The following is a 54616-nucleotide window of genomic DNA, read 5'->3' on the forward strand; positions in this document are numbered from 1 at the left end:
GCATCTGTGTCCAGATTAATACATTTTTATTACCCTTACCAATGGTCAATTTATATATAGGCCTATTTAACTCTGATCTTCCAATTTCTTTAAGTAAACTTTTATAACTACTTATTAAAAACTCAGAAAGATGAATAGGATTTACATATCTATTTTTAAAATTTTCTTCAATATTTAAATTTTCATCTAATTCAAAGATTTTAAACTCTGTGTGCATATCTATATTTTTTCACAAAGATATTCAAATATTGATAGTCTTTCTTTATTTACATTTGTAATTTACATTTGTGAAATAATATTATTTTATATCTCATTTGTTCCAATATTTTTCACATGCAAATAAAATTATTTGTCTTTATTTTTTATTTTTTAATTATTATATATTTATTTTTCAGTGTTTTATATATATTTATTTAATCATTTAATTAAAGTTCACTTTAAGTTATTTTAATGTTGTATTCGTAATTATATTTAGTAACTTTGTACTTATTATCTTGTTTCACATTTGTAAACAATTAACATTTGTAAATTATGGGAATTGATAAAAGAATCTCTACCCTTATAGAAATTTTAGGATTAACATCCGGGGAATTTGCTGATAAGATAAATGTCCAAAGATCCAGCATATCACATATAACTTCAGCTCGAAATAAACCTTCCTTAGATTTTCTAGAACGTACACTATCTGTTTTTCCTGAAATAAATTCTGAATGGCTTATTTTAGGAAAAGGAAAGCCTTTGAAGTCTCAATCAGAAGATATAAAAAAGGCTCATTTAGATTTAGGCGATAAGACAATACAAAAACAACTATCTCCTTCATTATTTGATTTAGATGAAGTGGATAATGAAGAAGTAAATAGATTAAATACTAATAATTTTGGAACTGCTCAAATGTCTGAAAATAGTATAAAAGAAAATTCCCAAACAGAAGATCAACTAATCAAAAATTCACTCCTTAATAAAAAGGAAAATAAGAAGAAAAAAATAGCGAAAATTTTAATAATATATGAAGATAATACGTTTGAAGCATTTGAAAATTAATTTCTATAGGGAAAAAGTAGTAAACAAAAAAAGAGGAAAAATTTAATTTTCCTCTTTTATTTTAAAATGAATACAAAAAGTAATATTATTTAACCCTTGCATCCTTTATTCTTGCTTTTTTACCACGCAGATCTCTAAAATAGTAAATTCTTGCTCTACGTACTTTTCCTCTTCTGTTAACTTCAATATTTTGAAGTGCCGGCATGTTAATAGGAAAAACTCTTTCAACACCTACATCACCGCTCATTTTTCTGATAGTAAATGTTTTGGTTGCACCGGTTCCTTTTACTTGAATAACTACTCCTTTAAAATGCTGAGTTCTTGTTTTATTACCTTCTTTAATTTCGTAATAAACGGTAAGAGTATCCCCGGATCCAAACTTAGGAAACTCTTTTTTTGCAATGTACTTATCCTGTACGTACTTAATTAATGGTTCCATTTAAAAAATATAACAATTAAAAATTAAATAACATTCACGTCTTTCGTCAGAGGTTAATCAATTGAATGCAAAATTAAAAATTCTTATTTAATTCTACAAATACTATAATAAATTTTAAAAAGCTATTGAAATAGTAAGAAATTTTATTTCAATTAGTTTAACAATTTAATAAAAAAATTCAGCTTTTCTTCTTCTATTTGTGTTTACCACATATAAAAGAAAAAGTTTATTAAATATACAGTGTAAAAATCTAAAAAATTATTTGATAAGAAAATAGTTTATACATTAAAGCGAAAATGTATAATATCTCCGTCATTAACTATATATTCTTTACCTTCAACATATAATTTTCCGGCTTCTTTTGCCTTAGCTTCAGATCCATAGGTTACAAAATCTTCATAAGAGATAACTTCCGCTCTAATAAATCCTTTTTCAAAATCTGTATGTATAACACCGGCTGCTTGAGGAGCTGTCCATCCTTTTTCAATAGTCCAAGCTCTTACTTCCTTAACACCTGCGGTAAAATAGGTTTGTAAATTTAGGAGTTTATATGCTTGACGTATCAAACGATTTACACCCGGTTCCTTTAAATTTAATTCTTCTAAAAATATCTGACGTTCTTCATAGGTTTCCAATTCTGAAATATCTGCCTCAATTTGAGCTGCTAATACTATAACTTCTGCTTTTTCATCTTTAACCTTTTCTTTTACTTTTTCTACATATTCGTTACCCTCTTTTGCAGATTTTTCATCTACATTACACACATACATGATAGGTTTAAAAGTCAAAAGTTGTAATTCTGCAATAATTGGCTCTGTAATAGTATCTGTTTCAAATTCCCGTGCATTTTTACCTTCTTCAATAAAAGCTCTTAACTTTTCTAAAACAGATACAATTTGCTGTTCTTCCTTATTTCCGGCTTTAGCTGCTCTTTTCGATTTGTCCAATTTCTTTTCAATCGTTTCTAAATCTTTAAGTTGCAGCTCGATATCAATAATATCTTTATCTCTAACCGGATCTATAGTTCCTTCAACATGAGTTATATTATCATTTTTAAAACAACGCAGCACATGTATAATAGCATGGGTTTCTCTAATATTAGCTAAAAATTGATTTCCCAATCCTTCTCCTTTACTGGCTCCTTTTACTAAACCGGCAATATCTACTATTTCCACTACGGCTGGAACTACCCTTTCAGGGACTACTAATGCCTCAAGTTTATTTAACCTCAGGTCGGGCACTGAAACTGTACCCACATTCGGTTCAATAGTACAGAATGGATAATTAGCAGATTGTGCTTTTGCGTTAGATAAACAATTAAACAAGGTAGATTTCCCAACATTGGGTAAACCAACGATTCCACATTTCATACTTGAAAAATTTGTGACAAATATATAAAATTATAATTTAGCTTTATGACAGGTTTAGTAAATCAAGATAAATATATATGAAAAGATATTTTTAATTTAAACGAAGCCATAATTAAAATTTTCGTATTTCATATAACGATCCATTTACTATATTAGTATATTTTTTTAATTCAATTCATTAAGGTTTAATTATATAATTTTATAGACTTTTAAAAAATATAAATATTTATATTTTTTTACCTTAAAATCATCTCTACCAATTCTTGAGAAATGGTTCGGCCTTTATCTTTATTATAAAATCCTTGAATATCTTTTGCAAAATCGTCATGGGTATAATTTTCAGGATCTGTTTTGTATTTTTTTAGAAATGGTGCACAAGGTTTAGGCCGAGGTCCCCAATGAGTAATTTCCTTGGAGGTTTCTGCATCTATAAAAATTACAATAGGTATAGCCTTACCTCCATTAGTTAAGTAATGATTAATCAATAATTCATCTTGATCTCTAAAAAAAATTCTCATTTCCAACTTTTCAGAAACTTCAGAAATTTTATTTATCACAGGCACTATCTGTGCTGCATCTCCGCACCAGCCTTCAGATATAACTAAAATATGTATTCTATGAGAAATTTTCTTCAAGCTTGAAATAATTGATTCCTCCAACACTATCGATTTATCATTCCGATTAATTCGACTTAAGTTTAAACGTGTATATTCGGCTAATTTCTTAATATCTGCGTTTTCAGAAAGTATTCCTTCTTTAGCTTGTATTTCTATAATATCTTTATATTCATCGTAAGACACCCCTTTGTCCCAATAGTTTTCTAATTTTATTGAATTAACCATTTCTTACTTATTACATTTTATTATATTCGACTTTAGTTATAATTTTTGTAGACTTAAATCGCTTTATAAATTTTTAATAGTATGCGTTTTTAAATTCATAATCTTATATTATCTGTTCATTTATATCTTTTGAAAATAAAATTATGTGACTTCATCGATAACTAAATGAAAGATATTTTCAAATAATATTTACTGACCGGTAATGAATAATTATTTTAAATATTATTTACACTATATTCTAAAGATAGAAATTAAATTTTTCTAGCCTTATTCATTAACCAAAAATCCGCCAGAACGAAAGCAGCAATTGCTTCTACAATAGGTACTGCTCTGGGAAGTACACAAGGATCATGCCTTCCCTTACCTTTAATAGTACTCACATTTCCTTTTTCGTCAATAGTTTGTTGTTCTTTCATTATGGTGGCAACCGGCTTAAAAGCCACTTTAAATACAATATCCATTCCATTAGATATTCCCCCTTGTACACCACCCGAATTATTAGTAAGTGTTTTTCCTCCCTGTATAAAAATATCATTATGTTCAGAACCTTTTAATTGCGTACCTGCAAAGCCGCTGCCTATTTCAAATCCTTTAGCAGCATTAATACTCATCATGCCTTGAGCCAACCTTGCAGATAATTTATCAAAAATTGGTTCTCCTAAACCTACCGGTACGTTTTTGATGATGCAGGTAATGATTCCTCCAATAGTATCTCCATCTTTTTTGATTTCAGCTATTTTCTGAATCATTTGTTCAGCAGTTTTTGGATCAGGGCATCTAACTATATTAGATTCCGTTAAGTTTAAATCCAGCTCATTTATATTTTTTTGCAGGGTAATTTCACCTATGGAAGAAACAAAAGCATGAAAGCGTATGGAAGAAATTAATTGCTTTGCTAGAGCTCCGGCAACAACCCAGTTAACCGTTTCTCTTGCCGATGTTCTTCCCCCGCCTCGATAATCTCTGATTCCATATTTTTGAAAATAAGTAAAATCTGCATGAGACGGTCTGAAAACTCCTGTGTTATGATCGTAATCCTTGGATTTTTGATTGGTATTTTTTATAATAAATCCAATAGATTGTCCTGTTGTTTTCCCATCAAATATACCGGAAATAAATTCTACCTTATCTTCTTCTTTACGTTGAGTTACAATTCTGGACTGCCCGGGTTTCCTACGATCCAAATCTTTTTGTATTTCATCAAAATTAACGGACAATCCTGCAGGAAAACCATCAATTATACCTCCAAGTGCAAGCCCGTGACTTTCACCAAAGGTAGTTAGCTTAATAAATTTACCAAATTCGTTGAACATATTCTTACAAATGTAAAAAATAAAGTAAATTTTTACCTAGCATTATTTACAAAAACAGAAAACCTAAATTAGATTTTCTGTTTATTTTTATTAATAATATCAATTTCCAATTTGCTAAATTAAGGATTTTATATGTTTGATATTGCTTTGAATTGTATTAACAACTTCTTTAATGTTTCCGCCCAACATCATCTTAGTCATAGAAGTAGTCATTCCTTTAATTTGACTCCACTCAATTTTAGGTGGTAAGGCGAGTGAATTAGGGTCTGTCATTATGTTAACTAACACAGGGCCTTCTGTTGAAAATGCTTCTTGTACCGCTCCTTCAACCTCTTCCGGCTTACTTACATGTATACCTTTAAAGCCCATAGCCATAGCAATCATTGCAAAATCAGGATTTATCATATCTGTTTCATTATCCGGTATACCATCTACTTCCATTTCAAGTTTTACCATCCCTAATGATCGATTATTAAATACAAATAATTTGATCGGTAACTTATATTGATATATAGTTGCCAAATCTCCTAATAACATGGAAATACCACCATCTCCGCAAAAAGCTATAATCTGACTGTCAGGTTGCGATAAAGACGCACCTATAGCCATAGGCATTGCATTGGCCATTGTTCCATGACTAAAAGACCCTAACATTTTCCTAGCTCCTGTTGCGTGGATATAGCGAGCACCCCATACACAGCACATACCCGTATCTACCGTAAATATTGCATCTTTGGTTGCTAATTTATTGATAACTGATGCAACATATTCTGGATGTATCAGATTTTCTTTTCCCGGATCATTAACATATATATTTAAATCTTCTTTTACTTTTTCATATTTTTTCAGCTGTTTTTTAAGAAAGGAATCCTCTTGCTTTTCTTCAATCAAAGGTAATAATACCGGCAGAGTATCTTCAATTTTTCCGCACAGTCCCATATCTACTTTAGCCCTTCTTCCTAAACGGTCTGCTCTTTCATCAATCTGAATTATTTTTTTGTTGGAAGGCATAAAATTAGAATAAGGAAAATCAGTACCTAAAAGTAGTACAACATCTGCTTCATGCATACTTTGAAATGCTGAAGGTAAGCCTAGTAATCCTGTCATTCCTACTTCATAAGGATTTTCATACTGTATACCCATTTTTCCTCTAAAAGAATATCCTACGGGAGCTTTTAATCTTCCGGCAAGTTCTATCAGATCGTCATGTGCCTTAGAAGCACCAATACCGCAATAGATGGAAATCTTATCACTGGCGTTAAGAATATCAGCAAGAGATTGTATCTCTTGGTCGGAGGGTCTTAGAATGGGATTGTTTTGATAAATTTTTAAAGAACTTAATATGTCCTCGGCAGGCTTTGATTCCAAATCACCGGGTAAACCCAATATGGAAACACCTTTTTTGGATATAGCATTTTGAATCGCTCTTTGCAGCATTCTGGGGGCTTGTTCAGGCAAAGTTGCAATTTGGTTGTATACACTGCAATCATCAAAAAGTTTGATAATATTGGTCTCCTGAAAATAATCAGTACCAAATTCTCTTGTTCCACAAGTAGAAGCAATGGCTATAACAGGTACATTTGCTCTATTTGCTTCATACAGACCATTAATTAAATGTATATGTCCGGGACCGGAACTACCGGCACAACAAGCAATGCCTTCCAATTCAGCTTCGGCAGCGGCAGCAAAGGCTCCGACTTCTTCATTCCTAACATGGATCCATTGGATTGTACCCTTTTTTTTAATGGCCCTGTTAAGCTCATTTAAGCTATCGCCTGTTACAGCATAAATTCTTTTTATACCGGCATCAGCTAATATTTCAACTAATTGATCTGCTACTTTTTTTTCCATTATAATTTTTATATTTATAAAATATATTTAACTGCTCAAAATTTGTTCCAGGTAAATATTTTTCATTAATATTTTTAAAAATTATTATTTATCTAAAGCATCCACAAATAGTTATAAATTTATCCTAATTTAAAATTCATATTTAAACTGCTGCAGCATTCGAATATCATTTTCTGTAAACATACGAATATCTCCAATTTGGTACATAAGCATAACTATTCTTTCAATACCCATTCCAAATGCAAAGCCACTGTATTTTTCAGGATTAATGTTAACATTTTTTAAAACATTGGGATCTACCATTCCACATCCTAAAATTTCTAACCAACCGGTTCCTTTAGTAATGCGATAATCGGTTTCGGTTTCCAATCCCCAATAAACATCTACTTCTGCACTGGGTTCTGTAAATGGAAAATAAGAAGGTCTCATACGTATTTCAGATTTACCGAATAATTCTGAAGTAAAATATTGTAGAGTTTGTTTTAAATCTGCAAAAGAAACATCCGTATCAATATACAGTCCCTCTATTTGATGGAACATACAATGAGACCGAGACGAAATATCTTCGTTTCTATAAACTCGTCCCGGAGACAATATTCGGATTGGAGGCTCATTTTGCTTCATATATCTTATCTGTACAGAAGAAGTATGTGTTCTTAATACCATATCCGGATTTTTCTCAATAAAAAATGTATCTTGCATATCCCTGGCCGGGTGATATTCAGACATGTTTAAAGCTGTAAAATTATGCCAATCATCTTCTATTTCAAGACCGTCAGCAACAGAAAATCCTATTTTTTTAAATATGTTGATTATCTTATGCTTTACAATATTGATGGGATGCCTGCTTCCTAAATTCAATGCAAGTCCGGGACGAGTTAAATCCTCTTCTATATCAGATTGAATAGAATCGCTAACATTTTCTTTTAAAAAATTAATCTTTTGGGTAACCGATTGTTTTAAATTATTAATTAATTGACCAAATTCTTTTTTGTTCTCATTAGGAACTTCTTTGAATTTCTGAAACAAATCATTCAAAATCCCTTTTTTTCCTAAGTATTTGATTCTAAACTGTTCAACATCTTCAGCCTTCTGAGAAGTAAATAATTCAACTTCTTCTAAATATTTTTTGATAGTATTAATCATTAGTTATCTTTAATATTTTCTATTTTATAAAGATTTTTATCTTTTTGCAAAAATAATAAAACAAAAATACTATTATTAATTTAAATAAAAGATTTCATAAATAATTTCATATCAATTTTCCAGAGGATGTACCAAATAAAAAGCCTCCTTTTATAGAGGCCAAGTTTTTTGAAGAAATAAAAACTAAATAAACATTAAAATAATGCCATTTTTTAATATAAACTATTTTAGTGTGTTTGTAATCATTTATTTATATACAAACACCATACCATTTATCTTATTATATTAGATTTTATTATTTTTAATTTTTAAAAATAATTTAATTAAAACATCAATTACACTTCGTTTATTAAAATTATATAACAATAGAATAATTTTGTAGAATTACAATAATATATCCCATCATAATCATATCTATTTTACCAAATTTTAAATTTTTAGAGTTAATAATACATAAAAATTTATTTTTCCATATAATTTTATAATTAAGATATATATTTAATTGAAAAAAATTATCATATAAAATAAAATTTATCACTATAGCTATATACAATATAAATTTGTAATATGTGAACTACGAATTACCGCTTATATCAACTTCAGAATTTAAGATAATATTTAATTTAGTAAATTTGAGTTTTCTAAATGACAGTATAATTATGATTTGCAAAATCTTAATTTATTGTTTATTAATACTAACCTTTATAAATTGTAAAACATTGGAAATAGACAAACAAATGTATAACGGACTTAGAAATGGTTTATATGCAAACATTAAAACCAGTAAGGGAAATATGTTGGTTAAATTCTTTGATCAAGAATCTCCGGTTACTGTCGCTAACTTTATTGGATTGGCTGAAGGTACAATTCCAAACGATGCTAAAAAACCGGGTGAGCCATTTTACGACGGGATCATCTTTCATAGAGTTATTAAAGATTTTATGATTCAAACAGGCGACCCACAAGGAACAGGGATGGGTGGTCCGGGATATAGGTTTGAAGATGAAAAAAACGATTTAAAGCATATCGGAACAGGAATACTTTCTATGGCTAATTCAGGTCCCAACACCAATGGAAGCCAATTTTTTATAACAGAAGTCCCTACTCCGTGGCTGGATGGAAAACATACTATTTTTGGAGAGGTAATTAAAGGTTTGGAAACGGTTAACATTATCGCACGTGTTAAAACCGGTGCTCAAGATAAGCCGATAGACCCTGTAATAATTGAAAAAGTTTCAATTATAACTAAAGGAGACGAATATAAAAATTATGATGCGGCGCAATTTTTTAAGGACAATAAAGATTTAATTTCTAATAGGAATAAAAAGTATTTGGAAGAAAAGCAAAAAGTTATTAATGCAAAGTTGGATGAATTAAAATTAAATATGATTCAAACGTCTAGTGGACTTTTTTATAAAATTGATGAAAAAGGTTCGGGGGCTAAGGCTAAATCGGGAGATACCGTTTCTGTGCATTATGAGGGATCTTTAGTTAATGGAAACGTGTTTGATTCTTCCTTTGCAAGAAATGAGCCTATTGAATTTCCATTAGGCAGAGGAATGGTTATTAAAGGGTGGGAAGAAGGTATTTCACTTTTGAATGAAGGTGATAAAGCCACTTTTTTAATTCCACCCTCATTAGGTTATGGTGCTCAAGGTGCCGGTGGCGGAGTTATTCCTCCGAATGCATGGCTTATTTTTAAAGTCGAGCTTGTAAAAGCTAAATAAAAAAATAAAAATCCGGTTATACGTATAACCGGATTTTTATTTTTTTATTTTATAACCAGTAATCTCAACTATTTTTTACTCATTAGGTGTTTTATTATATATTATGATTGGTTATTTTTTCTAATAAACCTAAAAAAGGGTAGGAAATAAACTACATTCTAAGGCATTTTATAAGTTGAGAACTTTCTATACCTTTATAATTATATTGTTCTTACTTATTTAATAATCATAATATATAGTTTCAGACTCATTTACATAACCTCTAGTAATACTATGAAAATGTTACTGAATTAAATTTTAAAATCTGGAAAATATTGTCTTTTTTTGTTAAATAGTACAACAGTATGAAAATTAATTTACATTTAAATACTCCTGCACTTATCTTTTAAAAACTATTTCCCAAGTAAAATAGTAAATAATTTTTCGAATTCTTAATCATAACTCTTTTTTTAATTAAACTTTAAAAAATTATATAAAAGAATAAACATATAGGTATTTTTCATCATTTAATTAACTAAACTACATACTTATATATTAATTAATACAATTACAATAATGTAATTTAAATCTATTATTTATTAATTTAAAATACACAAAGTATTTATTTTCATATACTTATATCAATAATAAAAAATAATATAAAATTTTATTTATAAATACATAATAATATAAAATAAATTTTTTTAAATTTGACATCATTCCTACCTGTTAAGTAGGAAATATTTTTTAGTGTAATAATTATTTAAATTTTCATGAAAAAAATTTTAACAGGTAAAACTTTTGTAGCGTTTTTTAGTATTTTTTATTCCTTTGTATCTGCACAAACCCTTGTTAAAGGAATAGTGCAAAATGATAAAAAAGAAGAAATAAAAGGAGCTCAAATTCTTGTTGAGGAAAATGGCCTAAAAACAATAACCGACATTCATGGTAAGTATGAAATTACCATTCCGAATGGAATTTATAAATTTATAGTTACCACTCCCGAACAGGACAAAATATCCGAAATTATACCCATTAATAACGAAATACAAAAAATTGTAAATTTTACCATAAAAACTTATACTATAGAAGATGTAGTAGTAACAGGCACGCGGTTAAAACCAAGAATTTTATTGGAATCCCCTACTCCAGTAGATATTATTGATATCAAAAGAATAGCGGAAAATGGTGCACAAGTTAGTGTCAATCAAATTTTAAACTATGTTGCACCATCTTTTACCTCAACTACTCAATCTTTAGGAGGCGGAACAGATATGATTGACCCTATATCATTACGAGGATTGACTCCGGATCAGGTTTTAGTATTAGTTAATGGTAAAAGAAGATATAATTCAGCTTTATTAAATGTTAACGGGACTTTTGGTAAAGGTACTGTAGGTACAGACCTAAATTCTATACCGGTTTCATCTATTGATCGAATAGAAATACTAAGAGATGCAGCTGCTGCTCAGTATGGTAATGATGCGGTTGCGGGGGTGATTAATATTATCCTGAAAAATTCCATTAAAAAATTGAGTGCAACTATTACCGCCGGAGAATATATAAGTAAAAACGAGGCTCAAGGTAAAACTTCAAAGGATGGAGAAACTGTACAGGTGAGTTTAAATTATGGTATACCATTGCATGTAAAAGGACGAGGATATATAAACTTTTCCGCAACTTTTGACAGAAGAAATCCAACCAACAGAGGAGGAATCTATCAAGGATCTATATATCCAGATTATTCAAGTGGTATTACTATAGATAAAACCGATCAATTTCTTGAAAGTACCCATACCAATCGTCGGAATTATAGTCTTATTATAGGCCAATCAGAGGCCATTAACGGTCAATTTGCTTACAATGCTTCTTTACCCTTAAATCATAATACAGAATTATATTCATTTGGAATATTCGGATATAGAAATAGCATTGCATCTCAATTTTACAGATACCCAAATTCTGAAAACAATGTAAAATCCATATATCCTCAAGGCTTTAGACCACAAGCGGAAGTTAGCATTTATGACAGATCAGCCACCGTTGGCGTAAAAGGAACATTCTTGAGTTGGAAAATGGAAATTAGTAATACTTTCGGACAAAATATTTTTAATAATAAAGCTAAAAACACGTTGAATGCTTCTTTAGGTGAAAAGTCTCCGACTACCTTCCAGGGAGGAAAATTACAATTTACACAAAATGTTGTTAATGTAGATATGTCAAAAAAATTTAATTGGCTTTCAGAGTTGGGACTAGCTTGGGGAGGAGAATACAGGTACGAGAAATATCAAATTATTGCGGGAGAAGAAGCATCCTATGCAAATTATGCTATGGGTAGAGAAATAGTCAATGACGATGGCAGTATTTCCATTATACCGGATAGTAAAGGTAATATACCTATAAAATTCGGACCGGATGGTAAACTACCGGTACCGGGAGGGGCTCAAGGAAATACCGGTTTTTCTCCACAAAATGCAACAGATTCCCATAGAAATTCCCTGGCAGCCTATACAGATGCAGAAATCAATTTTAACCAATCTTTCCTGATTGATCTTGCCGGAAGATATGAATATTATAATGAAGTTGGTTCGACCGTTAACGGAAAAATAGCTTTTCGTTATAAATTTTTCAAATATTTTAATGTCAGGGGATCGGGAAGTACAGGATTTCGTGCTCCTTCCTTGCAACAACAATATTATTCCAGTACGGGAACTTCTTATGTAAATGGGAATATGTATGAGGTAGGGACTTTTACTAATGATAGTAAAATAGCCCAACTTCTTGGTATTCCAAAATTAAAGCCTGAAAAATCCAGAAGTCTTAGTGCTGGGCTTTCTGCAAAGGTTGGTAGATTTAATTTTAGTCTTGATGGCTATTTTACTCGAATCAACAATAAGATTGTTTATACCGACCTGTTTAGCGGAGATCCGAACGGATCACCTTCAGAAAAAGAAATCTATCAAATCTTACAACAGGCAGGAGCTCAAAAAGCTCGATTTTTTGCAAATGCCGTCGATACGGAAACTAAAGGTTTAGATGCAGTCCTCTCTTATAGCACTAATATAGGGCGGGGAAAATTGTTTATGGATCTGGCCGGAACTATTTCTTATACACAACAAGTAGGTAACATACATACCTCAAACTTATTAAAGGATAAAAAAGATATCTACTTCAGTAACTCCAGCAAAGTTTATTTAGAAAATGTAATACCAAATCATAAATTCAATATTTCACTTACCTATACTATACAAAAATGGAATTTATTTTTAAGAAATAATTATTTTGGTGGAGTTACGGAACCGTCTAATACAATTTCAAATCAACAATATTATAACCCTAGGTGGATTACCGATGCTTCATTAACCTATAAATTAACAAATTTCTTAAAATTAACTGTGGGCGCAACTAATCTGTTTAATTGCTATCCTGAAAAAATAACCAAAAAAGCTAATAGTAACCAAGGACAATTTGTTTATTCTCGATATGTAAGCCAATTTGGTTTTAATGGTCGTTACGTTTTTACCCGATTAAATTTTAATCTCTAATAGAATCATGAAAAAAATTATTGTAACTTTTAAAATACTTTTCGGATTATATTTATCCGGACAAGTGAATTCGGTTTTAGAACCCAAAGAATTTTTGCAAAAGCTAAAGAGCTCGGATATAGTACTATTAGATGTTCGCACACCTGAAGAATACCAAACCGGACATATTAAAAATGCTATAGATTTAGATTACAGAACCCCAACCTTTAGTGATAAAATACGTAAACTGGATCCTTCCAAAACTTACCTAATTTATTGTAGATCCGGAAGACGTTCTGCTTCGACGGTTGATTCACTTAAAAACCTGGGATTTACCCAATTATATGACCTAAAAGGAGGAATTAATGCATGGAAAAGAGAAAATCTGCCGATTGTTGGAGAGACTAAAGACAAAATATCAAAAGAAGAATTTAAAAAAATGATTTCTTCCGATCACATCGTTCTGATTGATTTTTATGCTCCTTGGTGTGGACCCTGTTTAAAAATGGAACCCATGTTTAAAAGTTTAGCTGAAAAATACCGAAATAAAGTTAAAATTATTAAAATAAACAGCGATGAGAATAGAAATTTAGCTAAACCCTATATCCAAGATGGATTTCCTAAATTAATAGCTTATAAAGACCAAAAAGTGCAATGGGAAAAAGTAGGATTGATTGACGAGGAAGAACTTATACAAAAAATTGAAAAATTATTAAATTAAAGTTTTACTTATGAAAAAATGTTTTCTTATAAATATTTTAATTTTTTCAATTAATATAGGATTTAGCTGTACTACTGCCGTTATATCGGGTAAAGCCACCCCTGATGGAAGACCTTTATTATATAAAAATAGGGATACTACTACGCTTCATAGTCGGATGGTTTATTCCAATCATGGAAAATATTCTTTCATAGGAATGACAAATCCTGATGATAAAGACAATAAAAATATATTGAACGGACATAACAGTGCAGGATTTGCCATCATGAATTCAGACAGTTATAATCTCAATTATCCGGAAATTAAGGAGAACCAAAGACAAGATGGAGAAATAATGAGGCTCGCACTGGAAAGCTGTTCCACCCTCAAAGACTTTGAAAACTTACTTATTCATCTTCCTAAGCCCTTACGCTTAAGTTCTAACTTTGGAGTTATAGATGCTCAAGGAGGTGCTGCTTATTATGAAACAAGCAATCTAGGTTTTGTTAAATACGATGCCAATAACCCTAACATTGCACCTTTAGGATATATTATACGCACCAACTATTCTTTTTCAGGTAAATCTGAAGGTGGTAAAGGATATAGCAGATTCCTTCGTGCACAGGAATTATTATATTCAGCCTCTCTAACTAATTCTCTTACACCGAAATATTTTTTACAAAATGTTTCCAGATCTTTAATTCATGGTTTAACAAAAGTTGATCTGACTAAATATAGTGAGGAATTTTCAGCTTTTAGAGATTTTATTCCTCGTTACTATACCGCATCCGTTGTAGTAATTCAAGGAGTTAAACAAACTGAATCACCTTTGCTAACTACTGCCTGGACTATTTTAGGAACTTCGCTGGGTTCTGTTGCCATACCCTTATGGCTAAATTTCAATAAAATTTTCCCTAAAGTTCTAACTGCTGATTTATACAACACTACTCTAATGGATGAATGGGCCAGTACGATAAAAAAGAAATTATTTCCCATAGAAAAGGGTGAAGGATCAGATTATATCCATGTGCCCACCTTAGTATCAATTATACCGAAACTCATATCAATTGAAAATGCAATAATGGAACAATCGGAACTATTACTCAATGAATGGAGAATTGAAGACAAAATAAATAATAAAGAATTGATTAATTTTTATTCTTGGGTCGATAAATACATCCATGATAAATATTTTCCATTAACCCAATAAAAACTAATAGTTCTACCGATTTAAATATTTTTTTAATACACCTGTTATAAATTTAAATAAGTTTAGTTACTAAATTTTGTACAGGTGTACTTTTTTAATCCTATGAATCTAACCATTTTATAAGTATATAACTAGTATATTTTTTCGATTATGGCAAAAAACATTAAATTTGCTTTCATATCGATATGAAAAATAAACCTACTCAATACGGATTATTATTGGCAGCAATTACGCTTATTTTATTTTTTGCTGTATATTTTTGCTTCATAGGATTTAATTATTATATTATTAGTATTCAAGTTAATTTTTTTGTTCTTCCTGCCCTATATACCTTAGTTTCAATAGTATTATTATATAAACTGACAAATTATAAAAAACTTTCATTTTTAAAGTGTTTGCAATATTCATTTACGACTATGTTTATAGGAGGAACTCTATCTTACCTGCTTATTGCTTTATTTTTCAACTATATTGACCTGAATGCACAACAACTTTTACAGGATCAAGGATTAAATAAAATGTTGGAAAATCTTAATTCCGAATATGAATCGATTCAAAATCCTTCGGAAGAAATTACGTTGAAATATAATGAGTACGTAAATTATCTTAAAGTAAGGATTTCCCGTAATGAATCCTTTTTCACGATTAAAAATTCAAGTATTATTTTAAGTGTATTATACTTTTTTTACTTTATAATATCCGTACTTTTGTCAATATTTTTTAGAACCAGAATATCTAATGCAACTATCTATAGTCATTCCCCTACTCAATGAAGCAGAATCATTGCAAGAATTACTAAATCGAATTCAAGCTGTTTGTGAAAAAGAAGGCTATATTTATGAAATAGTTTTTGTAGATGATGGAAGTACCGATTTATCCTGGAAAATCATTTCCAATTTCAGTCAGCTCTATCCGGAAGTAAAAGGAATTAAATTCGCCAAAAATTACGGAAAATCACAAGCATTAAATGCGGCCTTTAAAGTCGTAAAAGGAGAAGTAATAATTACTATGGATGCTGATTTACAAGATTTTCCTGAAGAAATTCCTGCACTCAGGAAAATGATTATTGAAGATGGATTCGATTTAGTTTCCGGTTGGAAGAAAAAAAGATATGATAATATTTTGACAAAGAATATTCCCTCTAAATTATTTAATAAGGCCGCCCAATTAACTTCAGGCGTAAAACTGCATGATTTCAACAATGGTCTAAAAGCGTATAGGTATGAAGTTGTAAAAGCCATCGATGTACACGGAGATATGCACCGCTATATTCCTGTATTGGCAAAAAACGAAGGATTCACAAAAATAACTGAAAAAGAAGTACCCCATCAAGCGCGACTTTATGGAAAATCAAAATTTGGTGCCAATCGGTTCGTTCGCGGCTTTCTCGATCTGATTACCGTTTGGTTTATGTCCGCCTTTGGAACAAGGCCCATGCACTTTTTTGGTTTTATAGGTACTTTAATGTTTATTATCGGTTTTATTTCATCTGCTTGGTTGGGAATCAATAAACTATTAAAAGTATGGAAAAAAATTCCGGCTCAACTGATAACTAACGATCCTCTATTTTATATAGCTTTAACTATGATGATTTTAGGTACTTTATTATTTATTGCCGGATTTTTAGGAGAATTAATCGTTCAATTAAAACGTGGTAAAAAAGATGATTATACAGTTTCACAATATTTAAATATCAATTAATATGAAAAAATTATTTCATTATAGCGTTTTATCTGTTTTATCTATACTTTTACTTTCTTGTTCACATTCCATTAAAGGAGAAGGTGAAATAACTAATAAGGAAATAAAAATAAGTCCAATCAAGGAAATTTCCGCTAATGGCACATTTAGGCTTATTTATTTATTCGATGGCAATAATCCGAGGATTGTGATTGAATCGTATAAGAACTTAATCCAAAATTTAAAAATTGAAAATTCGGATGGAAAATTAACCCTATCAGAAACTAACAATGTCAAAGATTCTGATCTCTATAATATTTATATTTACAATCCACAAATTGAAAAATTTGATATACATAATTTGGTAAATGTTGATATAAACTCTCAACTAAGAGTTTCAAAATTAACAATTAATTTATACGATGTTTCCAAATTTTTAGCCAATACTATAGTTGTAGATGAACTAAATGTGAATGTAAACGATGTTGCCGGGATTAGCTTAAAAGGAACAAGCAATGCGTTAAATTTAACTGCTGAAGATACAAGCAATTTTATGGCTCCATTCCTGGAAGTTTCTGAAGCAAATATTGAGCTTTCCGATGTTGCTAAGGCAGAAATAAATGTTAAAAGCAAATTGACAGGTAAAATATCTGACAATTCGAGCTTAACTGTCATTGGTAATCCGGCTAAGGACATCCAACAAAAAGACTTAGCTGTTATAAATTTTAAATAATTATAAAATTAACATTTTTATTATATGAATTCATTAGAAATTGCGAAAACATGGCTGCTGCCTCCTTTTGATGAAGAAACTCAAAAGGCTGTACAAAACTTAATTAATTCTAATCCCAAAGAACTGGATGATGCTTTTTATAAAAATCTCGAATTTGGTACGGGAGGTATGCGTGGAATTATGGGTATAGGTACAAATCGGTTAAATAAATATACATACGGTCAAGCTACACAAGGTTTAGCAAACTACCTGCATAAACAATTTCAGGATAAAAAAATTACAGTAGCCATAGCATTTGATGTGAGACATAATAGTGATACTTTTGCTAAGTTGGTAGCTGATGTTCTTACAGCTAATGGAATATATGTTTATCTATATAAAGAATTCCGTCCAACGCCGGAACTATCCTTCACGGTACGCAACTTAAAATGCGATGCGGGGATTGTATTGACAGCATCTCATAATCCACCTGAATATAATGGCTATAAAGTGTATTGGAATGACGGTGCACAAATCGTTCCTCCACATGATTCAGCAATTATAAAAGAAGTACGCTCGGTTGAATTTTCTGATATTAAATTTAACGGTGATGATTCCAAAATTACTTATTTAGGTGCTGAAGACGATAAAAAATTTATTGATGCCGCGGTTGAAAATACTTCTTATTTAAAAGGTAAAAAAGATTTAAAAATCGTTTATACCTCCTTACATGGAACTTCCATAAAAATTTTACCCGATGCATTAGCTCAAGCTGGATTTAAAAATGTATTTATCGTACCGGAACAAAAAAATCCTGATGGAGATTTTCCTACCGTAAAATCACCGAATCCTGAAGAGCCTGAGGCGTTATCATTAGCTTTAAAATATGCTGAGGAACAAAACGCAGATATCGTTTTTGGTACAGACCCTGATGCAGACAGATTAGGAGTAGCCGTACGCGGGTTAGACGGTAGATTAGTACTTTTAAATGGTAATCAAACTAATACTGTCATTACAGATTATATTTTAGGAAAATGGAAAGAAAACGGTAAAATTGACGGTAAGCAATTTATTGGTTCTACTATTGTTACTTCTGACATATTTTTCCCTTTAGCAAACCATTATGGAGTAAAATGTAAAGTGGGTTTAACCGGATTTAAATGGATTGCAGACTTAATCAGAAAGGCTGAAGGAAAAGAAAAATTTATTTGTGGAGGTGAAGAGAGCTTCGGTTTTATGCCAAGCGACTTTGTTCGTGATAAAGATTCTATCTCATCAATTTTGGTTGCTTGTGAGGCTGCCCAGGAAGCTAAAAATGAAGGAAAAACCTTATTTGATAAGCTGATCGAAGTATACAGTAAAGTGGGTTACTACTATGAAGAATTAGTTTCAATCGTTAAAAAAGGTAAAGATGGAGCAGAGCAAATAGCTAAGATGATGGAAGAATTCAGAAGTAATCCACCTAAAGAATTAGTTGGAGAAAAAATAGTTAAACTAGATGATTATCAATCTTCAACTTCTTTAAATTTGATTACCGGTCAAAAAACTACGATCGATATTCCAAAATCGAATGTTTTAATTTTCTTCACAGATAAAGGCACTAAATTAGCTTGTCGACCTTCAGGCACTGAGCCAAAAATTAAATTCTATTTTTCTGTGCAAGACACTTTATCATCCAGTGATGAATTTGAAAACAAATTAAGCCATGCAAAAAATAAAATTAGAAAAATTAAAGAATTTTTAGAAAAATAATTATACAAGTAAAAAAAATTCCGATATAGTATCGGAATTTTTTTTACAATTATTTTTGTTTTTTTGTAAACTAAAAATTATTGATTATTGAATGAAAAATGATTGTTAATTTAATTCATAAAAGTTTCTCCAGGATTTTACCTATTTAAAACAATCCTTCAACAGAAAAATATCTTTCTCCAGTATCGTAGTTGAAAGTCAATATGCTTGAGTTGAAAGGCAATTGTAATTCTTGAATTTTTTTAGCCACTGCCGCTAAAGATGCACCGGTGGATATTCCTCCTAGAATTCCCTCTTTTTTAGCCAAAAGCTTTACATAATTAAAAGCTTCGTCTTTTGTAATTTGTATTGAACCATCAAGTATTTTAGTATCCAGAGTTTCAGGTATAAATCCGGCTCCTATTCCCTGAATAGCATGAGGACCCGGAGTTCCTCCTTCAATTACAGGAGACTCAGTGGGCTCCACTGCATATATTTTTACGGAAGGAAATTTTTGTTTCAGCACTTCACCCACTCCGGTAATATGTCCGCCAGTACCCACTCCGGTGATTAGAATATCAATTCCATTAGGAAAATCTTGAATAATCTCTTCAGCAGTAGTTTGTGCATGTATTCTAGGATTAGCTTGATTTTTAAATTGTTGAGGAACAAAGGAATTAGGTGTATTTTTTTGTAATTCTTCTGCCTTTTCAATAGCTCCTTTCATTCCTTTTTCTCTAGGTGTTAAAACTAATTCTGCACCATAGGCGGCGGCAAGTCTTCTTCGTTCAATTGACATGGATTCCGGCATAACCAATGTTACTTTATAACCTTTAACCGTTCCAACCCACGCCAACCCCACTCCTGTATTGCCTGAAGTAGGTTCTATAATAGTTCCCCCTGGCTTTAGAATTCCTTTTTTCTCAGCATCTTCTATCATTGCCAAGGCAATTCTGTCCTTAATGCTTCCTCCGGGATTTTGCTTTTCTAATTTAATATACACTTCATGATCGGGAAATATTTTTTGTAATCTCACATGAGGAGTATTTCCAATTGCTTCTAATATAGTATTAATTTTCATGACGATACGCTTTTGAAGTTTTATGGTTAATAAATATTTTTAAATTACGTAATTAATGGGTTCTTTAAAATTCTTAACAGTTTTAATTTTCATGTCCGAAGAATAATAAACCAACGTATAAGGAAGTATTGATTTCGTAAGCCATACATTTCCTCCAATTATCGAATCATGCCCTATGACAGTATCTCCACCTAGAATAGTAGCCCCTGCATAGATTACCACATTATTTTCAACAGTGGGATGTCTTTTAACTTTAGAAAGATTCTTAGTTACATATAAAGCTCCTAAAGTCACTCCCTGATAAATTTTAACATGATTTCCAATAATGGTAGTTTCTCCAATAACTGTTCCTGTACCGTGATCTAAAAAAAAACTTTCTCCTATCTGTGCTCCGGGATGTATATCAATTCCTACTTTAGCGTGTGCATATTCTGAGAAAATACGAGGTATAATAGGCACCTCAAGCCTATGAAACTCATGTGCAATACGATAAGCAGCTAAGGCAAAAAAACCGGGATATGCTAAAACGACTTCTTCCAAAGAATCTGCCGCCGGATCATTTTCATAAAATGCTTGGGCATCTTTATACAGTTTTTCTTGTATTAGAGGAATTTTATTGAAAAAATTATTTACTATTGATTCAGCAGCGATGGAATTCATAATTATAGAAATATTATCCAATAAGATTTTATAAACAGTTTTGAGCTCCTGTGCTATTTTATGACGATTTTTTCTATCACAGACCGGAAACATTCTTGAAAATAATACTTTTATTACATGCTCTAGTTCTTTTTTATTTATAGGCAAACAAATTGGGTAAAGTTCAAGTCTATCTATAATCTCGTTTATTTTCTTTTTCATAACTATTCTTGAATTATAGTTGATTTATGCAGGAGAATCTTAAATAAATCTTTGTTTCTTACTATCTATTGCGATAAACAAATCTATAAAAATATTTTTAAACCCTAATTTATTATTAATAATTTTAAAACATGGTCAAATAACAGACCAATATAGTATTAATAAATAAAATATAAATTAAGAAATATTATCTGATATATTACTTATCTTATTACGATTAAAAATAAATTTTTGTATATTTTAATAACTTGTAATTGACATATTCATTGAAGTAAAAAAAAGACCTATTTCTAAATAAATAGGTCTTTTTTTTTATAATAATTACGATTTATCTTATTTTAATAAATCTTTCATTTTTTGTTGCTCTTCTCCTGCCAGATATTCATCTACTAGAATTTTACCACTATGCTCATCCAAAATAATTTTTTTTCTGGAAGCAATTTCAACTTGTTTTTGCGGAGGTACAGTAAAGAAAGACCCTACCACTGCACCTCGATCGATGCTGGTAATAGCTAATCCATTTTTAGAGCTTTTTCTTATACGATGATAATTATTTAATAACCTTTCATCGATTTTAGAAGCAAATTCTTCCGATTTTTCTAACAAAAAATTCTCTTCCTTTTCTGTTTCTTTAATCAAATTGGATAATTCGGAATTCTTAAATTTAAGATGTTCTTGAAAATTAGATAATTTAGTACGTTGCTCTTCTATCTGAGATTTTTTAAATTCAATTTTAGCATTAATTTCTTTTATTTTTTTATTTTGTAATTGAATTTCCAGCTCCTGATATTCAATTTCTTTAGTTAATGCTTCAAATTCCCGATTGTTACGTACATTATCTTGCTGTACTTTATATTTTTTTATTTGAGCCTCTGAATTTTTATTTAATTCATTTTTTACTTTAATCTCATTATTTAAATGAATCACTTCATCTTCTATTTTCCCTATTCGTTTTTCCAAACCAGCTATATCGTTTTCTAAATCTTCCACCTCAATAGGTAACTCTCCTCTTAAATTTCTCAATTCATCCAGGCGAGAATCTATGATTTGTAAATCATATAATGCTCTCAATTTTTCTTCAACAGTAGTACTATCTGCTTTTTTCTTTATCATAGGGTTGATTAAAATTATTTTAGAATTTATTTTTATATCATATTAGAGTTTACAAAGTTACTAAATTTTATAATATGTTTCAATATAATGAAACATTTGCTCTCCATACATTACATTCAAGAGTTATATTAATTTTATAATTTAATATATATAGTAATTATTTTATATTAAAATATCGTTTATTAAAAAAATTTAGTATGTATACTTATATTCTTTTAATAATAGTTGATTAATCAAACAGTTATATGTTTATATTAAAAAAAGATTAATCGTGACAATTATAGAAAAAAATTAAGAATAATAATCTATTCATAATAATAATTTATCGGATTCGTATTAATTTTTGATATCAAAATAACGGTATTATTAATTTTTTCAGATAAATAATCATGTATTAAGTTTTTAGTGAATTGTTCACTTTCATAATGTCCTATATCAGCAATAAGAATTTTACTTTCGGCTTGGAAAAATTCATGATATTTAATATCTGCTGTAATAAATACATCCGCACCAGCTTCTAATGCATTTTTTATCGCAAAGCTACCTGCCCCACCCAAAACAGCTATTTTTTTTACCAATCTATTTCTCAGTTTAGTATGGCGTATACATGGAGTTGATAATTTTTTTTTAAGAAACGATAAAAATTTTTCTTCAGTTACTGGGGTTTCCAATTCCCCTATTCTTCCCATTCCTAAATCTTGATTGGGATTATCCAGAGTAAAAATTTCATAAGCTATTTCTTCGTAAGGATGTGAGCTTCTCAACGCCGTAAGTATGGCTGTTTGTTTAAAGTCTTCAAATGTGACACTTACCATTACTTCTTGTACTTCTTCAACCACATTTATTTGACCTATAAAAGGATTGGTATTTTCTGTAGGTAAAAATGTTCCGGTACCTTCTACTCGGAAGCTGCAATTTTTGTAATTCCCGATCTCTCCTGCTCCGGCTTTAAATAAAGCCTGTTGTACTTCGGCAAAATGCGTTAAAGGTATGAATGTTTGCAGCTTTTTTATACTTTTAGTTTTGGGTATTAATGGTCTGCTGTTTTTAATATGCAAACGCTTACATATTTCAAAATTAACTCCTTCTTTAGCTATATCTAAATTAGTATGAATGGCATAGATAGCTATATCATTTTTAATGGCTTTAATAAGTGCTTTTTCGACGTAATTTTTACCGGTAATTGACTTCATACCCGAAAAAATTATGGGATGAAAAGTAACAATCATATTACATTTATTTTGGATTGCTTCATCTACCACTTCTTCAAGACAATCCAGGGTAACTAAAATGCTCGATATTTCTGTCTGAAGGTCTCCAACTAATAAGCCTACATTATCGAAGCTCTCTGCATTTGATTCAGGCGCCAGTTGTTTTAAAAGTTCTGTGACATCTGCTACTTTCATATTTTATATAATTTTCTTATCAAAGTTAAGATTAAAAAAATAAGCCTAATGTTAAAAACAATAAAAAAACTGATAGTTAAACTATCAGTTTTTTAGTTTTATATTTACTTAATAAAATATATTATTCTTCAGCAGAAATTCCGTCAGAAACTACATCGAAAGAATAGTCATATTCAACTGTTCTGTGTAAACGAATTTTAGCTGAATATTTCCCTAATCTTTTAATAGTATTTCCAGGAATTTTTATGTATTTTTTATCTATATTTACTCCTGCTTTTGTCAATGCTTCTGCTAAGTCTGAATTATTGATAGAACCAAATAATTTATCTCCGGCACCCACCTTTGCGGGAATAGAAACTACTACTTCTTTTAGTTTAGCAACAATATCCTTAGCTGCTTTAACTTGAGCTGCTTCTTCTGCTTCTCTTTCTTTTAAAGTAGCTTCTAATGCTGCTTTATTTTTAGGTGTTGCCAGCAAAGCAAATCCTTTAGGTATTAAATAATTACGAGCATAACCCGGTTTTACATTAACCACGTCAAACTCTAATCCTAAATTTTCAACGTCTTGTTTAAGAATTACTTCCATGATCTCTTTTTTCTTTAAATTAAGGTTTTAATTGATCTCCAACATATGGCAATAATGCTAAATGTCTTGCTCTTTTAATTGCTTGAGATACTTTTCTCTGAAATTTTAAAGAGGTACCGGTAAGTCTTCTTGGAAGAATTTTACCTTGTTCATTCACAAACTTCAATAAGAAATCAGGATCTTTATAATCAACGTATTTTATACCGTATTTTTTAAAACGGCAATATTTTTTTTCTGTCTTAGTCTCAATATCTAATTGACTTAAGAATTTTACTTCACTGACATTTCCTCCTGCTGCCTGTTTTGCTAATTCATCAATTGCCATGTCTTATTTTTTTAATGATTTAACTTTTTCTTCTCTTTTTCTAGCCCATTCTACTCCGTGCTTATCTAATTTCACAGTTAAGAATCTTAATACTCTTTCATCTCTCTTAAATGCTAATTCTAACGTATTAACAATTTCACCGGGAGCTTGAAACTCTATCAGATTGTAAAATCCATTTCTCTTTAATTGAATTGGATATGCTAATTTTTTTAATCCCCAGTTTTCCTGGTTTACAATAGTTGCATTGTTTTCTTTGAGTAAAGTCTCAAATGATTTAACTGCTTCCTCCACCTGAGAATCAGACAGAACGGGAGTTAAAATGAAAACAGTTTCGTAATGATTCATTGATCAAAATTTTTTAATTGTTTTTTTCGAAATGCAAATGTATAGATTTTTATTGATTTACCAAAATCAAATGGAGTAAATGATAATATAATTAAAAAAAAGAAATATATTTTTTAAAGATATTTAGTTGCATTATATTTTTTCGACAAACTAACTAAACCATAATCATTTTTTATGATCAATGTATAAATAAATAGCTTCTTTAATCAGCTCTTTTTCAACAGAAATGTCATAAACAGCTCGTCCTATTTTTTCCAACAAAACAAATTTAATTTCATTGTTAATATTCTTTTTATCGTTTTGCATAAATAAAAAAATATCATCAAAATATTCTTTCTTCAGATTTAATTTGGGAAACAAAGAAAAAATATATGGCTTGATCTCCTCATGTTCAGAATAAGAAAGAAGACCTTTTTTCATAGATATGTAACTTTCTACTATAATTCCCATGGCTACTCCCTCTCCATGTAAAATAGGAGAATTATTTTCTAAAAAGAAACTTTCCACTGCATGACCAACAGTATGACCAAAATTCAATATTTTCCTTACTCCTGTTTCAGTAAAATCATTAGTAACTATTGCCTTTTTTATTTCGATACTGATTTTTATTAATGATTCCAGATTTTCAGGTGTAATTTCATCTATTTGAATTATTTTCCTCCAGTATTCTTTATCAGCTATTAATCCGTGTTTTATTATTTCTGCAAATCCGCTTAAAATTTGCTCTTTAGAAAGAGTGCTTAGAAAACCAACATCAACATGAACTAATTGAGGTAAAACAAAATTTCCAATTTGATTTTTATGACTACCTAAATCAACGCCAGTCTTTCCTCCAATAGATGCGTCTACCATTGCTAAAAGCGTGGTTGGTATATTTATGAAATGAATTCCTCTCTTATAACAGTTTGCTATAAATCCTCCCATATCTGTAAGCACCCCGCCTCCCACATTTATGAATAAAGCTTTTCTATCTATTTTCAGTTCTGTTAATGCCTCCCATAGATTTAAACATGTATACAAATTTTTATTATTTTCTCCCGATTCAATTTCTAAAATTTCAATTTCAGCAGGACTTTCAATTTCAGTTATAATTTTTGGATAGCATAGCTCATGAGTATTTTCATCAACCAAAAAAACTATTTTAGAAGGTTTATTACTAAGAATATATTTATTAATTTCTTTTATTCCTTCATCTCCATAATATATGGGATTTATAAAATTCTGATTCATTTAAATTGACGAGTTAGTTGTTCCTTCTGTTGTTTCCTAAAAGTATCATGACAAAATAAATCAATTGAGCTAAAGAACCTAAAGCAGATACTAAATAAGTTCTGGCTGCCCATTTTAGAGCATCTTTACATTCATCATGCTCACTTGGTTGAACTACATGATTATTTTCCAACCATTTTAATGCTCTATTACTGGCATCATATTCCACGGGTAAGGTTATAAATGCGAAAAGTGTTGTTATGGCAAATAACCCTACCCCAATTCCTAATACTAAGGTATTACCGGAAAACGCCATAATGGCTATTCCTGCTAATAATACCCATTGTAAGAGATTGGAGCTGATGCTTACTATGGGTACTAACTGGGAACGTAATTGTAACATAGAATATCCAACGGCATGTTGAACAGCATGTCCGCATTCATGTGCGGCAACTGCAGCTGCTGCCGTGGATCTTTGATTATAAACACCTTCAGATAAATTAACGGTTTTATTGGCCGGATTGTAATGATCTGTCAACATTCCGGGAGTTGATATAACTTGAACATCGGTTATCCCATTATCTCGTAACATTTTTTCTGCAATTTCTTTACCGCTCATCCCGTTAGATAACCTAGTCTGGGAATATTTTTCAAATTTTGATTTTAATTGCCCTTGAACAATCATACTTACTATGAAAATAATTGCTGTAATTAATAAATAAATCGGATCGTTTACCATAATTGTTTAAATTCTTATTAGACTTATTATTTTTGCAAATTTTAAAATTAATTTATACTAAGTATATTTGCTAAAATTATAAATTTTTAGTTGTAAAACCAAAAAGACTTGTAAATCAAACATTGCATGAACAAAATTATAATTAACGAGGTTACCACTAAATCAGATTTAAAAAATTTTGTAACATTTCCCAATAAACTTTATAAGAATAATCCTTATTATGTCCCCGCGCTTATTTCAGAAGAAATGGCAATTTTCGATGAAAATAAAAATCCTGTTTTCGAATTTTCAGTTTGTAAAAAATATCTTGCCTATAAGAATAATGAAATTGTAGGAAGAATTGCGTTGATTATTAATAAAAACGAAGAAAAATGTTTAGGCATAAAAAAATTACGATTCGGATGGTTTGATGTTATCGACGATCTTGAAATTACACGTAAACTCCTGGATAAAGCTTATGAAATGGCTAAGGGAAATGATATTCATCTAATTGAGGGACCGGTTGGTTTCACCAATCTTGATAAAGCAGGATTTTTAAGTAAAGGATACGATAAATTAGCTACTATGATCGGCATTTATAATTTTCCTTATTATCATGATCATTTTAAGAAATTAGAATTTACTGAATCGAATGAATGGGTAGAATTTTATATTGAAGTGGTTAAACAACTGCCTGATAAGGTCATTAGATTTTCAGAATTATTAAAACAAAAATATAAGCTAAAATCTTTACAGTTTAAATCTAAAGACGAATTAATGGATCGTGCAGACGAAATTTTTCAATTATTAGATGATACGTATAAAATTTTACCTACTTATGTGCCTTTTTCTGAGAAACAAATAAAATATTATAAAGAAAAATATATTCCTTTTATTAATAAGGATTATGTCATCTGCATTACAGATGAAAGTAATAAATTAGTTGGATTTGCCATAACCATGCCATCGTATTCTATAGCTCTACAAAAAGCCAAGGGTAAATTATTTCCTTTGGGTTGGTATCATTTATTTAGAGCTTCCAAAAATAATGAATGGGCGAATTTTTATTTAATAGGAATTCATCCCGATTATCAAAAGAAAGGAATTACTGCTATAGTTTTAAAAGAATTCTTTGATTTATTTAACAATAAAGGAGTTAAATATTTGGAAACAAATCCGGAATTGGCCGATAATAAAAGTATTCAATTACTATGGAAAGATTATAACCCCATCAATCATAAAAGAAGAAAAACATATTATAAAACTATTTGAAATTCTCTGTCTTCATCTTTCTTATAAATGTGGAAGAATTTTTTAACGTGTAATATTTATTAATAAATTCTCTTCCTATACGTATATTAATTACTTAAATAATTTAACTTTAATAGGATGTATAGAGAAGGTATACATTCTTTATAATTAACTATATAGTTAATTAATTGACTCATATAATTATAATAATTCTATTTAATTCATTGTCTGCAAAGATTAAAAAAACAGCTCAAAACAAAATAATTGTTTCGAGCTGCTAATTATACTCAAAATATTTGACAATTATTCTGCCTTAATATCATTTACAATGCTGGCATGTAGAAATTCTCTATTCATTCTAGCTATATTTTCAAGAGAGATTCCTTTTGGACACTCAACTTCACAAGCTCCTGTATTGGTACAATTACCAAAACCTTCTTCATCCATTTTTCTCACCATATTTAATACTCGGCGAGTGGCTTCTACTTTCCCTTGTGGCAGTAATGCATATTGAGAAACTTTAGCAGAAACAAACAACATGGCTGATCCATTTTTGCAAGTAGCTACACAAGCTCCACAACCTATACAAGCTGCTGCAGCAAACGCTTTATCTGCTTTTTCTTTTTCAATTGGAATTGCATTAGCATCAATTGTATTGCCTGAAGTATTTACTGAAACAAAACCTCCTGCATGTTGAATTCTGTCAAATGCTGTTCTATCAACAATTAAATCCTTTATTACAGGGAATGCTGCTGATCGCCAAGGCTCAATAACAATAGTGTCTCCATCATTGAACATTCTCATGTGTAACTGACAAGTTGTTATTCCTCTATCGGGACCATGAGCACGCCCATTTATAAAAAGTGAACACATTCCGCATATCCCCTCACGACAATCATGATCGAATGCCACCGGCTCTTTATCTTGTTCAACTAATTGTTCATTTAGCATATCTAACATTTCTAAAAATGAACTTTCAGTAGATACTCCCTCTAATTTATATTCTTCAAATTTTCCTTTTTGTCCCCTTCCTGCTTGTTTCCAAACTTTTAGTGTTAGGTTTAATAATTTTCCTGCCATTTTTATATATTATTTTACAGGTTATTTATAATTTCTTGCTGCTATTTTAATGTATTTATAATTTAGATCTTCCTTATGCAGAATTTCTTTATTTAAATCTTCCCCGTTATACTCCCAAACGGCTACATAAGAATATTCTTCATCATTACGCAACGTTTCTCCGTCTTCCGTTTGGTATTCAATTCGGAAATGTCCGCCGCATGATTCATTTCTATTTAAGGCGTCCATTGCCATTAATTGACCTAATTCAAGGAAATCTGCTACTCTACCAGCTTTTTCAAGCTCCATATTGATTGTTTTATCGGATCCCGGTACTTTAACATCTCTCCAAAATTCTTTTCTAATTTCTTCAATTTCAGAAATAGCTTCTTTCAAACCTTTCTCATCACGCGCCATTCCTACTTTATTCCACATTACGCGACCTAATTTTTTATGGAAATAATCTACCGTTTTAGTCCCTTTATTGGTAAGAAAATGTTGAATTCTATCTTTAACTTGTTTTTCAGCTTCTTCAAATTCAGGTAAATCTGTGGAAATAGGCCCGGTTCGAATATCATCAGCTAAATAATCGGCAATTGTGTATGGCAATACAAAATATCCATCGGCTAATCCTTGCATTAAGGCAGAAGCGCCTAAACGGTTAGCTCCGTGGTCAGAAAAATTTGCTTCACCGGTTACAAAACATCCCGGAATGGTACTCATCAAGTTATAATCGACCCAAATTCCTCCCATAGTGTAATGTACGGCCGGATATATTTTCATTGGTGTTTCATAGGGATTATCGCCTGTTATTTTTTCGTACATGGTAAATAAGTTTCCATACTTAGCTTCCACTACTTTTTTTCCTAATTTTATAATTTCTTCTTGTGATGGATTATGAATATCCAACTCATTTGCTTTTTCTTTTCCATATTTTACAAATGAAGAAGAAAAATCCAAATAAACTCCTTCTCCTGTAGCATTATTTTCAATTCCAAATCCGGCGTCACATCTTTCTTTAGCTGCTCGTGAGGCTACATCTCTAGGAACCAGATTACCGAATGCCGGATATCTTCTTTCTAAATAATAGTCTCTATCTTCTTCGGCTATCTCAGTAGGTTTTAATTTCCCTGCACGTATAGCCTGTGAATCTTCTAATTTTTTAGGTACCCAAATTCGTCCATCATTTCTTAAAGATTCTGACATTAAGGTTAATTTGGACTGTTGATCTCCATGAACCGGTATACAAGTTGGGTGAATTTGAGTAAAACAAGGGTTTCCGAAGGCAGCTCCTTTTTTATGTATTTTCCAAACTGCTGTACCGTTAGATCCCATAGCATTGGTTGATAAGAAAAATACATTTCCATAGCCTCCTGATCCAATTACGACTGCATGAGCAGAATGTCTTTGAATTTCTCCAGTAACTAAATCTCTGGCAATAATTCCTCTTGCTTTTCCATCTATTACCACTAAATCGAGCATTTCATGTCTATTAAACATTTGTAAACGCCCCTTGCCTATTTGTCTGTTCATTGCAGAGTAAGCACCTAGTAATAATTGCTGTCCGGTTTGTCCTGCTGCATAAAATGTTCTTTGTACTTGTGTTCCTCCGAAAGATCTGTTATCTAATAATCCTCCATATTCTCTTGCAAAAGGTACACCTTGAGCAACGCACTGATCTATAATTGAATTGGATACTTCTGCTAATCTATAAACATTAGCTTCTCTTGCTCTATAATCTCCTCCTTTAATGGTATCATAAAACAGTCTGTATACGCTGTCACCATCATTTTGATAATTTTTAGCTGCATTGATTCCTCCTTGTGCTGCAATGGAGTGAGCACGTCTTGGAGAATCTTGATAACAAAATGCTTTTACATTATACCCCATCTCAGCTAATGATGCTGCTGCGGCACCTCCGGCAAGTCCTGTCCCTATTACAATTATATCTATTTTTCCACGGTTATTGGGTGCAACCAAACGCATATGATCTTTATGATTTTTCCATTTTTCATGGATATCTCCTTCCGGTATTTTTGATTCTAATTTTATACCCATAATAGTATTTTCTTAAAAATAATTTAAATTAAACCATTGCCTTTGAAGTAAAAATAAATTGCAATTGCGGCAAATCCAACTGCGATAAATATAAAATATGTTTTTCCCAGTATTTTAATAATAGGAGTATAAATTTTATGATTAAACCCTACTGACTGGAAAGAAGATGCAAAACCGTGACTTAAATGTAATCCTAAAAATATAAAAGCCAACACGTATAGTAAGGTGTAAACAGGGCTTTTAAATAATTCTGTCACTAATAAATATTCATCTCCTACAGTTCCGAATTTAAGTGGAACAAAATAATTATAAAGGTGCAATAATAAAAAAATTAAAATCAACAACCCTGTATAAATCATAGTTCTTGAATTAAAAGGTGTGTTTGCTGAAAATTGATTTACGGCGTAACGCTCTTTTCCTCTTGCTTTTTGATTTTTGAAGGTTAATACAATACCTAAAAAGATGTGATAAATAAATCCAAAAGCTAACACATATTGCATAATCTGGATTAATGGATTAGTCGCCATAAAATGTGACGCCTGATTAAATATTACTTCTTCTTTAGGTAATAATTTTCCTTCACAATCTGTATTACCTGCAAATAGAGTTAAATTTATCCCTAAATGTACCAGTAAAAAAATCATGAGAAAAAAGCCTGTCAATGCCATCATAAACTTTCTTCCTATGGAGGAAGAGTAAAATCTTGTCATAATATTTTAATGTTTAATTTTGGAATACAAATTTAAAAAACGTCTAATCCTATATGTTATGACTTATATCACATTTTCATCTTTTAGAATGTATCTAAATAATTTATTTCATCTAAATATCATATAAATAAAAAAACTATCTCCTTAAAATAGAGATAGTTTTTTTATTATAATAAATATTTTATAAAATTAATCAGGCAATCTAAATGCCACAGGGACTCTGAAATAGGATCTTACCGGTTGATTATTTACTTTTGCTGGAGTCCACATTTTACTGGTTTTTTTAATAGCCGCAATGGCTACTTCATCTAACCCGTCTCCCAATTTCTTACCGGCAATTTGAACATCGGTTACGCTACCGTCTTTTTCAACTACAAAACGTACGACTATTTTTCCTTCTGTGCCGTTATCAAATGCTCGGTCCGTATATTCCATATAACGAGCAATAAATTTACTTACTTCTTTCAATCCTCCTCCTTTAAATTCTGCTTCTTGATCTACTTGAGTAAATACTTTGTTAGGATCAACCGGTGGAATTGGTGGTGGAGGTGCAGGCGGTACATCGTTTTTAGGACCATGGGATATGGCTGCATCGGTTGTATTTTTTCCTTCTTTGTCTTCTAACCCAATCGCTTTGTCTTTTGTATCTTGTACTTTAGGAACCGTTTCTTCTTTTACCACAACCTTCTTGGGCTCAGGAATTACCATTTTTACCTGAGCTACTTCATCTTGCTGAACGGGCGGCGGTGGGGGCGGCTCATCCTTAGGTTCGAAAATTTCTTCTTGTTCCTCTTCCGGAGTTTGTATATCCGTTAATTCAATACTTACTGCTTTTTGTACTTCACCGCCGTTAGCTTGCCATCTATTATAAATATATAATAACATAACGAATGCAATAAAGATAGCCGTTCCTATAATAAATGCTCTTGTCAGATATTTTCTTTCAGTATTTCTTATCCAATAGGCTCCATAGTCTTTATTTTTATGTTCAAAAACTATGTCGTCTAAAGACTTCATATTATTTTCTGCCATTCTTTTAATTTTTCGTTAGTTATTTACTTTTTCTTTATATACCGCTTTCTCTTTTGAAGAAAGCTCTTTTATTCCGTATCGATCAGAATTAGTAATTTCCATTTCATCTAATATTTCCACCAAGTTTTTATAACTTGAATCATCTGTAGGTTTTATAATCACAGTAAATTTATTTTGATCTGCTTGTTTCTGAGCTCGTAATATTTCTTTACGTATTCCTTCTTTTGAATAGTCGGATTCCATCAGAGTTGAAGCATTTAAATCTCTCTGTTCCTGTTGATGCCAATATATTTTATCGCCTTTTCCTAAAATTATGGTTAATGAATTCTTGGTTTTAATTTCAGGAATACTTGAAGGAGGTATTTCAACCTTGGGTGGCATATTTAAATGCATAATATTAGGTTTACTAAATGTGGTTGTAAACATGAAAAATGTAATTAAAAGGAAACCTAAATCACACATGGGTGCCATATCCACAGTAAGGTTCATCTTTTTAGCTCTTACCTTTCCATCCCCTTTTCCGCTATTACTTGTATCTACGCCTGCTGACATATTCTTCTTTTTTGTTAATGGGTTAATTTAATTACTTTATTCCGGTTTACTTTCGGCAGATGTAATGAGTTGAAATTTATTCATATTCTTCTCTTGTAATCTTGATAAAAGATTTTTAAAGACAGTATATTGGGTATTAACATCGCCTTTAATTCCTAAATCTAATGAATCGCCATCTTTCTTAGCTATTTCTCTAGCTTCAAAAACCCAATCGGTAATTTCAGGTTTTGTACTATCTGCAGGTATACCTTGAACATTCACTGATTCTCTTCGTCCTTCAGGAATATTCAAATATTGCTTAAGACCGGTTATTGATACCCCAAAATCCGTTAATTTTTTAAATTCGCTTTTTTCATCTTCCGTAAAATTAATGCCATACTTCTTTCCCATCGCATCCAGTAAAGGGACTTTATATTTTTCTTCATCCATTGAGAAGTAGTATTTTCCATCCGATGTTATAGATATCTTCATCATTCCATGATCTCTAACTTTAATCTGGGATATAGATGAAGGTGGATCAATGGTAACCGTTTCTTTAGGCTTGAATTGTGTTGTCAAGATAAAGAACGTTAACAGTAACCACGCCAAATCACTCATTGGCGTCATATCTATATGTATACCGTGTCTTTTTGGTTTAACTCTTGCCATATTATTTTTTAAGTTTTTAAAATAATTTTTAATCTTATCCTTTAATTTTCTTTAGTCTCTAAAGAAAATTTGAAACTTAATTAATGGTGAGCAGAAAAAGACTGTTGAATACTTAATCCTATTTCATCAATTTTGAAAGTTAATGTATCAATTCTTGATGTAAAAAAGTTATAAGCAATAATAGCAAGTGCAGAAGTACCAATTCCTAAAGCTGTATTAACTAAGGCTTCAGAAATACCTACTGATAAAGCAGCTGCATCCGGAGAACCTCCTCCTTCTCCTAAGGCAAAAAATGCTTTGATCATACCGATTACAGTTCCCATTAGGGCCACTAATGTACCGATAGATGCTATAGTTGCTAATATAGTCATATTTTTCTCAAGCATCGGCATTTCCAATGTAGTGGCTTCTTCTAATGTCTTATTTAATGACACTAATTTTTGTTCTTTATCTAAAGTAGTATCATTAGCTAATGCTCTATATGAAATTAACCCTTCTTTTACTACATTTCCAATGGAACCTTTTTGCTTATCACATAATGAAATAGCATTATTAATATCGTTTTTATCTAATAATAAACGAATATCATTAACAAACTTTGTTAAGCTATCTGTTCCTTCAGCCTTTCCAATGACAAAAAATCTTTCAATTGAAAATACGATAACCATTAGTAAAAAGGAAATCAAAAAAGGAACGATAACCCCTCCTTTATGGATAATACCCATAAATGTTTTAGGGTCGCTGTCAGTGGTTTCACCTTTAAAATTTGAAGGTGCACCTAGTACGAAGTGATAAATGCATTCTCCTATAGCAATTAAAATAATGATCGTAATAAAAGGATTTAATCCTCCTATTCTAGTCTTTGAATTTGTTTGGGTTAATTGTTGTTTTTCCATCTGATATATATATATATTAATTTTTTAACTAATTGTAAAAATATAATGTAAAATAAATACAAAAAAATTAACTAAGCAATAATTTTTATCTAAGATTTACGAGATGTTGTTAATATTCTGTATACACTAATTGGCCAACATTTATTTTAAATTTATTGCATTTACAAAAAATAATAATATTCAATCACGATTACATATTTTTTAATAATGATTTCATATTCTAACTGCTTGAGGTACTAATATTTCATAATTTCCCTTATATCTCATAATTTCTCGTACTATGCTTGAGCTTATGAATGATTTTCCCGATGACGTTAGTAAGAATACTGTTTCAATTGATTTTTTTGCCAATGTACGATTTGTATGCGCTATAGCTTTTTCAAATTCAAAATCTGCAGGGTTTCTAAGACCTCTAATAATATAAGGAGCCTTTCTTTTTGCACAATAATCAATAGTAAGCCCATCAAAAAAGTCAACTTCCACATTAGGAAATATTTTAATAGTTTCGCGTATCCAATCCATTCTCTTTTCTAAAGGAAACATATATTGTTTATTGGAATTATTTCCTATGGCAACAATAATTTTTTCAAATAAAGGAACAGCCCTCTCTATAATATTAAAATGCCCTAATGTAATTGGATCAAAAGAACCGGGAAATACTGCAACTCTTTCCATTTTTATTTATTTTCAAATCTTTGTATTGCTATAGAAATTTCATTATCTAATAATTCCGAAAAGTCTAAACCTGCTTGTTTAACCTGTTGTGGGAAAATACTAGCCGGTGAACAACCCGGAGTTGTATTAATTTCCAAGAAGTAAGGGATTTCATTCACTATAATAAAATCTAATCTTGAAAACCCGGTCATATTTAATGATCTATATATATGCGCAGCAGCCTCTCGTATGTGTTTATCTTCTTTTTCTGATAGAAGTGCTGGAGTGATTTCTTCAGATGCTCCTAAATATTTAGCTTCATAATCAAAAAATTCATTTTTAGAAATTATCTCTGTAGTATTAATTACAACCACTTCACCTTTGTATTTAATTACACCTACCTGAACTTCTCTCCCTTCTAAAAAACTTTCAACTAATACAGCCTTATCTTCTTTAAATGCAAAATCTAATGCGTTTAAAAAATCCTCCTTTTTTTTCACTTTTGATACTCCCAAACTGGAACCTGATTGATTGGGCTTAACAAAACAAGGTAAATCTACCTTTTTAATAATTGAATCAACATCTATATGATCACCTTTATTTAAATAAACGGATTTAGCTACTGAAACATTAAATTTTTTAAGTACAGATAAAGTATCTCTTTTATTGAATGTCAAAGCAGAATTATAAAAAGAGCATCCTGAATACGGAATATTGAGCAATTCCCAATATGCCTGCATCAATCCATTTTCTCCCGGATTTCCATGTATTGTATTTAAAAGTACATCAAAATGGATTTTTTTTTCATTCCATTGAAAACTAAAATCACCTTTATTTATAGGATATTTTTGATCATTTATAATGACATTCCAACCGTCTTTTAAAATAGTTATTTTAAAAACAGTGTATTTGGACTTATTTATTTGAGTATAAAAATAATCACCGCTTTTTAAAGAAACAATACTTTCTTCAGAATAGCCCCCCATTACAATTCCGACTGTCATCATAAAATTTCAATTATTATAATAGTAATTAATTATTTATATTTAGAGTTAGAACGTACAAAATTAAACATATTTTTAACTAATAAACTATATTATTTTTATTATTTATATATTTGCTTTGTAAAATGTAAGTATGAAATTCTTAAAACTGTTAGGATCTTGGCAATTTTGGTTAAGCATTGTATTAGCTATTGTAATTTTTTTTGGAATTTTACAGGTAACTTTCCTATGGTTAAATACTTACACAAATCATGGTGTACAAGTTGAAGTTCCTAATTTAAATAATCTAACTTTAGATCAAGCAATTGTTAAGCTTGAAAAAAATGACTTAGAGTATGAAATTGATACGTCAAAATATGATCCTAAATATAAATCATATCAAATATTAGATATATATCCGCTGATAGGTTCGCGTGTTAAAAAAGGAAGAAGAATATTTATTCGAGCCAACGCTAAAACATGGAAATTTGTTACTGTTCCTAATGTTATCGGAAAATATAAATACTTAGCTTTTAGTCAATTGAATTTAGTTGGGTTAAAAATTACCGATACTATCTATGAGCCAAGTTTAGCAACCAATACTGTTTTAAAACTTTTATATAAAGGTAAGGAAGTGCAACCGGGTTTAACCTTACCTCGTTTCTCTCCATTAACAATTGTCTTGGCAAAAAGTCTTGCAAAAAATGTTTCTGTTCCTAATTTCATCGGATTAGATGAAGAAACAGCTAAAAACATGATTACGGAAAACCTTTTTTCTATCGGAAATATTACCTATGATGATCCTGCCAGAACTGAAAATAATTACGTATATTATCAAGTTCCTGCACCTTCTTTTATTTATGACCAAGGACAACCTATAGATTTATATCTTAGTGATAAACCTTTAGTTAAATTAAAGGAAAAAATAAAAGAATTAGATCAAACATTTAATATTCATAAATACTCCGATTCCTTGAATAATGTTAATTATTCTCATGAAATTAGCAACTCTGTTATAAATTATAAAAATATAACTTCCTCAACTGAAAATACGACTAATAATACTAACACTAGTGAGAATATTACTCAACCAATCCCTCATCCTAGATATGATCCCCATAAAAAGCCTAAAAGAGTAATATTAGAATAATTAGAACAGCTTTATAAATTTTATGCAAAAACAAGAATTATCAGATAATGAACAATATAGTGATACGGATGAATTATACGAACATTTTAAAATCATTGTTGATAAGGGACAAGGTTCCGTACGCATAGATAAATATCTTGTAAATTTAATCGAAAATTCAACAAGAAATAAAATTCAAAAGGCTGCTCTTGCCGGTAATATTTTAGTTAATAATGTACCTGTTAAATCAAACTATAAGGTAAAACCTAATGATATTGTCTCAATTGTTTTATCTCATCCTCCTCGTGATACTACCATTATACCACAAAATATTTCTTTAGACATCATATTTGAAGATGAAGATTTATTAGTGGTTAATAAAAAAGCAGGAATGGTTGTCCATCCCGGATTCGGTAATTTTGAAGGAACTTTAGTTAATGCTTTAGCTTATCATTTCAGTACTTTACCCTATTTTCAAACGGACTTGGATAAACGTCCGGGGCTTGTACACAGAATTGACAAAGATACTTCGGGATTATTAGTAATCGCAAAAAATGAATTTGCAATGAATCATTTAGCCAAACAGTTTTTTAATAAAACTACTAAAAGAGTGTATAATGCTTTAGTTTGGGGTAATTTTGAGGAAGATGAAGGTACAATTACCGGAAATATTGGACGAGATTTAAAAGACCGCATGCAAATGGCAGTTTTTCCAGATGGTTCTCATGGTAAACACGCTGTTACTCATTATAAAGTTTTAGAAAGATTCAGATATGTTACCTTAGTTGAGTGTCAACTTGAAACCGGCAGAACTCATCAAATTCGGGCTCATATGAAATACTTAGGACATATACTTTTTAATGATGAAAGATACGGTGGAAACATTGTTCTAAAAGGTACTACTTTTACAAAGTATAAACAATTTATCGATAATTGCTTTGAGATTCTTCCTAGGCAAGCCTTACATGCGCGTACATTAGGCTTTATTCATCCAAGAACAAAAAAAGAAATGTTTTTTGAAATTGATTTACCTGACGATATGAAGCAGGTATTGGATAAATGGAGATCTTACATTCATTTTAATCAACTGCAATAAAAAATTTGTATTCACAAGTAAATTAAGATTAAATAGATTTGACATACTTATCATTTTATGAATTATTTGTAAAAATTTTAAAAACATATATGTTCTAATTATATAATATATTTATAATTCTATGATATTTAAACATTTCCCCTACACAAGCATATGCGCTTTTATTTGTATAAAATTATGATAAACATTTTTACGGCAAACAAATACATCTTAGTTAAAAAATATCTAAATATTTTATTTGGATATTTTTAAGTATTTTATCTTTGATACTAGTTATAAATTAATGTTATAAAAATCAATGGATCAAGTATTTTTTTATATCTTTATGAGATATTTTAATTAAATTTTTAATACTTACCCCTCAATTTAATTTAACACACATTAAACTGTAATATCTCTTTATAATAAATAATATAGTAAATTTGTTAAAAAGATCATGAAAAATACCTTATATTCAATTCCTAAAATAAAAAATATTGATACTAATAATTTTACTTTAATTGCTGGACCTTGCATTATTGAAGGTGAACAAATGGCTATTGATATAGCCGGTAAAATTATTGAAATCACTAATAAATTAAGTATTCCCTATATTTTTAAGGGCTCTTTTAAAAAGGCAAACCGATCTAGAGTAGATAGTTTTACAACTATAGGTGAACAAAAATCTTTGGAAATATTAAAAAAAGTTGGTGATACTTTTTCTATACCAACTACCACTGACATTCACGAAAATGAACACGCTAAATGGGCTGCAGAGTATGTGGATGTTTTACAAATTCCTGCTTTTTTGATTAGACAAACCGACTTGTTAGTTGCAGCCGCAAAAACCGGAAAGTATATTACTTTAAAAAAAGGTCAATTTTTGTCTCCGGAAGCCATGCAATTTGCAGCTCAAAAAATACAAGATTCAGGAAATAATAATTATGCTATAATTGATAGAGGAACTTCTTTCGGCTATCACGATCTAATTGTTGATTATAGAGGTATCCCTACCATGAGGCAATATGCTCCGGTAATATTGGACGTAACACATTCTTTACAACAGCCTAATCAAACTACTGGTGTAACGGGAGGCAGACCCGATAGGATTGAAACCATTGCCAAAGCCGGTATTGCCGTTGGTGCTGATGGAATCTTCATTGAAACTCATCCTAATCCTGAAAAAGCGCTTTCTGATGGAGCAAATATGCTAAAGCTTGGTTTACTTGAAAACTTACTTGAAAAATTAGTAAAAATTAGAGAAGCTATTAGATAAACATACGGTTAAGAACTTTATTTGAAATTTAAAGGCATATCAAAACTTATTTTTTTCATATTATTTAATAGAATTAACTAGAGCATTAGGGTAATATTTTTAGAGTGTTTTTCATTAAATTAATTGATTTTTATATCAAGCTTACTATATAAATTTAATTTTTAAAAACCTTTTATTGTTTTGGTTTATAATTACATAATTGAAAATGATTGATTAATGTAAAAAATACGTTTTGTTATAAGTAAATTTGCAGTGACAATACAGAAAATGCCAAGTAATACTCTAATACAGAAATATAATGTACCCGGCCCCAGGTATACCAGTTATCCGACTGTGCCTTATTGGGATGAGAAAAATTTTTCTTCCGAAAAATGGATTAAAACATTACAACAGTCTTTTATTGAAAGTAATAGAAGAGAAGGAATTAGTTTATATATTCATTTACCATTTTGTGAAAGCTTATGTACTTTTTGTGCTTGTAACAAACGTATCACCAAACAGCATAATGTTGAGTTAATATATATTGACTCTCTTTTAAAAGAATGGCAATTATACTTAAATATATTATCTGAAAAACCCATTATAAAAGAATTGCATTTAGGAGGAGGAACCCCCTCATTTTTTTCTCCTGAAAATCTTACGTATTTATTAAAAAATATTTTTTCTAAAGCAGCAATTCACCCTAATAAAGAATTTAGTTTTGAAGGTCATCCCAATAATACCACCCGTGAACATCTTCAATCGTTATACAATCTAGGTTTTAAAAGAGTAAGTTTTGGTGTCCAAGATTACGATTCTAAAGTACAACAAGCTATTCATAGAATTCAACCTTTAAAAAATGTTAAAAAAGTAACTGAATTAGCTAGAGAAATAGGATATGAAAGTATAAGCCATGATTTAGTGTTCGGATTACCTTTTCAAGATTTAAATAAAGTTATACATACCATAAGCATGACTGAATTAATGCAACCTGATCGAATCGCATTTTATTCTTATGCTCATGTTCCTTGGATCAAGGGGGTCGGACAAAGGGGGTTCAAAGATGAAGATTTACCTAGCGGAGAAGTAAAAAGAGAATTGTATGAAAGAGGTAAAGAGTTACTGGAAAAAATGGGATATTTTGAAATAGGAATGGATCATTTTTCTTTAAAATCTGATTCCTTGTACCAATCTATGTTAAATAGAAAAATACATAGAAATTTTATGGGATACACCTCCTCTTCTACTCAAGTAATGATTGGTTTAGGGGTTTCTTCCATTTCAGACAATTGGTATGCGTTTGCTCAAAACCTAAAAACTATTGAAGAATACTATCAAAAAGTTAATAATCATGAACTTCCTGTTTTTAGAGGCCACATATTAAGTGAAGAAGATTTATTTATTAGAAGGCATATACTCAATTTAATGTGTTTGTTAGAAACCCAATGGGAAAATGAGATTATTGAAAAAAATTATCCTGAAATTATTGAAAGGTTAAGGGTATTTGAGGCAGACAATCTTATAAAACTATCTGACAATTCGTTGATTATTAAAGAAAATGGTCGTTCTTTTATTCGTAATATTTGTATGGCTTTCGATTTGAGAATGATGAAAAATGCACCTCAAACCAAATTATTTTCAATGACTGTTTAATTTTGAAATGATTTTATTATCGAGAATTTATTTATATAAACTTGATTTTTTTAAATTATAAATCTTCCTTATTTAAAATATAAAGTGTAGGTTTAACGTGAAAAAGAGAATAATTCATTTCTTCTCCGGTTATATAAATTTTGGAATCTGTTACGGCTATTGCTTCTGTTTGCCCTAAAGATGCTGTTAAACCTATAAGTGTTTGTTTGGATTTACCATTAAAAAACTTATGATCATTGAAGTCATAAAATTTCCAAACATAGGCTGCTTCTTTGGTATATCCTATTAAATATAAAATATTATTGTAGATATCGGCTCCGGTTATTAAACATTCCGTATTAAAAGTTTCTATCTTTTTTGCAATTTTAGGTTTTGAAGAACTTTCTAAATCCAATTCATAATGAGTGGTGTGAAAATCTCCCCAACGTTTTGTAAATAAATGAAGCTTATTTTTATAATAAATAAACGCTTCGCAGTCAAAATTTGTTTTAAAATTGCCAAGGTTCTCGTATTCTTTCTGATCTTCGAATGTAAATTGAAATTTACCTGATAGGGCTAATTCATCAGGGTGAGAAGCAAAATTTGGCAATACTACCCAATATACAGTTAAATCTTTTCGAATACCTAAATTATTTCCAAAATCACCTATAAAAAGAGTATCTCCTTTACGGGCCAGTTCTTCCCAATCAACATTTTTTACTCCTTTAATTTTTAATGTTTGAACTATTTTTCCATTTTCAGAACTTAATTTATAAATTTCAGCGTCTCCCCCACTATCATTACAAGTATATAGAAAGTCTTTATAAAACTCAAGAGCAGAAGTTTCATTTATTTGGGATGAAAGAGTATACGTTCCGGGATGTTCGGATATATCTAAAATATTCTTCTCTACTTGCCCGCATAAAACTATTGAAACCAAACAAAAAGATAAGGTAATTAATTTAATCATAACTTGTTAGAATACTTATAATTTTTATTACTGATTTATGTAAACTATTATCTTATTTATACAGTGAGCACTCTATAAAGATCACAATAATTTTAATTATATATTTATAACTATTTCTTAGTTTAAATGACTTTTCTAACTTATAATTTCTTTAAGCTCTCTTTTAAAATAGAGATTTTTTCCAGTGTGTCGAACCGTTTCTTTTTTTCCATATCAACCACTTTTTGAGGAGCTCCATTCACAAATTTTTCATTAGATAATTTTGCATTCACACTTTTCAAAAACCCTTCTAAATAGGCTATATCTTCTACTATTTTAGCTTTTTCTGCCTCCATATCAATGGTTTGTGTAAAAGGTATGGCAAATTCCAATTTACCGACTAAAAAAGTATAAGATGGTTCATTTTCATCAAGATGATCATTTATTTCTGAAATAGTAGCTAATTTTTTTATAGTTGCAATATTTTCCAGCCTATGATTGCCTTTACATATAAGTACAAGGGCTTCTTTCGGGGAAATTCCTTTTTCGGAACGGAAGTTTCTAATACTTGAAATAATTTCTTTGGTTACTTCAAAATCAGATATTATGGATTCATCAAATATTTCTTCAGAGACTGATGAAGCTATAATGAGACTTTCTTGTACCTCCCTTTCTTTAATTGTTTGCCAAATCTCTTCAGATATAAAAGGCATAAATGGATGTAACAATTTTAAAAGATCCTCTAAGATAGCTATAGTTTCTAAATACGTTTTTTTATCAATGTCTTCACCATATGGAGGTTTAATTGCCTCTAAATACCAAGAACAATAGTCATCCCATACAAGCTTATAAATGCTCATTAAAGCATCAGAAATTCGATATTTTTCAAAATCTGCATTTATTGATGTAACTGTTTTAGCTATTTTATTTTTTATCCAAGAAATAGCTTCTTTACTTTCAATAGTTTGATGTTTAGATGAATCGACATTCCAAGATTTTACTAATCGAAATGAATTCCAGATTTTATTGGAAAAGTTTCTTCCTTGTAAACACAAATCTTCATCAAACATAAGATCATTTCCGGCAGAAGAACTTAACAACACTCCTACACGTACTCCGTCTGCTCCATATTCCTCTATCAGTTTTAATGGATCGGGAGAGTTGCCAAGCTGCTTAGACATTTTTCTTCTTAGTTTATCTCTTACAATCCCTGTGAAGTAAACATTTGAAAAAGGCGTTTCATTTCTGAAAGCATATCCAGCCATGACCATTCTGGCAACCCAGAAAAATATAATATCCGGTCCGGTAACTAAGTCTTGTGTCGGATAATAATAATTGATTTCTTTATTGTTCGGTTCATTTATTCCATTGAAAACCGAAATAGGCCATAACCAGGAAGAAAACCAAGTGTCTAATACATCTTCTTCTTGCCTTAATGTATCAAATGTTATGGCAGAATTTTTTTCTAGAGCTAATTTTAAAGCTTCCTCTTTAGTTTGAGCTATTACAAAATCATTTTCACCTTCACCGTAATAATAAGCCGGAATTCTATGTCCCCACCAAAGCTGACGAGAAATATTCCAATCGTGAATATCTTCCAACCAATTTTTATAGGTAGTTACGAATTTTTCCGGATATAGCTTAAGTTTCTCATTCAATACTGCATCTAGTGCAGGTTTAGCAAAATCCTTCATTTTCATAAACCACTGTATCGAAATTTTAGGCTCAATAACCGCTCCGGTTCTTTCTGAAGTCCCAACTTTGTTTACATAATTTTCTTCTTTTTCAAGAAGATTTTTTTCTTTCAATTCTTTCGAAATTTCCTTACGTACTATAAATCTATCTTTTCCCTTATAATGCAATCCGTAATCATTTAAAGTAGCATTTTCATTAAATATATCAATGGTAGCTAATTGATGCTTTTTCCCCAGGTTATAATCATTAATATCATGAGCCGGGGTTATTTTTAGAACTCCAGTTCCAAATTCCATATCTACATATTCATCTTCAATAACGGGAATTTCTCTATTACAGATAGGTACTATAACGTTCTTTCCTTTTAAATATTGGTATCGCCCATCATTGGGATTAATACAAAGGGCAGTATCTCCGAATATAGTTTCAGGTCTTGTTGTGGCAACGATTACATAATTATCTTCATGAGCTACTTTATATCGTAAAAAATATAATTTACCATTTTGTTCTTTATAAATTACCTCTTCATCTGATATATTTGTTTTCGCTTCCGGATCCCAATTAATCATTTTATTGCCTTTATAAATATATCCTCTATTATAAAGATCAACAAAACATTTAATTACAGAATTATATAAATCCTTATCAAGTGTAAATTTAGTTCGATCCCAATCACAAGAACATCCTAATTTTTTTAATTGTTCCAATATGATTCCACCATGCGTATGTGTCCATTCCCATGCATGTTCTAAAAATTTTTCTCTTCCAATGTCAAATTTACTTATACCCTGTTCTTTTAGCTTGTTTACCACTTTGGCTTCAGTGGCTATGGAAGCATGATCAGTTCCGGGTATCCAACAGGCATTATATCCCAACATTCGAGCACGTCTTATTAAAACATCCTGAATAGTATTATTAAGCATATGCCCCATATGTAATACACCTGTAACATTGGGTGGAGGAATTACAATAGTATATGGTTTTTTCTCATTAGGTTCTGAATGAAAAAAATTGTTAGCCATCCAAAATTTATACCACTTATCTTCAACATTTTTAGGAGAATATTTTGCTGCAATTTCTGACATGAATTCTTATTTTTGAGAATGAATACAAAGGTACTATTTTATTAATTTTTTTAAAAAAATTATATTGTGTATATACTGAAATAGGATTTTCAAAGCTTGAAAATCCTATTTACATTTGTTTTGCAGTTTATAACTTGTTTCAACTGTTTGATAAAGTTATAATTTCCAAAATTAAACTTATTTTTATATGATTACTTTATCTTTTATAAATCTCAACTATAAATTCATTTATAATTATTTATAATTTTAATTCTTTTTTACTATTATTCTGTTCTTAATGCCTCTATTGGCTTAATTTGTACCGCTCTTTGGGCGGGAATAAGCCCAATAAATAATCCTAAACTTACCATTAAAAATAATGCTGCCAATACGTTCCAAATATTTACCGTTGGGTTATAAAACGGAAATTTAGGATTGGCATCTCCCATAAACGAGCTCATACCTATTAAAAGTAATACTCCTAATATAAATCCAAGTAGACCGGAAAGTACAGTTAAAAATACGCTTTCCATAAGTATTTGAGATCTAATCTCACCCGGTTTGGCACCTAAAGCTCTACGAATACCTATTTCTAAGGTTCTTTCTTTAACTGTTATTAATAATATATTAGAAATAGCTACTACTCCGGCAAGAATAGTTAAACCACCCACAAACCAGGTAAGTATTTGTAATCCTTTTAAGAAATTTGTTAATTTTCTAAAGTTCTCAGCAAAATTCCAAGCACCAAAAGCTTTTTCATCTGTGGGAGCTACATCATATTTTTTTCTCAAAGCAGCTTTGATCTTTTCTTCAACTACATTTACATTGTATTGAGGTTTAATGGAAATTACCATCCAATTAACTCTATCTCCTTGGTTGTATATCTTTTGATAGGTGTTGAAAGGAATGTAAACCACATCTTCCGGTAAAAAACCTGAATTTGGGTTTCTATAAACTCCCACTACTTGAAAATAAATTCCATTAATTTTGATGTATTGCCCTATAGCATTCTCATTATTGTTGAATAATTGCTCATAAACTTCTTTACCGATTATTGTAACCTTTTTCTTCTGAATATCATCTTCATCATTAAGTAATCTTCCCGTAATCAATTGTTTCTTTTGTACTTTGGAAACGGAAGCAAAATCACCAAAAACTGTAAAATTTTTACTCTTATTTTTTCTATTAATAACACTTTGTTGTGAAGAAGCAGCATTCCTAGGAACTACAAAATCAATTTCAGGAACTTGTTTTTTCAAATATTCAACATCATCTAAATGAATGGTTAAATCTCTTCCTCGCGGATATCCCTTATAAGGCTCTCCTGTTGAACCTCCCCAAAGAAATATACTGTTGGTTGCATATCCGTCAAAAATTTTATAAAAACCATTTTCAGCGCCCTTAGCAGCTCCCAGAAGAAATACATACAGAAACATACCCCATGCCACACCTATCATAGTTAAAATAGTGCGCAACTTGTTTTTACTGAGACTATAGTAAATTTCAACCCATGTTTCTCTATCTAAAATTTGCATTTGTATAATATATTTAATTTCAATAAATAGTTTAGTCTGATCTTAATGCTTCAATTGGTTTGATTTTTGCAGCTTTTCTAGCCGGAATGAATCCTGCTACAGTTCCAAAAGTTATTAATGAGACCGTTGCAAAAAATATTAATTCTTTACTTACTGAAGGATCAACTATAAGATAGGTAGAGAGATTATTTCCAATTAAATACAAAGCTAAACTACCTAAAATAACTCCTGAAATACCGGATATAACCGTAATAAAAATTGATTCTTGTAAGATAAGCCAAACTATGCTAAATGGACGTGCACCTAAGGCTTTTCGTATCCCTATTTCTTTAGTTCTTTCTTTAACTATATAAACCATAATATTACTAATACCGATAATTCCGGCCATTATTGTACCAAAACCTATAAACATAACTAAAGAAGAAATCACAGTAAAAAACGAGTATGTGTCTTCCATATTTTGAGCTCTGTTTCTTATAATCAACCCTGTCTTATCAGAGGGCGATATTTTTAGCTTAGATTGTAAACTTTTTTTAATATCATCTCCTAACTTTACAGCTATGCTAGGTTTCATATCGGATAGATAAGCTACATCAATTTGACTTACTTGATTGGAATTTTTTTTGATACTTTGTAGTGTTGATATGGGGATATAAATAATTCTTTCATCATTATCTCCACCTTCATCGTAAAAAATACCGACAACTTTATAATTAATTCCTCCAACATTGATATATTTACCTAATGCTTTTTCATTTTTAAAAAGGTCTTTTTCAACTAAACGACCTATAACAGCAATTTTTGTTTTATTAACTATATCCGATTGATTTAAAAAGCGGCCCGAAGTAATAATGGCTTTTTCAATATATTGCTTATCCGGATAGGTTGCCTGAACTGTATATACACCTGATGAAGTTCTATAAGTTACATTTTCGGGCTGAGTTATGGTTGCTGTTTTAAATTCTAAATCTTTATCATATTCTTTCTTAACAAGATCTAAATCTTCATTTTTAAGAGTAATATCCCTATTTTGTTGTAATCCTAAATACGCTTCTGTAGTTTTCCCGGGAATAATATTAATAGTACTGGATGAATCCAATATAAATTCTCGCGAAAAACCATTTTTTAATCCATTACCAAATCCGAAAAGGATTATAAAGATAAATAAACCTAATGATATTGTAAAACCTGAAAGAAAGGTTCTTAATTTATTCTGCTTGATGGAATAAAATATTTCCTGCCAGCGATCTATATTAAACATAGTTAATAAATTATACTAAAACCTCTTGATTAATAAATTCATCTCTTTCAATTATCCCATCTTTTAAATGAACTACCCTTTTGCATTGTTTAGCCACCTCAGGTTCGTGTGTAACTATTAAAATAGTTTTACCTTCATTATTAATTTTTTGTAAAAATTTTATTACATCATAGGTGGTTTGACTATCTAATGCACCAGTAGGCTCATCGGCTAAAATAACTTTAGGATGGGTAACTAACGCTCGTGCTATCGCAACCCTCTGTTTCTGCCCTCCTGATAATTCATTGGGCATGTGATCTGCTCTATCATCCAATCCTACCCTTTCTAAATATTCCATAGCTCTCGAATTTCTTTGAGAACGTTTTACTTTTTGATAATATAGGGGAAGTGCGACATTTTCCATAGCATTTTTAAAGCTTATAAGGTTAAAGGATTGGAAAACGAAGCCTAAAAATTTATTTCTATAATCTGCAGCTTTTGATTCACTTAAATCTTTTTCAATTTTAACCCCATCTAACAGATACTCTCCCTCATCAGCATAATCTAATATTCCAAGAATGTTCAATAAGGTAGATTTACCTGATCCGGAGGACCCCATAATAGCAACCATTTCTCCTTCTTCTATTTCAAGATTAATTCCCTTTAATACATGTAATTTATTATGACCAATGTCATAATATTTATGTATGTTTTTCAATGAAATCATGTCGTTTGCAATTGTAGTTACTAATTTGTATATTTTAACTGATAAATGTTACATATACCAGTAAATTTAGAAGGGTTTATTTGATATATGAATACTATTATATATAAATAAAATGCTAGGTGAATTTTAAAGATATTTAAAGTAAATGTAAAATATTTCTTAGCATAAATAGTAAATCAATAGTAATAAATAAAGATAATATTTAATAAATAATTCTTACTATGATTGCGGATTATTCAATTTAAAGTTATAATTCATTACTAGAAAATACATTTAAAAAAAGATATTTATATAAAAAAAGAGATCTTAAATAAGATCTCTTTTTTATAATAAAATAAAAATATTTTAATTAGAAAGAGATGAAACTTCAACTGAACTGTCAATCTTTTTTATTAAACCTTGTAAAACTTTACCGGGACCGGTCTCTGTAAATACATAGCAATTATCCTGAATCATATTACGAATTATTTGAGTCCAGTTTATAGGAGAAGTCAATTGTTTTATAAGATTTTCTTTTATTTCATTTATATCGGTTACGGCTTTACTAGTATAATTCTGATATATAGGAACGCTAGGGGTATTAAATTTAGTTTTTAGAATAACTTCCTCCAATCTTTTTTCGGCACTCCTCATAAGCGGAGAATGGAAAGCCCCACTTACCGGTAACAAAATTGCTCTTTTAGCACCTTTTTCTTTTAAAATTTCACAAGCTTGTTGTACGGCAGATGTATGCCCGGATATCACCAGTTGCCCAGGACAATTATAATTTGCCGGAACCACTAAATTATTTTCAGTGGAAATTTCTTGACATACTGATTCCACTATTTCTTCTTCCAAACCTATAACCGCTGCCATAGATGAAGGATTTTCTTTACATGCCTCTTGCATTGCCAACGCTCTTTCGTACACCAATTTAAGACCATTATCAAAAGAAAGAACTCCATTCCCTACTAACGCAGATAATTCTCCTAAGGAATGGCCTGCAACCATTTCGATTCGTGCATTTTCATTTACTTTTGCGGAAGCTATGGAATAGATAAAAATGGCAGGTTGGGTTACTTGGGTTTGCTTAAGTTGCTCTTCTGTTCCCTTAAACATAATATCAATGATATTAAACCCTAATATATCATTAGCAGAGTTCATCATTTCTTTAATATCTGCTCTGCTCTCATATATTTCTTTTCCCATGCCTGGAAACTGAGAACCCTGTCCGGGAAATACTAATGAATTCATTAATTTTTTTTAATATTAAGTATTTATTGTTATATTTTATTTTAATAATTGAATGATTCTAGCTTCTTGATTTACCCAAGCTCCATTTTTATTAATTTTTCTAAAAGAATACTTATTGCTGACTTGTTTACTTTCCGCTTTCATCATTGAATTAGATAAATTACCTTTTTCATCAACACGACTTAAAATATCGTATGTAACATCAAATCCTGTAATTGCATACTTATCTGGAAAATTGCAATATTTTTTCTTATATAAATTAATCATTTTTTGTTCATTAAAACCAAATTCATTTACATAATTAGTATCTAAATATAATAACCCGAAATTTAAAAGCTTTTCTTCATATTTTTTATTGTCAAATAAAGGAGAGTAAAATAAAGAAATAGGTTGTATCTGATTTGATTCTAACTTAGTTATACTATCTAAATATTTTGTAATAATTGAATTTTGGGTGGAGATCAATATGGCATAAATTTTATTATATTCATCTGTAACCAAATTTTGATCCGATTTAATATCATCAGCATTTTTTGTTAAAACAACCTCAGCATTACTTTTTTTATCTTTAATTAATGATTGTAAAAATTCTGCGGTTTTGAAATGCTCTTCATCATATAAAATATACATTTTTTCACCTGAATATTTTTTTAATATTTCATCTGTCAATTTTTCAACTAAAATTTGATCTTTAGTGTTATATAAAATTAAATTTCCGTGCTCATCTAAATCATCACTTGAAGAAAAGGGTGAAATTATTGGAATTTTTTTAATTTTATCTGCAATTGTCAATAAATTAGATTTAAATAAGGGACCAATTATTAGATTTGTATTTGAAAAGTCATAAGTATCTATAATTTCCCTGAATTTATTATCATTACTTGTGTCAAAGATCCTAACATGTATTTTTTTTCCTTTATTAGATAAGGAATCTAATGCTGTTTTAGCTCCGGAATAAAATTGAGTAGCTATTCTTCTTTCCGCATTAATGGAAGATTCCCCCGTATGAAGTGGTAAAAATAAAACTACATTAATACCGTCTTTTTTTAATTCATAATTAGCTATATTTTCAGTTTGATTTTTAGCTACAGGTATTTGTACATTTTCATCAGATTGTTTTTTATTTAGGTCATCAATTTCCTGATTATTTTGATTTTCGAAATTTTCATTCTTGCTGTTTTGTAATTTCGTATCGTTAGCTAAATCGGATTCTCTTTTATCTTTTACATTAATTTCCTCCTTTGAATTTGAATCATTTATATTACTATTTTCCTTGTCATGTTTGTTTTCACTATACACATGACTGTAAGTATTTGAGTTTTCTGAAGAGGAATTTTTAGGTATTTTTAGTACTTCTCCAATCTTAGGACCTTCCTTACTCATATTAGGATTAAGACTTTGTATAGTTTTAATGGATGTATGATATTTCTTACTTAGTCCGTATAGGGTTTGTTTAGGTTCAATGGTAATAAAAAAATAATTTATATTTTGTGCATCGTCACTATTTTGGATATTCGTGATAGCATTGGAGTTTGAATATTCATTTGCTTTAGATGTAGCTTTTTCATCCGGAATAGTAAGTATTTCCCCAATCTGAAGGGTACGGTTATTTAATTGAGGATTAACTTTTTTTAAATCATCAATAGAAACATTATACTTTTTACTTAAACCATAAAGTGTTTCTTTCGCTAAAACAGTATGTATTTTTTGTTGCGAAAGCATCAAGGAACTTATAAATAATAATAGCAGCGTATGAAATTGCTTTTTCATTTCTAAATAACTTTGATGCAAATGTAATTAAATTATTTATTTCCCTTTTTCTAAATTAAATACTGATACTATACTTTGAAATTCATTGATTTCTTTATATATTCGAGCTAAAAAATCAGATCCTATTATGGCATAATAAGATGAGAAATTAAAAATTCTTTCCTGCCAAGTACCCATCGGAAATAACTCTTCGTGCAAATTTTCAAAATTGCAAACAATTTCTTTATGTTTTAGTCTATTGGCCTTATAGAAACGTTGATTAATTTTTTCCAATCCATTGAATTGTTTTTTCTTCTGAGCAAGAATCATATTTTTCCAACTGGGATTGGTATTAGCAGATTCTATCAATAGATCATCAAATATGCTTTCTAACCGACTTTGATATTTTGAAAAATCAAACATATATGAAGATTTTTTTTCTACTATGGTGTTAATAATTTTTTCCTTCTGAAGAAATAAATCATTGATTTTCCATGACAGCCTTTTCATTTTACTCTCTTGAACCTCATTAATTAATAAAAATGAATTTCTTGGAACCAGTATAGGAAAAGGAATGTTTTGTGTAATAAAATAATCTTTTAATTCCAACCAATAAGCGATTTCTGCATTTCCACCAATGTAAGCTACATTAGGTAATAGAACTTCTTGATATACTGGCCTCATTAATGCATTAGGGCTAAAATTTTCAGGATGTTCATCAATTTCTTTAAGTATTTCCCTTTCACTAAAATTTTTACAGCTTCCTAAAATATAATAGGTACCATTGGTTTCATCTATACGATTTCTTTCCCAATTTTTATGATAAAAAAAATTAATTTTTCTTGGATTAACCTGTATATTATAATGGTTAGATTTTAATTTTTTAATGGTACTTGAAATTATTTGAAAGGACCTTTTTTCCGTAATATCATCTTTAACAAAAGGTATAAACAATTTTTTTAAAGATTTACTATTGCCATCAATAAAAAGTAGTCCATATTCTTTAAACAATTCATGCACTAAAATTCGAGTTGCATCAGATAGATTAGCAGCGGAAAAATAGGATTTTTCAATAATTTTTCTTACTTCTTTACCAAATGGATAATATTTTAATTGCTCATAAAAATCAGATAAAATTTCTTTTAAGCCTTTAGTTGATATTTCGCCTACAAAATCACGATGCTTTTCATTCCAATGTATTATATTTTTATTAAAATAAAAATGATTAATCTCTTCAAAATCATGATCTTCTGTTGCCATCCAAAAAATAGGAATAAAATTAAATTTACTTTGATATTTATTCATCTCATCACATAATTTAATGGCGTGTAAAATCTTATATATAAAATATACAGGTCCTGTCATTAAATTAAGTTGATGACCGGTTGTAATGGTTACTGAATTAGCTAAACTAAGGTTATTTAAATTTGTTTTTTGCTTGTCAGACAACTTTAATTTTTCCAATTGTTTTTGTAATTCCTTAACGAGCTTTTCCTTATGAATATAACTAGAAGTTTTTTCTTTTGCCTGAGAAAGTAACGATTCAGGAGACAAATTTCTTCCATAAAAAGGTGTTGTACTTTCCTTTTTATTAATATAATCTTTAATTAATGGATTAATTCCTGGAATATCGGCAATGTTAATTTGATTTTTCACAATTCAAATTTACAATAATTTTTTTTCAGATAAAACTATACTCATTGTTTATAATTGCAAATATCGTTCTTATCATATGATTTTTATTTTTTTAATTTAATTATAAAATAATTGTGCCAAATCATGGAAATAATTATGTTATAAACCTTTTACTTACTCGCATGATATTGTATTATTAATAAAAATTTCACATTATCAGTAACTAATCTATCCATCAAATGGTAAATTCATTTTAATTATTAAATTCTTATATTATATAATTAAATTACTTTTTATAACTTAAAAGGTTACAACCTATAATCGAAATAGTCTAAAAATTTTTGATAATCCTTTATATCCATATCATTAAAAAAATCATAAACCAATTTTAGAATTTGTTGAACACTAAAAATCATCAGCTCTTTTATGCATACATTATCAACAATAAAAATAATTTATTAAAAAATAAACCCTTTCATATCTCTTTATAGAATAAATTAATTATATTTACCCCTATATATTAAATAAAATAAATTTTAATTTTATAATTTAACTTAAATAAAAAGCCCATGAACCCTTTGGATAAAAAGAATTCGGAGAGTCTTAACAATGCGAAAGATTTAGAAGAAAATTCAGCCGATTCCTTGGGAACTTCCCATACGCTTGATCCCTTAAAAAAAAATATAACCAACTTCAGCGAGATATCCCCTAAATATGCAGATATACCCGATGATTTGCTGTTTAAATCTTCAAATAATTTCACACTTACGCCTCCCGAGGTTTTGGAAAAACAAATCAAAGATGCCGCTTCCCAATTTTATGCCAAATATGGGGGAGATTGGGCCTCTCAACTTAAAAATTCTCATATTGTTTATGCAGCTATTTCTATTGACGGAAATGAAGTGTTAAACGACAGCCATTTCGCCCTTACGTTACACCAGAAAAT

The 54616-nt window shown here is 30.0% G+C and carries 48 protein-coding genes (1 of these 48 running past the window's edge); 15 read left to right on the plus strand and 33 right to left on the minus strand.

Annotated features, from left to right (window positions below; genetic code table 11):
• A protein-coding gene (locus tag ASC36_RS07865) for a M14 family zinc carboxypeptidase (protein WP_055425950.1) crosses the window boundary here: on the minus strand, nucleotides 1–217 show its start. Its footprint begins 965 nt before the window's first position; the window shows 217 of its 1182 coding nt (coding positions 1–217); the start codon lies at nucleotides 215–217; its stop codon lies beyond the left edge, outside the window.
• Nucleotides 218–531: 314 nt separating this feature from the next.
• On the opposite strand from ASC36_RS07865, the gene ASC36_RS07870 reads away from it, so the two are divergent.
• Nucleotides 532–1041 carry a helix-turn-helix domain-containing protein gene (locus ASC36_RS07870; RefSeq protein ID WP_055425951.1) on the plus strand — a complete coding sequence of 170 codons (510 nt, stop codon included), beginning with the start codon at nucleotides 532–534 and terminating at the stop codon, nucleotides 1039–1041.
• A gap of 85 nt (nucleotides 1042–1126) precedes the next feature.
• On the opposite strand, the gene rplS is transcribed toward ASC36_RS07870, so the two are convergent.
• The 6 genes from rplS to pheS all read right to left on the minus strand — a co-directional run bounded on the left by rplS (nucleotide 1127) and on the right by pheS (nucleotide 8002).
• Nucleotides 1127–1480 carry a 50S ribosomal protein L19 gene (rplS, locus tag ASC36_RS07875; protein WP_055425952.1) on the minus strand — a complete coding sequence of 118 codons (354 nt, stop codon included), beginning with the start codon at nucleotides 1478–1480 and terminating at the stop codon, nucleotides 1127–1129.
• A gap of 278 nt (nucleotides 1481–1758) precedes the next feature.
• Nucleotides 1759–2850, minus strand: coding sequence for a redox-regulated ATPase YchF (ychF, locus tag ASC36_RS07880; protein ID WP_055425953.1), 1092 nt, complete (start codon nucleotides 2848–2850; stop codon nucleotides 1759–1761).
• A gap of 236 nt (nucleotides 2851–3086) precedes the next feature.
• Nucleotides 3087–3692, minus strand: coding sequence for a thioredoxin family protein (locus ASC36_RS07885; RefSeq protein WP_055425954.1), 606 nt, complete (start codon nucleotides 3690–3692; stop codon nucleotides 3087–3089).
• Between the two features lie 251 nt (nucleotides 3693–3943).
• Nucleotides 3944–5005, minus strand: coding sequence for a chorismate synthase (gene aroC, locus ASC36_RS07890; RefSeq protein ID WP_055425955.1), 1062 nt, complete (start codon nucleotides 5003–5005; stop codon nucleotides 3944–3946).
• 114 nt (nucleotides 5006–5119) lie between these two features.
• Nucleotides 5120–6856 carry a thiamine pyrophosphate-dependent enzyme gene (locus ASC36_RS07895; RefSeq protein ID WP_055425956.1) on the minus strand — a complete coding sequence of 579 codons (1737 nt, stop codon included), beginning with the start codon at nucleotides 6854–6856 and terminating at the stop codon, nucleotides 5120–5122.
• Between the two features lie 129 nt (nucleotides 6857–6985).
• Nucleotides 6986–8002 (minus strand): phenylalanine--tRNA ligase subunit alpha, encoded by a 1017-nt coding sequence (gene pheS / locus ASC36_RS07900; RefSeq protein ID WP_055425957.1) that lies wholly within the window; start codon nucleotides 8000–8002, stop codon nucleotides 6986–6988.
• 659 nt (nucleotides 8003–8661) lie between these two features.
• Between pheS and ASC36_RS07910 the strand changes: the two genes are divergently transcribed.
• The 8 genes from ASC36_RS07910 to ASC36_RS07945 all read left to right on the plus strand — a co-directional run bounded on the left by ASC36_RS07910 (nucleotide 8662) and on the right by ASC36_RS07945 (nucleotide 19286).
• Nucleotides 8662–9729: a peptidylprolyl isomerase gene (locus tag ASC36_RS07910; protein ID WP_055425959.1), complete on the plus strand. Its 1068-nt coding sequence runs from the start codon at nucleotides 8662–8664 to the stop codon at nucleotides 9727–9729.
• Between the two features lie 752 nt (nucleotides 9730–10481).
• On the plus strand, nucleotides 10482–13253 hold the full coding sequence (locus ASC36_RS07915) for a TonB-dependent receptor (RefSeq protein WP_055425960.1): 2772 nt from the start codon (nucleotides 10482–10484) through the stop codon (nucleotides 13251–13253).
• Between the two features lie 7 nt (nucleotides 13254–13260).
• On the plus strand, nucleotides 13261–13953 hold the full coding sequence (locus ASC36_RS07920; RefSeq protein ID WP_055425961.1) for a thioredoxin domain-containing protein: 693 nt from the start codon (nucleotides 13261–13263) through the stop codon (nucleotides 13951–13953).
• Nucleotides 13954–13963: 10 nt separating this feature from the next.
• Complete coding sequence (locus tag ASC36_RS07925; RefSeq protein WP_055425962.1) at nucleotides 13964–15142, plus strand: carcinine hydrolase/isopenicillin-N N-acyltransferase family protein; 1179 nt, start codon at nucleotides 13964–13966, stop codon at nucleotides 15140–15142.
• Between the two features lie 185 nt (nucleotides 15143–15327).
• Nucleotides 15328–15915, plus strand: coding sequence for a DUF4199 family protein (locus ASC36_RS07930; protein WP_055425963.1), 588 nt, complete (start codon nucleotides 15328–15330; stop codon nucleotides 15913–15915).
• Nucleotides 15881–16843: a glycosyltransferase family 2 protein gene (locus tag ASC36_RS07935; RefSeq protein WP_055425964.1), complete on the plus strand. Its 963-nt coding sequence runs from the start codon at nucleotides 15881–15883 to the stop codon at nucleotides 16841–16843. Before ASC36_RS07930 ends, ASC36_RS07935 begins: the two co-directional genes overlap by 35 nt.
• 1 nt (nucleotide 16844) lies before the next feature.
• A complete protein-coding gene (locus ASC36_RS07940) occupies nucleotides 16845–17555 on the plus strand; it encodes a GIN domain-containing protein (protein WP_055425965.1) in 711 nt (236 codons plus the stop codon).
• A gap of 24 nt (nucleotides 17556–17579) precedes the next feature.
• Complete coding sequence (locus ASC36_RS07945; protein WP_055425966.1) at nucleotides 17580–19286, plus strand: phospho-sugar mutase; 1707 nt, start codon at nucleotides 17580–17582, stop codon at nucleotides 19284–19286.
• Nucleotides 19287–19431: 145 nt separating this feature from the next.
• Here ASC36_RS07945 and cysK read toward each other — a convergent pair whose 3' ends face one another.
• The 9 genes from cysK to ASC36_RS07990 all read right to left on the minus strand — a co-directional run bounded on the left by cysK (nucleotide 19432) and on the right by ASC36_RS07990 (nucleotide 26930).
• Entirely contained in the window at nucleotides 19432–20346 is a 915-nt protein-coding gene (gene cysK, locus ASC36_RS07950) for a cysteine synthase A (RefSeq protein ID WP_055425967.1), read from the minus strand.
• 39 nt (nucleotides 20347–20385) lie between these two features.
• A complete protein-coding gene (locus ASC36_RS07955; RefSeq protein ID WP_055425968.1) occupies nucleotides 20386–21207 on the minus strand; it encodes a serine O-acetyltransferase in 822 nt (273 codons plus the stop codon).
• Between the two features lie 333 nt (nucleotides 21208–21540).
• Entirely contained in the window at nucleotides 21541–22317 is a 777-nt protein-coding gene (locus tag ASC36_RS07960; protein WP_141656235.1) for a zinc ribbon domain-containing protein, read from the minus strand.
• Nucleotides 22318–22625: 308 nt separating this feature from the next.
• The gene (locus tag ASC36_RS07965; RefSeq protein WP_055425970.1) at nucleotides 22626–23726 is read right to left on the minus strand and encodes a Nif3-like dinuclear metal center hexameric protein; all 1101 of its coding nucleotides are present in this window, start codon (nucleotides 23724–23726) and stop codon (nucleotides 22626–22628) included.
• Nucleotides 23727–23847: 121 nt separating this feature from the next.
• Nucleotides 23848–24312 (minus strand): 50S ribosomal protein L9, encoded by a 465-nt coding sequence (gene rplI / locus ASC36_RS07970; RefSeq protein WP_055425971.1) that lies wholly within the window; start codon nucleotides 24310–24312, stop codon nucleotides 23848–23850.
• Nucleotides 24313–24331: 19 nt separating this feature from the next.
• Nucleotides 24332–24637 (minus strand): 30S ribosomal protein S18, encoded by a 306-nt coding sequence (gene rpsR, locus ASC36_RS07975; protein WP_055425972.1) that lies wholly within the window; start codon nucleotides 24635–24637, stop codon nucleotides 24332–24334.
• Between the two features lie 3 nt (nucleotides 24638–24640).
• Nucleotides 24641–24982, minus strand: a complete 342-nt coding sequence (gene rpsF, locus ASC36_RS07980) for a 30S ribosomal protein S6 (protein ID WP_055425973.1) — start codon at nucleotides 24980–24982, stop codon at nucleotides 24641–24643.
• Nucleotides 24983–25147: 165 nt separating this feature from the next.
• Nucleotides 25148–26212 (minus strand): 3-dehydroquinate synthase, encoded by a 1065-nt coding sequence (aroB, locus tag ASC36_RS07985; RefSeq protein ID WP_055425974.1) that lies wholly within the window; start codon nucleotides 26210–26212, stop codon nucleotides 25148–25150.
• 13 nt (nucleotides 26213–26225) lie between these two features.
• On the minus strand, nucleotides 26226–26930 hold the full coding sequence (locus tag ASC36_RS07990) for a zinc metallopeptidase (protein ID WP_055425975.1): 705 nt from the start codon (nucleotides 26928–26930) through the stop codon (nucleotides 26226–26228).
• Nucleotides 26931–27056: 126 nt separating this feature from the next.
• Between ASC36_RS07990 and ASC36_RS07995 the strand changes: the two genes are divergently transcribed.
• Nucleotides 27057–28181, plus strand: coding sequence for a GNAT family N-acetyltransferase (locus tag ASC36_RS07995; RefSeq protein ID WP_055425976.1), 1125 nt, complete (start codon nucleotides 27057–27059; stop codon nucleotides 28179–28181).
• A gap of 282 nt (nucleotides 28182–28463) precedes the next feature.
• Here ASC36_RS07995 and ASC36_RS08000 read toward each other — a convergent pair whose 3' ends face one another.
• The 9 genes from ASC36_RS08000 to ASC36_RS08040 all read right to left on the minus strand — a co-directional run bounded on the left by ASC36_RS08000 (nucleotide 28464) and on the right by ASC36_RS08040 (nucleotide 36776).
• Nucleotides 28464–29240 (minus strand): succinate dehydrogenase/fumarate reductase iron-sulfur subunit, encoded by a 777-nt coding sequence (locus tag ASC36_RS08000; protein ID WP_055425977.1) that lies wholly within the window; start codon nucleotides 29238–29240, stop codon nucleotides 28464–28466.
• Between the two features lie 21 nt (nucleotides 29241–29261).
• Nucleotides 29262–31277 carry a fumarate reductase/succinate dehydrogenase flavoprotein subunit gene (locus ASC36_RS08005; RefSeq protein ID WP_055425978.1) on the minus strand — a complete coding sequence of 672 codons (2016 nt, stop codon included), beginning with the start codon at nucleotides 31275–31277 and terminating at the stop codon, nucleotides 29262–29264.
• A 23-nt stretch (nucleotides 31278–31300) separates the two neighbouring features.
• Nucleotides 31301–31987: a succinate dehydrogenase cytochrome b subunit gene (locus tag ASC36_RS08010; protein WP_073961249.1), complete on the minus strand. Its 687-nt coding sequence runs from the start codon at nucleotides 31985–31987 to the stop codon at nucleotides 31301–31303.
• A gap of 189 nt (nucleotides 31988–32176) precedes the next feature.
• The gene (locus ASC36_RS08015; protein ID WP_055425979.1) at nucleotides 32177–33019 is read right to left on the minus strand and encodes an energy transducer TonB; all 843 of its coding nucleotides are present in this window, start codon (nucleotides 33017–33019) and stop codon (nucleotides 32177–32179) included.
• Nucleotides 33020–33034: 15 nt separating this feature from the next.
• Entirely contained in the window at nucleotides 33035–33571 is a 537-nt protein-coding gene (locus ASC36_RS08020) for a biopolymer transporter ExbD (RefSeq protein ID WP_055425980.1), read from the minus strand.
• 36 nt (nucleotides 33572–33607) lie between these two features.
• The gene (locus ASC36_RS08025) at nucleotides 33608–34219 is read right to left on the minus strand and encodes an ExbD/TolR family protein (RefSeq protein WP_055425981.1); all 612 of its coding nucleotides are present in this window, start codon (nucleotides 34217–34219) and stop codon (nucleotides 33608–33610) included.
• A gap of 80 nt (nucleotides 34220–34299) precedes the next feature.
• Nucleotides 34300–35115 (minus strand): MotA/TolQ/ExbB proton channel family protein, encoded by an 816-nt coding sequence (locus ASC36_RS08030; RefSeq protein ID WP_055425982.1) that lies wholly within the window; start codon nucleotides 35113–35115, stop codon nucleotides 34300–34302.
• Nucleotides 35116–35328: 213 nt separating this feature from the next.
• Nucleotides 35329–35790: a pantetheine-phosphate adenylyltransferase gene (gene coaD, locus ASC36_RS08035; RefSeq protein ID WP_055425983.1), complete on the minus strand. Its 462-nt coding sequence runs from the start codon at nucleotides 35788–35790 to the stop codon at nucleotides 35329–35331.
• A 2-nt stretch (nucleotides 35791–35792) separates the two neighbouring features.
• Nucleotides 35793–36776, minus strand: a complete 984-nt coding sequence (locus tag ASC36_RS08040) for a D-alanine--D-alanine ligase (RefSeq protein ID WP_394331993.1) — start codon at nucleotides 36774–36776, stop codon at nucleotides 35793–35795.
• Nucleotides 36777–36906: 130 nt separating this feature from the next.
• Here ASC36_RS08040 and ASC36_RS08045 point away from each other — a divergent pair, with 130 nt between their 5' ends.
• The 4 genes from ASC36_RS08045 to hemN all read left to right on the plus strand — a co-directional run bounded on the left by ASC36_RS08045 (nucleotide 36907) and on the right by hemN (nucleotide 41864).
• Complete coding sequence (locus ASC36_RS08045; RefSeq protein ID WP_055425985.1) at nucleotides 36907–37902, plus strand: PASTA domain-containing protein; 996 nt, start codon at nucleotides 36907–36909, stop codon at nucleotides 37900–37902.
• Nucleotides 37903–37924: 22 nt separating this feature from the next.
• Nucleotides 37925–38977: an RluA family pseudouridine synthase gene (locus ASC36_RS08050; RefSeq protein ID WP_055425986.1), complete on the plus strand. Its 1053-nt coding sequence runs from the start codon at nucleotides 37925–37927 to the stop codon at nucleotides 38975–38977.
• A 436-nt stretch (nucleotides 38978–39413) separates the two neighbouring features.
• Nucleotides 39414–40232: a 3-deoxy-8-phosphooctulonate synthase gene (kdsA, locus tag ASC36_RS08055; RefSeq protein ID WP_055425987.1), complete on the plus strand. Its 819-nt coding sequence runs from the start codon at nucleotides 39414–39416 to the stop codon at nucleotides 40230–40232.
• Nucleotides 40233–40499: 267 nt separating this feature from the next.
• The gene (gene hemN / locus ASC36_RS08060) at nucleotides 40500–41864 is read left to right on the plus strand and encodes an oxygen-independent coproporphyrinogen III oxidase (protein WP_055425988.1); all 1365 of its coding nucleotides are present in this window, start codon (nucleotides 40500–40502) and stop codon (nucleotides 41862–41864) included.
• Nucleotides 41865–41919: 55 nt separating this feature from the next.
• On the opposite strand, the gene ASC36_RS08065 is transcribed toward hemN, so the two are convergent.
• From ASC36_RS08065 to bshC, 8 genes are all read right to left on the minus strand, one after another.
• Nucleotides 41920–42813, minus strand: coding sequence for a hypothetical protein (locus ASC36_RS08065; protein ID WP_055425989.1), 894 nt, complete (start codon nucleotides 42811–42813; stop codon nucleotides 41920–41922).
• A gap of 140 nt (nucleotides 42814–42953) precedes the next feature.
• The gene (locus ASC36_RS08070) at nucleotides 42954–45572 is read right to left on the minus strand and encodes a valine--tRNA ligase (protein WP_055425990.1); all 2619 of its coding nucleotides are present in this window, start codon (nucleotides 45570–45572) and stop codon (nucleotides 42954–42956) included.
• Between the two features lie 263 nt (nucleotides 45573–45835).
• Complete coding sequence (locus ASC36_RS08075) at nucleotides 45836–47086, minus strand: ABC transporter permease (RefSeq protein ID WP_055425991.1); 1251 nt, start codon at nucleotides 47084–47086, stop codon at nucleotides 45836–45838.
• Between the two features lie 31 nt (nucleotides 47087–47117).
• Nucleotides 47118–48347: an ABC transporter permease gene (locus ASC36_RS08080; protein WP_055425992.1), complete on the minus strand. Its 1230-nt coding sequence runs from the start codon at nucleotides 48345–48347 to the stop codon at nucleotides 47118–47120.
• Between the two features lie 10 nt (nucleotides 48348–48357).
• Nucleotides 48358–49053, minus strand: coding sequence for an ABC transporter ATP-binding protein (locus ASC36_RS08085; RefSeq protein ID WP_055425993.1), 696 nt, complete (start codon nucleotides 49051–49053; stop codon nucleotides 48358–48360).
• A gap of 345 nt (nucleotides 49054–49398) precedes the next feature.
• Nucleotides 49399–50286 carry an ACP S-malonyltransferase gene (gene fabD / locus ASC36_RS08090; RefSeq protein ID WP_055425994.1) on the minus strand — a complete coding sequence of 296 codons (888 nt, stop codon included), beginning with the start codon at nucleotides 50284–50286 and terminating at the stop codon, nucleotides 49399–49401.
• A 36-nt stretch (nucleotides 50287–50322) separates the two neighbouring features.
• On the minus strand, nucleotides 50323–52056 hold the full coding sequence (locus ASC36_RS08095) for a LysM peptidoglycan-binding domain-containing protein (RefSeq protein ID WP_055425995.1): 1734 nt from the start codon (nucleotides 52054–52056) through the stop codon (nucleotides 50323–50325).
• A gap of 36 nt (nucleotides 52057–52092) precedes the next feature.
• Nucleotides 52093–53691: a bacillithiol biosynthesis cysteine-adding enzyme BshC gene (gene bshC / locus ASC36_RS08100; protein WP_055425996.1), complete on the minus strand. Its 1599-nt coding sequence runs from the start codon at nucleotides 53689–53691 to the stop codon at nucleotides 52093–52095.
• 548 nt (nucleotides 53692–54239) lie between these two features.
• Here bshC and ASC36_RS08105 point away from each other — a divergent pair.
• Nucleotides 54240–54616 (plus strand): hypothetical protein (locus tag ASC36_RS08105; protein ID WP_141656234.1); only part of this gene is annotated, 377 nt, incomplete at its 3' end.

The sequence above is a fragment of the Apibacter mensalis genome, from assembly GCF_001418685.1.
Taxonomy (GTDB): domain Bacteria; phylum Bacteroidota; class Bacteroidia; order Flavobacteriales; family Weeksellaceae; genus Apibacter; species Apibacter mensalis.

Coding starts and splice junctions, on each gene's coding strand:
- ASC36_RS07870 (WP_055425951.1), top strand. CDS start 532: ATGGGAATTGATAAAAGAATCTCTACCCTTATAGAAATTTTAGGATTA.
- rplS (WP_055425952.1), bottom strand. CDS start 1,480: ATGGAACCATTAATTAAGTACGTACAGGATAAGTACATTGCAAAAAAA.
- ychF (WP_055425953.1), bottom strand. CDS start 2,850: ATGAAATGTGGAATCGTTGGTTTACCCAATGTTGGGAAATCTACCTTG.
- ASC36_RS07885 (WP_055425954.1), bottom strand. CDS start 3,692: ATGGTTAATTCAATAAAATTAGAAAACTATTGGGACAAAGGGGTGTCT.
- aroC (WP_055425955.1), bottom strand. CDS start 5,005: ATGTTCAACGAATTTGGTAAATTTATTAAGCTAACTACCTTTGGTGAA.
- ASC36_RS07895 (WP_055425956.1), bottom strand. CDS start 6,856: ATGGAAAAAAAAGTAGCAGATCAATTAGTTGAAATATTAGCTGATGCC.
- pheS (WP_055425957.1), bottom strand. CDS start 8,002: ATGATTAATACTATCAAAAAATATTTAGAAGAAGTTGAATTATTTACT.
- ASC36_RS07910 (WP_055425959.1), top strand. CDS start 8,662: ATGATTTGCAAAATCTTAATTTATTGTTTATTAATACTAACCTTTATA.
- ASC36_RS07915 (WP_055425960.1), top strand. CDS start 10,482: ATGAAAAAAATTTTAACAGGTAAAACTTTTGTAGCGTTTTTTAGTATT.
- ASC36_RS07920 (WP_055425961.1), top strand. CDS start 13,261: ATGAAAAAAATTATTGTAACTTTTAAAATACTTTTCGGATTATATTTA.
- ASC36_RS07925 (WP_055425962.1), top strand. CDS start 13,964: ATGAAAAAATGTTTTCTTATAAATATTTTAATTTTTTCAATTAATATA.
- ASC36_RS07930 (WP_055425963.1), top strand. CDS start 15,328: ATGAAAAATAAACCTACTCAATACGGATTATTATTGGCAGCAATTACG.
- ASC36_RS07935 (WP_055425964.1), top strand. CDS start 15,881: ATGCAACTATCTATAGTCATTCCCCTACTCAATGAAGCAGAATCATTG.
- ASC36_RS07940 (WP_055425965.1), top strand. CDS start 16,845: ATGAAAAAATTATTTCATTATAGCGTTTTATCTGTTTTATCTATACTT.
- ASC36_RS07945 (WP_055425966.1), top strand. CDS start 17,580: ATGAATTCATTAGAAATTGCGAAAACATGGCTGCTGCCTCCTTTTGAT.
- cysK (WP_055425967.1), bottom strand. CDS start 20,346: ATGAAAATTAATACTATATTAGAAGCAATTGGAAATACTCCTCATGTG.
- ASC36_RS07955 (WP_055425968.1), bottom strand. CDS start 21,207: ATGAAAAAGAAAATAAACGAGATTATAGATAGACTTGAACTTTACCCA.
- ASC36_RS07965 (WP_055425970.1), bottom strand. CDS start 23,726: ATGAAAGTAGCAGATGTCACAGAACTTTTAAAACAACTGGCGCCTGAA.
- rplI (WP_055425971.1), bottom strand. CDS start 24,312: ATGGAAGTAATTCTTAAACAAGACGTTGAAAATTTAGGATTAGAGTTT.
- rpsR (WP_055425972.1), bottom strand. CDS start 24,637: ATGGCAATTGATGAATTAGCAAAACAGGCAGCAGGAGGAAATGTCAGT.
- rpsF (WP_055425973.1), bottom strand. CDS start 24,982: ATGAATCATTACGAAACTGTTTTCATTTTAACTCCCGTTCTGTCTGAT.
- aroB (WP_055425974.1), bottom strand. CDS start 26,212: ATGAATCAGAATTTTATAAATCCCATATATTATGGAGATGAAGGAATA.
- ASC36_RS07990 (WP_055425975.1), bottom strand. CDS start 26,930: ATGGTAAACGATCCGATTTATTTATTAATTACAGCAATTATTTTCATA.
- ASC36_RS07995 (WP_055425976.1), top strand. CDS start 27,057: ATGAACAAAATTATAATTAACGAGGTTACCACTAAATCAGATTTAAAA.
- ASC36_RS08000 (WP_055425977.1), bottom strand. CDS start 29,240: ATGGCAGGAAAATTATTAAACCTAACACTAAAAGTTTGGAAACAAGCA.
- ASC36_RS08005 (WP_055425978.1), bottom strand. CDS start 31,277: ATGGGTATAAAATTAGAATCAAAAATACCGGAAGGAGATATCCATGAA.
- ASC36_RS08010 (WP_073961249.1), bottom strand. CDS start 31,987: ATGACAAGATTTTACTCTTCCTCCATAGGAAGAAAGTTTATGATGGCA.
- ASC36_RS08015 (WP_055425979.1), bottom strand. CDS start 33,019: ATGGCAGAAAATAATATGAAGTCTTTAGACGACATAGTTTTTGAACAT.
- ASC36_RS08020 (WP_055425980.1), bottom strand. CDS start 33,571: ATGTCAGCAGGCGTAGATACAAGTAATAGCGGAAAAGGGGATGGAAAG.
- ASC36_RS08025 (WP_055425981.1), bottom strand. CDS start 34,219: ATGGCAAGAGTTAAACCAAAAAGACACGGTATACATATAGATATGACG.
- ASC36_RS08030 (WP_055425982.1), bottom strand. CDS start 35,115: ATGGAAAAACAACAATTAACCCAAACAAATTCAAAGACTAGAATAGGA.
- coaD (WP_055425983.1), bottom strand. CDS start 35,790: ATGGAAAGAGTTGCAGTATTTCCCGGTTCTTTTGATCCAATTACATTA.
- ASC36_RS08040 (WP_394331993.1), bottom strand. CDS start 36,776: ATGATGACAGTCGGAATTGTAATGGGGGGCTATTCTGAAGAAAGTATT.
- ASC36_RS08045 (WP_055425985.1), top strand. CDS start 36,907: ATGAAATTCTTAAAACTGTTAGGATCTTGGCAATTTTGGTTAAGCATT.
- ASC36_RS08050 (WP_055425986.1), top strand. CDS start 37,925: ATGCAAAAACAAGAATTATCAGATAATGAACAATATAGTGATACGGAT.
- kdsA (WP_055425987.1), top strand. CDS start 39,414: ATGAAAAATACCTTATATTCAATTCCTAAAATAAAAAATATTGATACT.
- hemN (WP_055425988.1), top strand. CDS start 40,500: ATGCCAAGTAATACTCTAATACAGAAATATAATGTACCCGGCCCCAGG.
- ASC36_RS08065 (WP_055425989.1), bottom strand. CDS start 42,813: ATGATTAAATTAATTACCTTATCTTTTTGTTTGGTTTCAATAGTTTTA.
- ASC36_RS08070 (WP_055425990.1), bottom strand. CDS start 45,572: ATGTCAGAAATTGCAGCAAAATATTCTCCTAAAAATGTTGAAGATAAG.
- ASC36_RS08075 (WP_055425991.1), bottom strand. CDS start 47,086: ATGCAAATTTTAGATAGAGAAACATGGGTTGAAATTTACTATAGTCTC.
- ASC36_RS08080 (WP_055425992.1), bottom strand. CDS start 48,347: ATGTTTAATATAGATCGCTGGCAGGAAATATTTTATTCCATCAAGCAG.
- ASC36_RS08085 (WP_055425993.1), bottom strand. CDS start 49,053: ATGATTTCATTGAAAAACATACATAAATATTATGACATTGGTCATAAT.
- fabD (WP_055425994.1), bottom strand. CDS start 50,286: ATGAATTCATTAGTATTTCCCGGACAGGGTTCTCAGTTTCCAGGCATG.
- ASC36_RS08095 (WP_055425995.1), bottom strand. CDS start 52,056: ATGAAAAAGCAATTTCATACGCTGCTATTATTATTTATAAGTTCCTTG.